This is a genomic window from Anaerosacchariphilus polymeriproducens (assembly GCF_003363435.1).
Lineage (GTDB): Bacteria > Bacillota > Clostridia > Lachnospirales > Lachnospiraceae > Anaerosacchariphilus > Anaerosacchariphilus polymeriproducens.
On the sequence record NZ_QRCT01000020.1, the window covers coordinates 1 to 57,671 of the forward strand.

A 57,671-nucleotide genomic window follows, 5' to 3' on the forward strand; every position below is an offset into this window, starting at 1 on the left:
CACTAAGCGTATTACATCTTCTCTCCGAAGAAATCCAATATAATAGCTCCGTTCGACTTGCATGTGTTAAGCACGCCGCCAGCGTTCATCCTGAGCCAGGATCAAACTCTCAAATAAAGTTTTTTCCTTCAGAATTTAGCTTGGCTAATTCTTCCGTCGACTGTTTCCAGTCTTTACTGTTTTTTAGGTCGCGTTATAGTTATTTTTTAACTGTAACACTTGTTCTCTTTGAAATCTCTTTTGAATCTTTCAAGGTTGTTTTCACTGTTTAATTATCAATGTTCTTTTCTGCCTTTTATTGCGACAGCTATAATAGATTATCACATCTTCAAGCTGTTGTCAACACTTTTTTTCTTTCTTTATTCCACCTTGTTTTGCGGTGGATTTATATAATATCATTACTTGGACTAATTGTCAATAACTTTTGTATATTTTATTACATTTTTCGTAACTATTCATTTGTACCTTAATCATATTAACGTTATACTTAGAATATTTGTATAAATTCGCCTATATATGTCTCGGATTTTATAAGCTATCAACAAACGGAGAAGGAGGGATTCGAACCCTCGCGCCGCTATTAACGACCTACTCCCTTTCCAGGGGAGCCCCTTCGGCCAGCTTGGGTACTTCTCCAACTTTGCACTTTTTTTCATTATTAAAACCACCCAAGGTGGTCTTAATTAAAAACGGAGAAGGTGGGATTCGAACCCACGGTCCCTTTCGGAATCACTGGTTTTCAAGACCAGCTCCTTAAACCACTCGGACACCTCTCCTTACAGTCTTTAGTTGTTTGTCTCAGCGACAAAAATTATTCTACCATCAATATATAATTATGTCAATAAGCAATTTCATTTTTTTTACAATTCTTTTAAATACTGTTCTGCCATATATATATCTTCGGGAGTCGTTATTTTAAAGTTGGTGTAATCCCCTTCGATAAGTTTAATCGGATAAGACAAAATAGCCTCTACAACCATCGCATCATCAGTAATGCCTTGTATTGATTCTTCCATTAATTTTTCATAAGCTTCTTTTATCAGAGCAAACGCAAAAACTTGTGGTGTTTGTACCTGCCAAACCAAATCTCTACTAGGCGTTTCTATTACAAAACCATTTTCATCCACTATTTTAATAGTATCTTTTACCGGCATACCAACAACACAAGCATTATACTCTCTGACACCCACAGTTACTCTATCTAATATTTCATTGGAAATGAACGGTCTTGCCCCATCATGTATATAAACATAATCTGCATTTTGAATTGCTTTTATACCATGATAAACAGAATGATATCTTTCTGTTCCACCCTCTACAATCTTAACTACTTTATTAAAACTATATTTTTCAACTATCTCCGACTGACAATAAGCAATTTCCCCTTTGCCGACCACCAATATGATTTCATCGATCGTGCTCTCCTGAAACGCACTAAGAGAATAAAACAAAACAGGTTTTCCACAAAGCTGCATATATTGTTTCTGCACCTTACTGTTCATTCGTTTCCCTTGACCAGCCGCCAAAATAATAGCTACTTTCTTTTCTAGACTCATCTTCGTTCCCCTATTTTGAGATTTGGTACTGCATTTAAATCCAATCCATGCCGTGTTCCTTCCATATACTCATAATATGCTGCCACACCTATCATCGCCGCATTATCCGTACAATAGATGGGAGAAGGATGAAAAAACTGAATCCCTCTTTCTTCGCATATCTCTTGCATTGCAAGCCTAAGAGTCGTATTTGACGCAACTCCTCCTGCTATTGTAAATTTTTCAACTTTATAATCATTTAATGCTGACATTGATTTTTCTATCAGAGCATCTATCACTGCCTTTTGAAAAGAAGCTGCAATATTTGCCTTTACTATCTCCACATTCTTCATTTTACATCCATTAATATAATTTAATACAGATGATTTGACGCCGCTAAAACTAAAATCATATGGACTGCCATCAATATTTGCAATTGGAAATGAAATCGCATTTTCATTTCCCTCTTTAGCTAATTTTTCAATCTTGGGTCCGCCCGGATAACCTAATCCTACAGCTCTTGCCACTTTATCAAAAGCTTCTCCTGCTGCATCATCTCTAGTCCGTCCGACAATTTCATATTTACCATAATCCCTGACATAAACTAAATGTGTATGCCCTCCTGAAACGACCAGACACATAAAAGGAGGTTCTAACTTCGCATTCTCGATATAATTAGCTGAAATGTGTCCTTCGATATGGTGCACTCCGACTAATGGTATACTTCTTGCAAAACTAATCGCTTTGGCCTGTGATACTCCCACTAAAAGAGCACCCACCAACCCCGGGCCATAAGTGACCCCAATCGCATCTATATCTTCTAATGAAACATTTGCAACGTCTAGTGCTTCATCTATTACTTGATTAATTTTTTCAATATGTTTTCTGGAAGCTATTTCAGGAACAACTCCCCCATATAATTTATGAAGTTCAATTTGAGATGAAATTATATTAGAAAGAATTTCTCTTCCATTCTTTACTACAGCTGCTGCTGTCTCATCACACGAACTTTCAATCGCTAATATTGTTACATTCTTCTCTTTCATTCTTCTTTACTTGAACCACTGTCTTTGGAAATCGTGTAACCATAAATCTTCCAAAGCTTGTTTGAATCCTTTCTTAATACATAATCCTCGGTAGCTCTTTGATAATCTTTCTTACTTTTCATGAAGTATTGTGCAGTTACCTTGGCCATTTCCTGATTATCTTTTGTAATATATTCAACTTCTCGACTATCCTGAATATCATAACTGATAATCGTACGCTTCTTTTTCTTGTACTCTTCAATTTCTTTCTTTAAATCCTTATAATACTTTTCTTCCGGATTATTCTCCAAAAGTTCCTTATCAAAAAGCTGCCTCGCCTTTTTACCTAAATCATTCAATTCTTCTTCTGTATAATTCTCATTATAAAAGCATAGTATGATCTGACTATATAACTTAACTACTTCTCGTGGAGTTTTAGGATATTTTTTATCTAAATCCCTTGTGGTAATTTCTGTAATTGGGGTAGTTTCTACTTTATCTGTAGAATCTTTATTATTCCTATTGGCCACCTTCCAGAATGCTGCAAGCAACACTCCGACAGATACAAGCATGATTAAAATATAAATTATTCCTTTATTCTTACCTTTCATAAACTCACTCCATTTTCTTTTGTTTTAGATCATTTTTATTAATCCATAAATTCAAGTGTTACTGTTTTCCCGTCTTTTCCTGGTAAGCTGTTTTTAAAAATTTTTTTAACTTCGGGCATATATTCTTCTGCTCTATTTAATGATGGACTAAAATGTGTAAGCCATAGTTCTCCTACTTCTGCACTTTTGGCTAACTTAGCTGCTTCGTAGAAAGTCATATGTTTATACTGTACTGCCTTTGATTCTTTTTCTTTCTCTCCATACATCCCTTCACATATAAATAAATCAGCCCCTATTGCATTATCAATTATCGATTGCGTTGGTCTTGTGTCTGTACAATAAGTAAGCTTAATCCCTTTCCTTTCCGGTCCCATGACCATTTCCGGTGAATATGTTTTGCCATCTTTTGAAATAACTGTCTCTCCTTTTTGAAGTTTATTCCAAAAATGCTGTGGGATCTGCTGTTCTAATGCCTTTTCTAATTGAAACTTTCCTGCTCTTAAAATTCGAATGGAATATCCATAGCAAACCACATTATGATTTACACGAAATGCATCTATCTGATATCCGTTTAGCTGAATCGTTTGTTGTTTTTCTTCTAACTCTATAAACTCTAGCTCAAAAGGTAGTTCAGGTGCTATCATTCTTAATGCAGAAACTACCTTGATAAGTCCTTTGGGACCAATTAACGTAAGAGGGGTTGTCCGTTCTGCGTTTCCCATAGTAAGTAACAATCCAGGCAACCCGCTTATGTGGTCTGCATGATAATGGGTAAAACAAATAATATCTATAGGTTTCGGACTCCATCCTTTTTCTTTCAGTGCAATTTGAGTTCCTTCTCCACAATCAATCAATAAACTACTACCATTATATCTAGTCATTAAGGATGTAAGCCAACGGTACGGTAATGGCATCATTCCTCCTGTTCCTAATAAACATACATCAAGCATAAGTTACTCCTTCACTTTCACTAATTGCTTTTATTCTACCATATATTAGTTAAAGGAACAAGAGACTGCTATGCCAAAAACTCCTTTTTCTTTTTCGTCTGAACTGGTATTTGAAATTGGGAAATAAATTCATCATAACATTCTTCACACAAGTCAAACCCATGTATCTCTCCATCTTTATCAGAAAAGAACCCCCATTCTTTTTCTCCATGATACACATCTTCCATTAATATTCCTCGAGTTATTTTAATTTCTTTTTTGCATTTGTTACAATAAACTGCTTTTAATTCTCTCGTTTTCTTATTAGCATTTTCATATACTCTCATATTATTTCCTCCCAAAAAAGTAAGGACCCGCAATTAACAAGTCCTCCTTTGTGCAGTCATAAAATGTTTTTAAAAACATCTTATTAAAATCAATGTGGTTTCTACAAACTATTATACAAATACTTTTGAATTCTTCCTAGTGGTAATGTAAGGCAGGCCTGTTTATGATTTCCACATGATCAATGCATCTTCTTTGGGTTTCTCGTAAAACCCTTTTCTTATTCCTTCTACCTTAAAACCTAATGCTTTATATAATTCAATCGCTCCTTTATTGCTTTCTCTGACTTCTAAAAAAAAACGGGTGACCCCTAACTTTTTTGCTTCTTCTTGTAATTTTTCTATTAATTGCTTTCCTACTTTTTGTCTGCGATAAGCAGGTTCTACAGCAACATTTGTAATTTCCCCATCTTCAAATGAACCATATATTCCAGAATATCCTACTACATTTTGCCCTTCTTTTGCCACCAAATAAATGGTATCTTTACGTATCATAGACTCATAAAATGCATTCTTTGACCAAGGAAGTGAAAAAATTTTCCGCTCTATATCGGCAACCTGCTCTAAATCTTCTTCCTGCATCGGATAAACTTGTATCATGAGATTTTACTCCTTTATTCCTGCCCTATTTCTTCTTTTATAACTTTTTCTTTCTCCAATCTCTCTCTTTCCGCTTGGGAAAGCCGAAGGTAATCTGGTTGAAATTCTGCAGCTGTCAATATTTTACCTTCATTAAAATATTTCTGGGCCAAAGCCGCGACTGCGCCAGCTCTCTGGCGATTCATATGACATGGTGCAAAAGAGAGTGGAACTATTATTTCTTTCATTAATCTTTCTTTAAATACCGGTACCCCATCTCCCAGAAATACCACAGGGCGTTTATATTTATTTATTTTTTTAATTATTATCTCTATCGCTACAGCCATTTGCTGTTCAACAACTTCAAACTCTTTTTCAAAAAAGTAAAGTCCTGTATAAACTTGTTCTCTACGGGCATCCATAAGAGGGCAGATCAACTGATTCGTGCCGAACATATTATAAGCCAATCCATCTACTGTAGGTATGTGAATCAATGGCTTTCCTAATGCCTGTCCCAAGCCTTTGGCAATAGCCGCACCGATTCTTAGACCAGTAAAGGAACCAGGACCTCCGGCACTTGCTATTGCATCTATTGTTTCTAAATCTAACTCTGTCATTTGAACAATCTCATTTAGCATTGGTAATAATGTTTGAGAATGAGTTTTTTTATAATTCACTGTATATTCAGCTATTAAATTTTCATCTTCTACGATTGCAACACTCGCAACTAATCCTGAACTATCTAGAGCTAATATTTTCATTTTTCCGTTCTCACTTCCATGATGGTTATTTTTCTATAATCAAACCCTTTTTCTAAATCCTTTTCAATCAAAATATTCAGATAACAGGCCGGCATGATTTCCTGAATCAAATCTGCCCATTCAACTAAACATACGCCGTTTCCATAAAAATAATCTTCATAACCAATTTCGTCCATTTCCTCAATATCACTAATCCTGTATACATCAAAATGATAAAATGGCATTCTGCCATCATCATACTGTTGAATAATTGTAAATGTAGGACTACTAATGGGTTCTTGAATTCCTAACCCGTTTGCCATTCCCTGTGTCAAAACGGTTTTTCCAACTCCTAAATCTCCCATTAATCCAAAAACTTGTCCGGATTTTGCTTCTTTTCCCAGCTTTACGCCAACTTCATATGTTTCCTTCGTTGAATTAGTTTCTATAACCATACCTTTTTTCCTAACTTAAAAAATTGTTATTGATCTTCAAAATCTTTCCTAATTATATCACACCAGTTTCTTTGTGACAACATAGGCAAAATCTATCTTATCAATAACAATTTAATATAGTCTTTATTCTCTTCTTAAAGCTTCAATTGGACTCATCTTAGCCGCTTTCCTTGCCGGATATATACCAAAGAACAATCCGATCGCTGATGAAAAACTTACGGCAATCAAAATAGATGTTACACTAAGTACCGGCGTGATACCTTTATCGCTTACCTGGGGAATTGCACAGACCAGATATGCTCCACAGATTCCCACTACTATCCCAATGATTCCTCCTAATAAAGTAATAATAGCTGATTCTGCAAGGAATTGTAACATAATGGATTTCGTCTTAGCTCCCAATGCTTTTCGAATTCCTATCTCTCTTGTTCTCTCCGTTACAGAAACCAACATTATATTCATTACGCCAATACCTCCAACAAGTAATGATATTGCGGCAACAAATACAATAAACATCGTCATAATAGAAATTACTTGATTAATGGATTTCATTTGATCATTGAAATCTTGTATTATATAAACATCATCTTTTGTAACTTGATGTCTCGCTTTTAATAAATCAATTGTTTCCTTAATAATTTCTTTTGAATATTTTCCTGATTCACCAATAAGATATGTAGCTTGAAAAGGTTCGACATCTGTTCCTGTAATTGCTTCAAGTGTTGTATAAGGAATATTAATCGTCACCGGCATACCTTCATATTGATAGGAAAACATAGAATCTTCAAGTTCCATTACACCCACAATACTGATTATAGTTGATTGTCCTTGTACATTCACTTCCAACTCCATACCTATCACATCAACAGTTCCAAACAATCTGAGTGCATCCGATTTATTAATAACTCCAACTTTCTGAGCCGATTCCACATCTGATTTTGTGTAATATTTACCTCTTATCATCGTATGTTGCTGCAAATAGGTATTGTCCTCTGTTCCTGCTGAAAACTGTGCATCAAATTCTCCCTTTTTTACATATGCGGTACCATCAGAACCCGTTACCGGTGCTACTCCTTTCAGATGATCGACTTGCTCTTTTATAGCATCAATATCTTCTTGCGTAATACCATTCTGATTATCTAAGCCTAGGTCATTTACCGTTAAATACATCTGTCCTCCGGCAAGTCCCTCTAATTCACTGTTAACTTTTTTCCCTGCTCCGTTTCCAATGGATACAATTAGAATAACAGATGAAATTCCAATAATAATTCCCAGCATAGTTAAAAAAGATCTTCCTTTATTGGATTTGATATTATCCACTGCCATTTTTAAATATTCTAAAAGCTGTGCCATAAGTTCCTCCTTTCCAGAGCATACCTTAGTTATGCTCCGACTCAACTTTTAGTTATTATTCACTTTTACCATCTTCTGTCTGTTCATTCATTACTTTATTCGTTTGCTCTTTTGTCAGAACTTTAGCTCCTTCTTCTACGCCATTGCCAACATCAATTACGACCATATCTCCTTGAGCAATTCCATCTTCTATTTCTATATACTCTGTAGATGAAACTCCTGTAGTTACCGGTTTCTTAACAACTATGTTATCTTCTACTATATAACAAAAATCTCCATCTTTTCCTGAGTTAATTGCCTGAACCGGAATTATTACAACATCTTTAGCAGAATCTATATTAATTTTTACCTTTGCCTCAATTCCAATAAAAATTTCATTATCGGGATTATCTACACGTACTTCTGCTTTTACTAAAGTAGCTCCTTTTTCATTCTTCTCTGCAATACGATTGATTCTGGTCACGGTACCTTTATATTCTTTTCCGGCAATAGTAATTTCAGCCGTTTGATTTTCTTTTATTTTCTCTAAATCATATTTTGATAATGAAATATCTACTTTAATGGAATTTGATTGTGCAATCGTAAATAATTCTGCTCCTTGGGTTACGGTAGCGCCTTTCACTGCTGTTACCGCTGCCACAATTCCATCAAAATCTGCAGTAATCCCTTTTTTCGCTTCTTCTAATAATTCTTCTGCTGTCATTCTATCATACTTTGCCAACTCTTGTTGTGCATCTAGTTGAGCTTTCTGACTACCATTGATCACAGTACTTTCTGATGAAGTTTTAATAGATTCCTGTTCCGCCAATTTACTCTGTAACGTCTGCAACTGAGCACTTAATTCTTCTATTTGAGATTGTATTGGTGAAACAGCAGAACCATTCGCTGAACTTGTAGAAAGAGATGCAAGTTCTGCATTAATATCCACCTCTCGTTTTCCCCATGTAACCATATCGGCCTGCAGATCTTTCAATTTCTCTTTTTCTTTTTCAGTAATACTTCCATCCATTTCTTTCTTTTGATATGTATCGATTTTGGCCTGAGCTTCAATTTTCTTTTTACTAATATCGATTGCTTCTTTTTTCAAACTTGCTTCTTTTTTGGCTGCTTCTTCATTTGAAGATGAGGGAAGCTGTCCCTTTAGTGACTCGATTTCAGCTTCTTTAGCAGAAATCTCAGACTGTAAATTTGATATTTTTTCTGACGCCTCACTTGCCTGAGCAGCACTTTTATTAGATTTTTCAATTTGATCCTGATATCCTAAATTGGTAGCTTTTGTTTGTAAGGAAGCTTTCTCATATTGAGTCTGTAAATCTTCCATATCATATTCCAATAGCTTATCACCTTTTTTAATAATACTTCCTACTTTTAATTCACATGTACTAATTTTTGCATTAACAGGTGAGAAGTAGCTTTTTGTATTTTCACTACTCACTATTCCGCTGGTATCTAAGACTTCTTCTACATCACCAGTGACTGCCTGTACTACATTTACACTAGGTATCACTTCCTTTTTAAAAAGGTTAGGAATAATACATAATCCTAATAAAATTACAATAATTACAATAACGGTGACCCGAATTATAATTTTTTTCTTTCCTTGTTTCTTTTTCATGGTTATTCCTCCCAATTATTTTCTATATCCGATTCTATTCTTCCATCTTTGATACGTATTACTCTTTTCGCCTGAGCTGCGATATCATTGTCATGCGTAATCAAGATAACACTTCTTCCATCTGTATGTAAATCTTTTAAAATCTGTAATATTTCTGCACTTGAATGTGAATCTAAGTTACCAGTTGGTTCATCTGCTAAAATTACAGGTGGTTTCGCTGCAATAGCCCTGGCTATTGCCACCCTTTGTTGTTGTCCTCCAGACATTTCTGAAGGTTTATGATCCATTCTCGACTTTAGTCCAACCTGTATCAAAGAATCGGTCGCTAATTTTCTACGTTCTTTCTTGCCTATTCCACGATAAATTAAAGGCAGCTCAACATTTTCTAATGCTGTAAGATTCGCTACTAAATTAAAGCCCTGAAAGATAAAACCAATTTCTAAATTTCTAATTTCAGACAAACTGTCATCATCCATTTCAGAAACATCGTTACCATTTAATAAATAGGTACCTGATGTCGGTATATCCAGACATCCAAGCATATTCATCAGAGTGGATTTCCCTGAGCCTGATTGCCCTATAATCGCAACAAACTCGCCATGATCGATTCTCAGACTCACACCATCTAATGCCCGTACTTCATTCTCACCGGCATTATATATCTTATGAATATCATGGATTTCAATTAAAGCATCCATCTATTTTCCTCCTCTTAAGATTTTAAACAATTTTATGTATTACTTGGTTAATACAATAATACATTTAATAAAATTTGTCAACTCTTTACAGAGAATATCATATAATTACTTAGAATTATTTTGAATTTGTTTAATATTTTCTTAACGCTGGCCACTTGAAAGAACAGACTTTCTAACCACCTCAAATGCATTAAGGGAATCTTAGTTCCGTAAATGGATGCTTTTGCATCCAAAGTTGGAACTTAGATTCCCTTAATACAAACCAAAGAGATAACAGATATGGATCTAGCCCACTTAGTGCTGGCCTTTAATAACAGGTGAAATATGTTTATATATCAAAAACGTAATTCCAACACTTAACATCCCTTTTACAAAAGTAAATGGCATATTTATAAAAATGAGTGCTTCCCATAGATTATCTATTTTCGGATAAAGTATCTGATATGATTTTATTATGGTCTCCATTGGCATTAACATAGAATAAAACGGATACACAATAAAGTAATTGGATAGTATTGAAGCTGCTGCCATAGCAACTGCCCCTATCACGGCTCCTATGAATGCCCATTTTCGATTTTTCTTCTTTTTATAGATGAAACCTGCCGGCACTACAAAACAAATTCCCAAAATTAAATTTGATAGTTCGCCGATACCACCTGATTTCGTAACCATTAAATGCAATAAATTTTTAATTAAGCAGATGAACACGCCTGAAACCGGTCCTAAAGAAAATGATCCGACTAAAGCAGGCAGGTCTGAAATATCCATCTTGATATATTCCGGCACAAACGATATACTGAACTGCATATACATCAAAATAAAACTGATAGCTGACAACATTCCAATCATTGTAATTTTTCTAATATCTAATCTTTTATAACTCATAATTTCTCCTTAAGTTAACCTTTCATCGTTAACTGAATTCTTTTTTTCGCCAAATCAACACTCATGACCTTTACCTCTATAATATCACCTACGCTAACTACTTCTAACGGATGTTTAATATAACGGTCTGTCATTTGTGATATATGAACCAAACCATCTTGATGAACTCCAATATCCACGAAAGCACCAAAATCAATTACATTACGTACCGTACCTTTTAAGGTCATTCCTTCTTTCAGATCTTTCATCTCCAACACATCTGTTCTTAATATCGGCTTTGGCATTTCATCTCTTGGATCTCTTCCCGGCTTTTCTAATTCTTTTATGATATCCTGTAAAGTCATTTCCCCAATTTCCAATTCTTTAGAAATAGTCTTAGTATCCTTTACTGACTTAGATATATTTCCTAACGTTCCTTTTTTTAAATCTTCAGGTGTATAACCCAGCTTCTCTAGAAATTTTTCAGCAGCTTCGTAACTCTCAGGATGGACGCTGGTTTTATCTAACGGATTGTTCCCATCCTGGATTCTCATAAATCCTGCACACTGTTCAAAAGCTTTAGGACCTAATTTAGCAACCTTTAGTAATTGTTTTCTATCTTTAAATTTTCCATTTTCTTCACGATATAATACTATGTTTTTAGCGATAGCTTTACTGATTCCGGAAATATATTCCAAAAGTGATGCAGAAGCTGTATTTAAATCAACGCCAACTTTATTTACACTATCTTCTACAACTCCGGTAAGCGCTTCACTTAATTTTTTTTGATTCATGTCATGCTGATACTGACCCACACCTATAGACTTTGGATCTATTTTAACTAATTCAGCTAATGGATCTTGTAACCTTCTGGCAATGGATACTGCACTCCTTTGTCCTACATCAAAATTTGGGAATTCTTCGGTTGCTAATTTACTTGCTGAATAAACAGATGCACCGGCTTCGTTAACGATAATATATTGTACTTGTTCTTGAATTTCTTTCAATAAATCTACAATAATCATTTCTGATTCTCTTGAAGCAGTACCATTTCCTACAGATATCAGATTAATATTATATTTTCTAATTAATTTTTTCAAAACTTCTTTCGATTCGTCCACCTTATTCTGGGGAGCCGTCGGATAAATAACTGTCGTATCCAAAACTTTACCTGTTCCATCTACAACGGCTAACTTACAACCGGTACGAAAAGCCGGATCCCATCCTAAAACGTTCTGATTAACGATAGGCGGCTGCATAAGAAGCTGTTCCAAATTTTTACCAAATACTTTAATCGCACCATCTTCTGCTCTTTCTGTCAATTCATTACGGATTTCTCTTTCAATGGCTGGCGCTATCAAGCGTTTATAACTATCTTCAATCGCCGCTTTTAAAAGTGGTGTTGTATTTACATTATCATTAGAAATTACTTTATTTTCTAAATAGCGAATGATTTTGTCTTCCGGAGCCTCTAATTTCACATTCAATATTTTTTCTTTTTCGCCACGATTCAATGCAAGTATTCTATGGCCTGCTAATTTGCTGATCGGTTCTTCAAAATCATAATACATTTCAAATACGGACTCTGCTTTTTCGTCTTTTGCCTGTGAAATGATTTTACCTTCTTTTGCGGTAAGCTCCCGTATGCGAATTCTATAATCTGCTTCATCGGAGATAAATTCTGCAATGATATCCAAAGCTCCTGCAATTGCCTCCTCTACTGAATGAACTTCTTTCTCTTCATTTAAGAATTGTTTCGCTTCTTCTTCAATGGAATTGCTAGTCATCTGCAATGTAATAATATTAGCTAATGGTTCTAATCCTTTTTCTTTTGCAATCGTAGCTCTTGTCCTTCGTTTCGGTCGATATGGACGATATAGATCTTCTACTACTACCAAAGTTTCTGCAGAAAGAATTTGATTTTTCAACTCTTCTGACAGTTTCCCCTGTTCTTCTATCGTAGCTAAAACTTGTTGCTTTTTCTCTTCCAAATTTCTCAGATAATTCAAACGGTCATTTAAATTTCTTAATACTTCATCATTTAAAGCTCCGGTAACTTCTTTTCTATATCTTGCAATAAATGGTATCGTATTCCCTTCATCTATTAATTTGACTGCCGCTTCTACCTGCCACTTCTCCACTTTAAGTTCTTGTGTCAATACTTTTGTAATATCCATCTATAATGCTCCTTTTCACTTATAAAGTGTCTTCTTTGTTACTATTTCTTACGAGTCCAGTAACTTTTTTCTGTTGCTTATTATAATTCATATTATTACCGGATTCAAGAAGTAATTGAAATTATTGGATATCCATGTTACAATGTTGCAAATAGTTTATAATTTATTTCAAGGGGGATATATCATGAATTACAATGATAATGATTGGAATCCAAATTCTGATCAAAATACCACAAATCAGAATCAAAACGAGGTACCAAACAACTACACTGATTCAAATCAAAGTTACAACAACTATCCTGAAACGCAACAAGGAAACAACAATTACAATAATTACCAGCAGTCATATAATTATAATAATAACAATGCTCCAGAGCCAACAGGCTCAAACGGAATGGCAATCGCTTCTCTAGTATTAGGTATTTTATCAATACCTGCTGTATTTTGCTGTTGTCCAATTTTCGCTGGTCTCGGTCTTATTTTTGGAATTCTTTCTAAAGGCAATGCTCCTCAAAGAGACTCAAAAGCAACGATTGGTATTATAATATCTTCTATCGGATTGGTTCTTGCTATTATTTATATTATTTTAATAATTATCGGTATCAACAGTTATGGTGGATGGGATGATTTTCAACGGGAAATTACCAGAGAATATTCCAATTATGATTATGATAACAGTTTATCCATTCTTCCGTTTCTAAATCAAATATTATAAAATACTAAAAGCTGTTTTGCTATATCAATTATAGCAGAACAGCTTTATTTAATAATACGAATTCCCCAGCCTATGTAGACAATATTTTTTATAAAGCAATTTAATATAATTATAAAAAGTGCAATCCATAAATAAATATCTTTGTATTTCATACCTATTTTGATTTTTCCTTTAGATACCAGCTGAATGGTATTTGTGACCATATAAATCATATAAATCGCTGCTGTATAAGGAACTACCGGATGATAAATAAAAGACTGTAGAATTTCTCCTTTCATTAAACTCATTACTGCTCTTGTTCCACCACAACCAGGACAATACAATCCAAATAAGCTATGTATAAGACATGGTGCCGTAATAGATGATAACGAGATTGAAAATACTTCCCCTAAAAGGAATGCTATTAAAACAATTACAAATAATATCCATCCGGTAATATATAATCCTTTATTTTCTGAATCCATCCGTTTCCCCCTTTTTCTTTCCACAATATATCATATCAAAAAATCAAATAAGGGGCAATAGACTTGTGACTGAATTTGTGATATAATTTATACAATTCAAATAACGATTGACTAAAAACAATACTGCTTTTTATTTAACCAATCAGCTTCCTACTGATTCAAATACATAATTTTATAAACACAAAAGTATCTGTATATTTTATAGATACTTTTTTATTTTAAAGAATTTTCTTTTCAATTTATTATTAATATTATTTTAATTTATTTGTAAGATATTCTTAATATTGTTCGGTTCCTTTTTTCTACAATTTTAGCTATATTTAGAGTAATAATGCTAATACAAACTCTCTTTACCGTTTTAATAATTCTAAAATGTAATATTTTATATTTTTTTCAGATTCAGGTATTGACATTATGTTACGTAAATGTTAAATTTATATTACGCAAACATATTGTTTATAGTAGTATTTATAACAAAATTTAACATTTGTCATGCAGAGAATATGTTTTTATTAATGTAATTCTTACAAACGGAGGTGCTACATTATCTTAAAACACATTGATAAAGACATTAGTAAATAACATACTTATCTATATTCAATTATGCTTTGATTACCTAACATAAATAATCTTATTACAAAAAGGAGGAATTGATAAAAAGAATACTTTTAGAAACAAGGAAAACGTCTTGATTTTAAGATAGACCACAATTCATTCTATAAATATACCAAATCATTTGATATAGATCAAATACAAAATCACAAAACAACAATTCAAAATAAAGAACCAAAACGCCTATGGCACCCACTTTTCCAGTTCCTCTTTCACCGAGGGGAACTGGTCTTTTTATTTTATAGAATATACTTTAATATTTCTTAAGTTGACATATTATTGCACAACTATTAAAATTATGTTACCTTAAAGTATTGTTTTGGCAATATATTAAGTTTTTTTAATTAATTTTGTCAATTGATACTAAATTAATAAGATAAGGAGGGTTTTACACGGGGTATTTGAAAACAGTATTCTTAATTGACATCGCTAATAACAACTATTTTAAGGAATATATTTAGTAGGAGAGAATTATATGAATAAGGAGAAGTCATCTTTCGATCAAACAGCAAAAATCACAACAAGAAGCAAATCTATCTTTAAAACTATCTTTACTTACTTATTAGTATTGGCATTTATCACAACAATTTTTCCTATGAATGCCTTTGCTAATAGCCCTGCAATCATCCGCAATGAAGAAGCACCGGGAAAATATGCCGGAAACGGCCCATTTTCTTATAATTCTTATCGCCTGCCTCTTCTATCTGTATATGGTACCGGAGGTGCAACGGTTTATTATCCAACAAGCGGAACAGCACCTTATTCCGGGCTTGTTTATTGTCCTCCCTATACAGCCAAACAATCAGCATTGGCAGCTTGGGGGCCGTTTTTCGCATCACACGGTATTATATTAGTAACTTTTGACACATTAACTCCACTAGACCCTGTCTCTTTGAGAGCTCTGCAGCAAAGAACCGTTCTGAATGCATTAAAAACAGAAAATTCACGTTTGAACAGTCCTCTCTATCAAAAAGTCGCTACGGATAGAATCGGAGCAATGGGTTGGTCCATGGGTGGTGGAGCTACTTGGATTAATTCTGCAGAATATTCAGGACTCAAAACAGCTATGACAATAGCGGGGCATAATTTATCATCCACGAACTTAAATTCAAAAGGTTACAATACAAAATGCCCTACTTTAATTATGAATGGTGCTATGGATACTACAGGTCTTGGAGGCTTGGGACAATCTAATGGAGTTTATAAAAATATTCCTGCAAATGTACCAAAAGTACTATATGAAGTTGCATCAGCAGGCCATTTAAATTGGACTTCGCCTATTTCTGCATCTAATGATGTGGCTGCAATCGCACTTGCATTTCAGAAAACTTATCTGGATGGAGACTCCCGTTGGTTAGCTTTTATTACAAGGCCCAATAGTAATGTTTCTATCTGGGAAACTTCCAATTTAATGAATCCATAAAAAACGGGGTAAGTTTTTCAACTTACCCCTCTTTAAATTCTTACTCTTCTAAAAATGCATCATGTACCGCACGTACTGCTTTATCAACATCTGTTTCATCAATAATAACAGTTACTCGAATTTCAGATGTTGAAATCATTTTTATATTCACGCCAACGTTATATAAAGTTTCAAACATTGATGCTGCCACTCCCGGATTTGTCATCATTCCTGCTCCTACAATAGAAACTTTAGCAACATTTTCTTCAATTTCTATTTTCTGAGCTGTAAGGCTGTCTTTATATTCTTCTAAAGTCTCAACAGCTTCTTTTAAATTATCTCTACCAACTGTGAAGGTAATATCCTTTGTTCCATCACGGCCAACAGATTGTAAAATAACATCTACATTAATATTACGTTTTGCTAATAAATTAAATACTTTAAATGCAATACCTGGTTGATCTTTCAATCCCATTACTGCAATTCTAGCTGTATTTTTATCTGCCGCCACTCCACTAACAAGCATTCTTTCCATTTTTACTGCCTCCTTAACAATTGTTCCTTCTGCTGTATTTAAACTGGAACGTACTACTAATTGCACTCCGTATTTCTTTGCCATTTCTACTGAACGATTATGCAATACTTTTGCCCCCAGCGTAGCAAGTTCTAACATTTCATCATATGTGATTTCTTTCAATTTTTTCGCATTCGGTACAACGCGCGGATCTGCTGTATATACACCTTCTACGTCTGTATAAATTTCACAAGCATCTGCCTTCAAAGCAGCTGCCAATGCGACTGCTGTAGTATCGGAACCTCCACGGCCCAAAGTAGTATAATCATCATATTTGTTTATTCCCTGGAAGCCGGTGATAATTACTATTTTTCTGGAATCTAATTCATGGCGGATTCTTTCTGAATCAATTCTTTTCAAACGTGCATTACTATAACTTGATGTAGTATGCATTGCAACTTGATAAGCATTTAGAGAAACGGCCGGAACATCTAATGCTCCCATTGCCATTGCCATTAATGCTACAGACGTCTGTTCACCAGTGGCCAATAACATATCCATTTCCCTTTTGGAAGGATTCGGATTGATTTCATTTGCTAATTCTAACAAATGATCTGTCGTATCTCCCATAGCAGAAAGTACAACTACAACATCATTACCTTTCTGATAATCTTCAATACATCTTCTGGCAACGTTATAAATTCTCTCTTTATCGGCAACTGAAGTTCCACCGAATTTCTTAACTATAAGCATAATGTCCTCCTGATTTTATAACTGTCTTATTCTACTGCTTTAATATCACTTATTGAAATAGATAATCTATCATTTCATGTCCTTTTCCTATGAATTTTCCACTAGCTTTAGCATCTTTTTCATTATACTTCAATTGATTATCTATACATTTGGTACTATCATAAAGCATATAGGGAACCGGGTCACTTGTATGAGTCCTAATGCGTATTGGTGTTGGATGATCCGGCATAACGAGCATTCGATAATCTTCTTTGGATTCATCCAATGCTTCTTTTATTATTTTAATCACACGCTGATCCAAATTTTCTATTGCTTGAATTTTTTTATCTATAAGTCCCTGATGACCCATTTCGTCCGGCGCTTCTACATGAACATATACAAAATCAAATCCTTGATTTAATAATGCACCAACTGCCGCTTCTGCTTTCCCTTCATAATTCGTATGAAGCCCTCCATTGGCACCTTCTACTTCTATATTGAACATATCTGCACCGACTGCTATTCCTTTTAACAAATCAACCGCTGAAATCATTGCACCTTTTTTATGAGTTTTTTCTTCAAAAGATGAAAGCGTCGGTTTTGTTCCTGCTCCCCAAAACCACAAGGAATTTCCAGGACGCAATCCTTTTTCTCTTCTTGAGACATTAATTGGATGATTATTCAAAATTTCATGACTTTTTTTCATCATTTCTCTAAGAACAGTATCACCAGGTAGATGCTGACCAATTGTCTGATCTAATACATCATGAGGCTGAACCAGATCAATAGTTTCACCATGATCCCAAATTATCAAATGGCGATAACTGGTTCCAACATAAAATTTGTATGTTTCTGTTTCTAATTCTTTACGAACTGCCTCTATCAATATCGTAGCTTCTTCTGAACTGATTTCACCTGCACTGTGATCAATAATTCTCTTTTCTTCATATGGCTTTTCATCATCAGTAATTGTTACTATATTACAACGAAGAGATATATCTGTAGCCTTCATATCCACCCCGATGCTAAGTGCTTCTAATGGTGAACGTCCTGAATAATATTTCCTTGGATCATAACCTAATACCGATAAATTAGCTGTATCACTGCCAGGTTTCATTCCCTCAGGAATTGTATGAACTAATCCTATTTCAGATTTCTTTGCCAATTCATCCATTACAGGTGTCTTAGCATAATCCAACGGAGTTTTATTTCCTAAACTTTCTATTGGCTCATCAGCCATACCATCACCTAATACGATAACATATTTCATTCGTGACCCCTCCTTCTTATTCTACCCGAATCATTTGGATGACTTCTTCTATCCTCTTGACTTTTTCGTTATATTCAGCTTCTGACATTATATCTGTCACAAAACCAAATTCACCACTTACGTCAGGAAGCGTTACTGTCATTACTTTTCCAAATATTTCTTGCAGATTCTCTAAATTTTCTTCTACTGTTCCTCTCATACGGACAAAAAATCTTCGCTTAGAAGCCTTCATATCCACTAGATTTAATTTCTTTTTACTCCACTCTACCAAAATATTGGTCTTTAAATGTTTCACAATGTCTACTATATCTGCCACCACAGCACTTGCCGTAGGAAGTTTTCCTGCTCCACTTCCATAGAACATAGCATCTCCTAATACATTTCCCCTCACAAAAATACCATTAAAGACATCATTCACACTAAACAGTGGATGATCCTGGGAAATCATAAAGGGGGCAACCATCGCATAAAAGCTTTCATCAACTCTTTTACTGGAAGCTAATAATTTGATTGCTCTTCCCATAGCTTTAGCATACTTAATATCCGTTGCCGTAATCTTATCAATTCCTTCTGTGTAAATATCTTCATAATCTACTTGCTGCCCGCATACTAACGATGTGAGTATCGCAATCTTCCTACAAGCATCATGTCCTTTGATATCTGCTGTTGGATCTTTTTCCGCATAACCTTTTTCCTGAGCATCTTTCAAAACTTCATCAAATTCTAGTCCTTCATTGGTCATCTTGCTCATCATATAGTTTGTGGTACCATTAAGGATACCTGTAATTTCCTGGATCTCATCTGCTGTAAGAGAGGAATTTAAAGGACGGATAATAGGTATCCCTCCTCCTACACTTGCTTCAAATAAGAAATTTATACTATGTTCTTTCGCTATTGCAATTAACTCTGCTCCATGCTTCGCAACCAAAGCTTTATTGGATGTAGTGACATGCTTTCCTGCAAGTAACGCTCGTTTTACAAAAGTATATGCAGGTTCAACTCCACCCATTACTTCAACAACAACTTGTATATCCGGGTCGTTTACAATTACTTCGTAATCATGAACAATTTTATCCTGGATAGATTCTCCGGGGAAATCCCTTAAATCCAAGACATATTTAACTTGTATTTCATCTCCTGCCCGATTCGCTATACTCTCCGAATTCGTATCCAATACTTCTACTACACCTGAACCTATTGTACCATATCCTAAAACTGCTATATTTATCATGTTTGTTTCACTCCCTAGCTATTATTTTCAAATAATGAATGCCTTCTTTTTCTTCAATCTCTTCTATCATATTTGATACATCACCTGTAGTCGGCAAAATATCCACGCTCAAAGTAACCGATGCAACTCCATTAATCGGAATACTTTGATGAATTGTAAGAATATTAGCTTTGTGAACAGCAATTACTCCTAAAACCTCAGATAAAAGTCCCGGTTCATCATCCATCTGCATAACAACGGTAATATTTCTACCCCTTGCATTATCATGAAATGGAAAAATATCATCTTTATACTTATAAAATGAACTTCTACTAATTCCAACTTGATCTGTTGCATCTTGAATTGAAGCAACTTTATCCGACTCAAGTAATCTTTTTGCTTCAACAACTTTAAGCAAAACTTCCGGAACCGCTTTCTTCTTTAATACAAAATATTGATATTTCTCAACCATAAATTCGAAACCTGCCTTATCTGCATTGTGTTTTTATAGTAAATACATTTGTCTTTCTAACAAAGATATTAACATATGTTTTTCTTTTATGCAACTATTTTCTTGTACTTATTTCAAGACATATGATTAACTCCTTCTTTTCGACAAAATGATACAAAAATTTAGCACCGGCAAATACCGATGCTAAATTCATACTATTCTTTCTTATTTAAACTATTCCATTTTAAATATTCGCTGATAAAATAATCTAAGTCTCCATCCATCACCTTATCTACATTACCGGATTCGGCACTCGTTCTATGATCTTTTACCATAGTATATGGCTGCATAACATAAGAACGAATTTGATTGCCCCAGCCGATTTCTGTCACCTCGCCACGAATACCTGCAACTTTTTCTGCATTTTCTTGCTGTTTTAATAAATAAAGCTTAGCTTTCAACATCTGCATTGCTTTATCTTTATTCATGTGTTGAGATCGTTCATTTTGACATTGAACAACAATGCCTGTCGGTAAATGTGTAATTCGAATCGCAGATGAAGTTTTATTAATATGCTGTCCTCCTGCTCCACTGGAACGATAAGTATCAATCCGCAAATCATCATCATTGACTTCGATATCAATATCTTCTTCTATATCCGGCATAACATCTAAGGATACAAAAGAAGTCTGCCGCTTCCCTTGTGCATTAAACGGTGAAATTCTGACTAGTCGATGGACACCTCTTTCAGATTTTAAATAACCATAAGCATTTTCGCCATTTATCTGAAAGGTTACTGATTTAATCCCTGTCTCTTCACCATCTAAATAGTCCAATACTTCAATAGAATACCCTTTGGACTCTGCCCATCTTGTATACATTCGATACAACATGCCGGCCCAGTCACATGATTCTGTTCCTCCGGCTCCCGCATTCAGTTTTAATATGGCACTATATCTGTCATATTCCTCTGAAAGAAGGGTCTTGACCTTTATATTATCTAAAGTATTGACAAAACACTGTAGCATTTCTTCAATCTCCGGAATAACGGAACCATCATTTTCTTCATATCCCATCTCGATCATTGTTTCAATATCTTCAAATTGTTCTTTTAATTGATTATAAGTCTCTACATCGTCTTTAATCCCTTTGAGCTCCTTCATTTTCTTTTGTGAAGTATCTGTATCATCCCAAAAATCAGGAGCTTCCATTTCTCTTTCTAACTCTTCAATTCTTCTTTGCTTATTAGCTAAGTCAAAGTGAATCCCTTACTTCCGTTAGTGAGTCTGTATATGAATTTAATGTATACTTAAATTGATCTAATTCAACCAAACTGACACCTACTTTCTTCCACAACATTGTTTATATTTTTTTCCACTTCCACATGGACATGGATCATTTGGATATACTTTGGCACCTTCGCGTTTTTGCGGGGTACGGGGACCTGAGTCATCTTTATTGGTACCGGTTACTTTGGCAACCTGTTCACGTTCTACTTTCTCTTCTATTTTAACATGCATTAAAAGACGAACCGTATCCTCTTGGATATTAGCAGTCATAGTATCAAACATTTCATATCCATTTAATTTGTACTCTACAAGTGGATCTCTTTGTCCGTATGCCTGCAATCCAATACCTTGGCGCAATTGATCCATATCATCAATATGATCCATCCATTTTCTATCAATTACTTTTAACAGAATAACCCTTTCTAATTCACGGATTGCTTCTATTTCCGGAAATTCAGTTTCTTTCTCTTCATATAGCTTAACTGCTTTTTCCTTTAACAGATGCTTCAGCTGATCACGTTTCATTCCCTCTACATCTGCATGATGGATTTTTTCCATCGGAACAATAGAAAGTAATAATCCATTCAGCTCATTTAAATTCCATTCTTCAGAACTTTGTTCATCTGATATACACACATCTACCGTATTCTCAACTGTATCCGTAATCATCTTGTAAATTGAATCACGCATATTCTCTCCGTCAAGAACTCGACGTCTTTCTCCATAAATAATCTCACGCTGCTCGTTCATGACCTGGTCATATTCAAGAAGATTTTTACGGATACCATAGTTATTATTTTCAATCTTTGTCTGCGCACGTTCAATTGCTTTCGATAACATCTTATGTTCAATTTCTTCGTTCTCCGGAACTCCCAGTGTATTAAACATTGTCATTAAACGTTCGGATCCAAATAAACGCATTAAATCATCTTCAAGAGAAATATAAAATCTTGATTCACCTGAATCTCCCTGACGACCGGAACGGCCTCTCAACTGATTATCAATTCGTCGGGACTCATGACGCTCTGTACCGATAATTTTTAGTCCTCCTGCTGCCTTTGCTTCTTCATCCAGCTTAATATCAGTACCACGACCAGCCATATTAGTAGCAATCGTTACAGAGCCATGTATACCTGCCTGTGCTACTATCTCAGCCTCTAACTCATGAAATTTAGCATTTAATACTTTATGCTGAATTCCACGTTTTTTCAAATAGCCACTTAGTTCTTCTGATGTATCAATTGTAATAGTACCTACCAGAACCGGTTGTCCCTTTTCATGAGCACCGATTATTTCTTCTACAACCGCATGAAACTTCTCTTTTTTTGTTTTGTATACAGCATCTTGTCTATCATCTCTGATAACAGGCATATTTGTAGGAATCTCAATTACATCCATTCCATAAATATCTCGGAATTCTTTTTCTTCGGTAAGAGCGGTACCGGTCATACCACACTTCTTTGTATACTTATTGAAGAAATTCTGGAATGTAATGGTTGCAAGTGTCTTGCTCTCTCTTTTCACTTTAACATGCTCTTTTGCTTCAATTGCCTGATGAAGTCCATCGGAGTAACGTCTTCCGGGCATAATACGACCAGTAAATTCATCTACGATCAGAACTTGATCATCTTTCACTACATAATCCTGATCCTTGAACATTAGATTATGTGCACGAAGTGCCAAAATTATATTATGCTGAATTTCTAAATTTTCAGCATCTGCAAGATTCTCAATATGGAAAAATTTCTCTACTTTATGGACACCCTCTTCGGTCAAATTGACTACTTTATCTTTTTCATTAACAATAAAGTCACCCGTTTCTTCAATGTCCTCGCCCATAATGGCATTCATCTTGGTAAACTCTCCACTCGCTTCACCTTTTTCTAATTGTCTGGCTAAAATATCACAAGCCTCGTACAATTTGGTAGATTTTCCACTTTGACCGGAAATAATCAATGGTGTTCTTGCTTCATCAATTAAGACAGAATCGACTTCGTCGATAATGGCAAAATGCAGATCTCTTTGAACTAACTGCTCTTTATAAATAACCATATTATCACGCAAATAATCGAATCCTAATTCGTTGTTGGTTATATAGGTGATATCACAGTTATATGCTTCTCTTCTTTCATCATTGTCCATTGAGTTCAAAACAACGCCGACCGTCAGACCCAAAAATTCATGTACTTTACCCATCCATTCCGCATCACGGTGTGCCAGATAGTCATTTACTGTAACAATATGGACACCTTTTCCTTCTAATGCATTCAAATATGCCGGCAGTGTAGAAACTAAAGTCTTACCTTCACCTGTTTTCATTTCGGCAATTCTACCCTGGTGAAGAATCATTCCACCAATTAACTGTACACGATAATGTTCCATTGAGAGTACTCTTCTGGCAGCCTCTCTTATCGTAGCATATGCTTCCGGAAGAATGTCATCTAACGTTTCACCCTCGCTCAGCCTTTTTTTATATTCCTTTGTCTTGTCCCTTAACTCTTCATCTGAGAGTTCCATCATTGCGGGACGCAATGCTTCAATCTTATCTACCGTTGAAGATATTAATTTTAACTCGCGCTCACTATGTGTTCCAAATATTTTTTGTATAAATCCCATGCTTCGCTCCCGTTTCTAATAATTAATTCTTATTTTCTCTTATTATTTTTTATCAATTACCTTATTGACACTTTAATGTTCATTTTATCACTAACATGACGTTTAAACAATAAAAATTTTGTGAACAATTTTCTACTATTTTTAAAATTGCCTTAAATTCATCCTTTTTCATATATTCCTTTCATCGTATAAAGCCACCGTCCTACAAAATTAAGTAGTTAACGGTGGCTTTTATTCTTTTTCTTCCTATATTAATATTAGCACTCTGGTTCTATCAGACCATATGTGTTGCCTTTTCTTTTATAAACAACATTAATTTCATCGTTTTCTGCATTTCGGAATACGAAAAAATTATGTCCCAATAATTCCATTTGTACACATGCATCTTCCGGATACATTGGTTTCACACCAAACTTTTTGGTACGAATGATTTTGATTTCTTCATCTTCTTCATATTCTTTGTTCAAAAATTCTTTCTGGAAATTCAAACCACTTTGCTTATGATCTATAATCTTATTCCTATATTTCTTTAATTGTCTTTCAATAATTTCTTCCACTAGATCAATGGATACATACATATCATTGCTAACTTGCTCAGAACGTATAATATTCCCTTTAACAGGAATCGTTACTTCAATTTTTTGTCTATCTTTTTCAACACTTAAAGTTACAATTACTTCCGTCTCAGGAGTGAAATACTTCTCTAACTTACCAATCTTTTCCTTAATAGCAGATTTTAAGCCCTCTGTCACTTCAATATTTCTTCCAGTAATAGTAAAACGCATAATGTCCAACTCCTTTATCGTTTATTCTGTGATACCCACACTCTTATGTACTTTCTTCAGCACTGAATGATTTATAACTTGTATCATGTAATAATTATACCATACTTTATATTTGTTTCAAGCAATGATTTTACAATTTTTTAACAATTTAACAAAAACTTTACGTTTTTCTAATTATTTGCCTTTTTATTAATAGCAAGCTATAATATGATGAACATAAATTTAACTATACAAGGAGAATGTCTATGGCTAAAACCGCTATTATAACAGGCGCTTCAAGAGGAATTGGACGGGCTATTGCAACTACGTTTGCTTCTCATGGTTATGATTTAATACTTACTTGTTCTAAATCTATGGAAACTTTAAAAGATTTAGAAAAGATTCTAGTACAAACCTATGGCGTTCAATGTTCCAGTGTATCCTGTGACGGTGGAAATCCTCAACAGGTAGATAAACTTTTCGAACTAATAAAAACAAAACATTCCAATATTGATGTACTGGTAAACAACGCCGGAATCTCATACTTTGGTTTACTTCAAGATATGTCAATCGAAGATTGGAACCATATTATGCAGACTAATCTCTCCTCTGCATTTTATTTTTCAAGGAACGTAATTCCTATTATGCTGACAAAACATCAGGGAAAAATCATAAACATATCTTCTGTCTGGGGGATTCATGGCGCTTCTTATGAAGTCGCTTATTCTGCTTCGAAGGGCGGAATCAATTCCTTAACAAAAGCCCTTGCAAAAGAATTAGCACCAAGTAATATTCAGGTAAACGCAATCGCATGTGGAGTCATAGATACTGCCATGAACCATTGCATCTCACCTGAAGATACTCAGTGCTTAAAAAATGAAATCCCTTCTAATCGCTTCGGTACTCCTGAAGAAGTGGCTCACCTTACGATGCAGCTATGTACTTCTAATAACTACCTTACCGGTCAGATCATTTCCTTAGATGGGGGCTGGTGCTAATTATCAGCTCCTTACATTTTTGTTGTCAAATAAATGACTCCCATCCAATGATATCCGTATAATTCTGTATTATCTCCCAATATCTTGTAAACCTGAGCTACAATTTGATTAAACTGATCATCATTTAATTCATAATCGGTACGTAATGTAGTGCTGCCTTTTTCTTTTATTTCCTTAGCCAATTGTTCTGCTATTTTCTTTCCATCAAAGTATTTGGAACTAATTCTGTAATATTCTGATTCTGTTTCTTTTGCTTCATAATTAGTCAAACACTTATCGATAGCAAATTCTTCATCTTCTACTAAAACTCTGTCTCCAGCATAGTTAGGGAGGTTAAATAACGCATTGGTCATGTATTCGTTATCATTATTTGTACTATCAATGATTTTCCATTTTCCATCAACCTTTACTTTATTCCATGCATGTGCCAAATTACCATCTAACAATCCCGTTACTACAATTGATTCTAAACCTGCAGCATCTGCCAGAAGCTTAAATGCCGCCGAATATCCTGCACAAACACACTTTCCGTTAATTAACGCTCCATAGGCTGTAAAAGAATCATTAAAATTTTCATCAACTGATTTGAAATCATTTTCTTCTGCACTCTTAAGCGCTGCTTCATCATATTCAATGGTATCACATAAATATTGGTTGATAGCAAGCTCTTTTTCTAAGTCTGTCATACCATCTTTAATAATTTTTGAGTTGATTTCTTGAACCTTCTTAAAAATTTCTTTTTGCTTAACAGCAGTTGTAGAATCATCATTATCATAGACTATTTTTATAGCATTACCATCACGACTTAATTGATATCCCTTAATACCCAAAATAGCTGGATTTTGATAATATGCTTCCTTCCATGCGTCTTCTAAAAGATTCTGGTCAGTACTTTCAGGGAATTCTGATAAGTCAATTATGGATGACGTTCCCAACATATTTTCAGCTAAATATTCACTCAAGGCACTGTTAGCAGTAATCTTTGTATCTACTTGCCTTACCTGCTCTTTCCCTTTTTTATCCTCTTTTACTTGAATGTCGGAATCAATTTTAACATCACCAGATTTTTTTCGTAACTCGTCTTGACGTGACTGTAGAATTTTCATATCATTTTCAAAGTTTTTTTCATCATAATCTTGTATTTCCACAGTATCAATATATGGAGTTCCAGCAACTTTATATGGTATAATTAAGAATTTAACATCATTGCTTTTTATATACTTATTAGTATTTTTTTCAATAGTAATTAAATGTTTACTAATTACTCGCGCTTCAGATGTATTATATTCAATCAATTTCTTGGCTATATATCCATCACACATAGTCACATACTCATATAGTGGCATTTCTTTTACTGATTTATATTTACTATTATTATTTTTTTCACCTAACTTAATTCCTTTGTATTCTGCTATTTGATATGGTACATTTGAAGCAATATTTGAAACTTTAATAGGATTACTTAACATCGATGTACCATCTTTATTAATAGCAATTACATAAAATTCTTTATTCATATAATCCTTATCTGTTACAACACCCTCTTTTGCTCCTGTTGTTTCTATTGCAAATTTTGATGCATCTTTATCAAACCAAGTGTCTTCACAAACTTTAAAAGTTTTAAAACTATTATTCATATTATAATCACCAGTTTTCGGAACTTCGGAAATCCATTCTGTCTTATTTGTAACTCCTATCACGTCGACGGAAGATGACGCTATACTTGGATCGTTAATCATTCCAACAATATATTCATCGGCTTCTTCAACTTCACTCCACTGGAATTTTACAAGTCCATTCTCTGTAACAGAATATGAAAGCTTTGGACTTTCTTTAATTTCACCTTGGAATGTAATAACACGAACAAGTGGTTTGTCTAACTTTTTACCTGTCTTTAAATCTATATATGTTGCCATGTATACCGTTTCAATATTTCCCCAGTTTGTACCAGCATCTTTATCAAACAAGTAAGTACCTATGCGACTGCCTGTATTATTATATTTCTCCAAAAAATCATATTGTAAATTGTTCGTAGATATCCTTCCCTTAGGATATCCTGGTGGATGAATTTTTACTTTATTATTACGGTCAGCAACTTCATAAGTTGGCGTATATTCCCCAGTTAAATCAGGATTTTTATAAAAACCAAATAATTCAGTCCACTTTTTAAATTCAACTTTTGATAGATCAAAACCTAGTTCAATATTCATAACATAATCTCGGGTTACATCCTTAATAGGTTCCCCATAATCGTAGCCATATAAATTATCGTCTGCATACTTATCTTTTATATTTGATGCCAAACGGGAGGATGATACATACTTCGCATCCTTTAAAGCATTCGTTCCTATTTGCAAATATCCTAATTTGTAGATTACTCCGGCCGCTACAATACAAAACACAGCAGCACCCAAAATTCCAATAACTAATTTCTTCTTTATGTTCATTTTCAATATCCTCTTCCTACTCCACTTTTCTTTATTGCAGTTTTTCTATTACTTCTTTCACGGCCTTTACAAATTCATTTTGATTACAGTTCTCTGCTTCCAAAGTATATGAGCCGTTATCAATCTCAGAATATGCCGTAAGGCAGTCTCCTTCTTTATTCTTTGTAAACCAAACTTTCTTCCCTTTTATGGTTAGGCTTCTTTTATCTCTTAATTCCTCAGGAAGCAAAGATTTACCAAAAGAGACTACCAGATTTAAAGATTTATCCTTCTTTTTAAATAAAATGCTCCCCTCTCCCTTTTCCACTTCCCCAACCATGGATTGAATCATATAAAAAGAACTCTCTGACCTTTCTAACTCTAAAACCGATTCTATATCATTCATCTCTATATTCCAAATTTCATCAAACTCTACTCCCTCTATCTCCCTCTTCAATGGATTTAAAGTACCAAATCTCATATCCATCTTTTCTTCTGACTCCATTTCATAAAAATGTACTTGATTTGGTAATTTAAGCGCAAAAGCTGATCCGACAATCAAAATAAATGCTGCCGCTACACTTAAATAACGAAATGTCAAATTTTTCTTCTTACTATTCTTTTGGGGATTATCCTGATTTTCTAATACCTCATACATTGCATTTTTCGTTCTGCTAATTAGTTCTTTAGACGCATGTTGTTGTTCTAATATTTTTTTATATTGTTTATTCAAAGCTAAAACTCTCCTTCCAACTTCTTCCTTAACAGCTCCCTCGCTCTAAAAAGTTGAGATTTCACAGTACTCTCTTTTTTCTTTAGAAGCTTACTTATCTCTAGAATAGACAACTCCTCGAAATAGAATAAATGTACAATCTCCTTATATTTGGGTGGCAGATCTCTTACTGCTTTATACACCTGACTATCTTCTTTTTCTATCTCATATTTATCTGTCTGGCTTCCTTCTATTTGATTTTCATCTTCTATGGAAGTTACATTTTTTGACCAATAACTGGTAAAATGTTTCTTTGCACAATTAAGAGTAACTCGAATTAGCCATGCCTTTATATGTTCTTCTGTTTTCAACTTATGTAAATGTTTCACCAATCTTATAAAAACTTCTTGAAAAATATCATCTGCATCTACTCTATTCTTACACTCAACTATTGCTAACCGATATACCATATCTGCATATTTTTCAATAACCTCATCAGGTTCCATAATAAACCTTTTTTTATTAGTCACTTTACAATCCTCCCCATAAAGTATTACTTAATACTTTTATAATACCTTATTAAGGAAGATTTTTCACTAATTTTTTATTGAACCTGACCATTTTCTAATATATCATTTACAATATTGAATACTTCCCCATTTCCCGAAGAACATGCTACAATAGCATAAAGATTTCCGTTTTTGCCTCCTATATACATCTTAAACTTAGCATTTTGTCCTTTTTTGATAATGTCCATATAATATACCTCCCCCATGCATTTGGTTTCCATTTTTGTTGCATTTATATCTTTTTTATCAATATTTTGAGCTTCAGCTACAATTCTCTTCATCTCTTCTATTCCGGACTCTAAAGCATCATCAGTTGGTCCAACTTCCATTTTATTAATTGCAAAATACTGATCTGCAAAACTGGAGTCTCCATTTGGTGCATATGTTTGTATTAGGTCATCTCCATCATTTACATCTTCTTTCCAACCTTCCGGTAAATCAAACTTAATGTACTTTTCAGCTGAATCGCTTTTTCCAGAAGATGAAGTCGTATCTTTATCATCCTCTTCTACTGGTTTAAAATCATCTGAATTCATAAAACTGTTAGAATTCGTTTCTTCTTCCGATTTGGTTGATTCTGTATTTTTTTCTTCTGATTCTGACGAGTCCTTATTGCCTTTTTCCTTTTCATTATTAGAAGAAGCTGATGGCGTTTGACCTTCCATTTTTTCTAACTTTTCCTGTGCTTCCTCTTGGTTCCATTCTATGTTAAAACCATAGAACTTTTCTAATTCCTCAATTAAGTCCTCTGTTTTTCCTGTTACTTCTGATTCTTTTACAGTAACTTTTACTAATAACTTCATTTTATTTTTCAAACGTACCATATAATAGGTGTCTGAATATACATTATATTTTTCTTCATACTCATCGTACTTGCAATATGTTGCAGCTATTTTTGCCTTTTTATCATTTCCTTTCACTTCAGTTTTTTCCAATTCTTGTGCGCTTTCATATTCATACTCTGATTCAGAATTAAAATAATATTCTAGATTTTCAGTTAAAAGAAAATCTTCCTCTTCATGTCTCATGGTCGGGTTTAATATAAGATTGATACTTACCCCCATTTTTTCAGAATAAGCCATAGTTCTATTTACACTATTATAATCACTTTTGGGTAAATAAACTACTAACTCCTTACTTTCCATTTTTTTTGTTTCTGAATTTTCTTCTGATTCTGTTGTTAAAACATCATCATATAAATATTCATATCCGTCATAACCTCTTGTTGAATCTCCCAGCACAGGGTACCCTTTTCCTTTACTTCCCCCGCAGCCACTTACTGCTATGCTAAATCCTAATAGTAATAAAATTAATTTCTTTTTCATGGTTCTACTCCTCTATTTATAATGTTAAAATGTTACTTTTTAAGCGCTTACATTAGTAATACCTTTGAGCATAAGAAAAGGTTGCAAAAAATTAAATTTTTTTTACAACCTTTAAACATATCTAAATTAAAGAAATTCTTCTGATTTTTTATTACTATCTTGGAAACTATAAACAACTAACATTAGTGAAAATATCGCAAAAACAATTCCCATTCCTGCATTCCCTAACACCTGAAACCAATCTCCATTCCATTCTAATAACATCATCTTCGCATTATAAAAACCTTCTCGTAACATATAAGCAGAATTGAAATAGAAACAAACAGCCAACACAATAAAAAGTAAGATTTCACTTAACTTTCGTTCAAGTAAATCAAGACCTAGCTTCTTTCTCTTTTCTCTTTTCAAAATACTAGCTACCGTTACTATTAAGATTAAAATATTGAACCCAAAATAAAATAACCCTGAAATATCTAAGCCAAATACCTCTTGTATATTCCAATTTACCAAAAAATAACTTAATATTATAATATACATTGCTAAATTAAAAAAACCAAAAGCTAAGTTATTCTTTCTTATATAAAGATACTTCCTTTTCTTTTCTGCCAAAAGATTCTTTTCCACATCAATATGATCAATTGACTTACCTTCTAACATTTTTTCTAGTATCTGCTTGATTGCATAAACTCTCTGCTGCTTCTCCTCTTGTTCATGTATTTTACTTGAGATTAAATTATTTTTATTGTCTTCCATAAAGTATTCTTTTATTTCAGAAACCGTAAAGTCAAGTAATCTTAATCGCTTAATCTCTATTAAACGTTCAATTGTTTTTTCTTCATATTCTTTATACCCATTCTCCTTTTTAGCAGTAACTATTAATCCATTTTCTTCGTAATATCGTATTGCTTTTTTTGTTAGACCCGTTTTGTTTTCTACTTCTTTTATCTGCATAACTAAACCTCCTCTCCTTTATTTTTACACCAGGCCCTTGGGGAATAGTCAATAAATATTTTTAAAAAGGAACTTTTTCTAAGATTTTTCCCAATATTTTTTTATTATAATTCTTTGCTTTTATACTGCTCTCATATATCGGTGCATTTGTAGATAACCGTAAGGATATTAAGCCTGCTTTTTGTTTCCAGATACTTCCGTAACCACTGACAGCCTCAACTTTATTCCAAGGTATCATCTTCTTTTCAGTGCGAAAACTTCCATAGGCAATTGTAATATAATGATTACTAATAAAAATCCTGGCAGCCTTATACTCCATAAATACTGAAATCATTACAACGAGACCAAGTAATAAGAAAATTACTCTGCAAACAGCCAGCTGTTTTATTAATAAGGATGCCATAATTAATATAATTACCCCAAATACTCTAAAGGTAAGAAAGTAATAAAAAAGTCCTTTTTTATCTGCATGAAGCTCTTCTTTTTCTTCTTGATAATTTTTAAATAGCTGAGATAAAATCTGTTCTGTCTTATTCACTTTAATAATGGGTACTAATAGAGGTACTTCCTTCACTTTATCCTCTTCACTTGTATCTCCATAACCTACCACCATTAATTCTAGTGATTCATAACCAAAGATTCTCATAAGTATACTTTGTTTTCTTTTAATTCCTGAAATCTTTTTTCTTGGAAATGTATAAGATTTTTTTGATAAAGTGCCATAATCAACTCTTATTTCTTTTTCATTCATCTGAACCTGAAATGGATAATATCGTAATAATGAATTCACTATGACATAGACAAAATTCGCCACTATAATTCCTACAATTAATAAAATTATTCGAACTCCATTCCCATCCACGAACCATTCAAAAGCACTATCGAAAAAATCCTCAATCTTTCTCTCACTAGAGAATAGATTTACAAAAAAACTTAAAACAGGAACTCCAACTGCTAAGATCTGAATTATACTAAGAATATTTGAGGAGAATAAGCCAAGCAATATTATCTCGCCTACACTGCTATTCAAAGAATCCTTCTCGTTTTTTTCCTTTATATTTTGTTTATCAACACTATCTTCCATTAATAACTCTTTTAAATAAAAAGCATCTTTTTTTGATAAACTTAATACAATTTCTGCCTTATCTTTTTGCGTAATAGCCTGACTGGCATTATCAATTTTGACTTTGTAGCATTTAAAAATTTGATAAAATAAACTTTGTCCAAAATCAACTGTTGTTATTACTTCTAATGGTATTTCTATTGTTCTCTTAACTAGAATTCCTTTTTTTACATAAAAGCTTTTATCTGTTACCGTATATATAGTAGATAAATATTCAATTAACTTTGAAATAGGTTTGAAAACAAATCCAATGATAATCACAACTGTCGCCTGTAAAACTTCTCCATTTTGCGAAACCAGATTGATAAAAAGAACACCCAATACAGAAGCTGCTATTTTCCACAATTCATTAAAAATAGTAATTATACTTCCTCTTGTTGGTCCGAATTTTCTGTTTTGTTCCATACAACCCCTTCTCCTTCTAGTCTGTTATATAATTTCTCTTTTAGACTTTCCACAATTTTTTCTGCTGTTTCTTTCTTTATTCCCACAATATGAAAATTAGACGTTGCTACTGAAATTTCAATTCTATGTAGACCAAGTGCCCTGAATATTGGTCCTTGTGACATTGAAATATGTTGAATTCTTACAATGGGTATCATAATTTCTGTTAAAAAGAAGATTCCTTTGTGAATCACCACTTTATCTTCTGTGATTTGATATCCCCATTGGCAATATTCGATCCAAGGATAAAGAAACAGTCCTATTATGCTATATCCAATCCAAATAATACCCACAATTTTGATTATTGACTCTAATAATTCAGGATTCATAAAGCCTACCTGCTCAGTTAATTTGAATTCTTTATTTAAAACTGCTAATCCACATAAAAAAAGTGCTAAAATAATTATCCCGATAAAGCGTGATATTCGCCATGCAATCATAGCCTTTTTCTCAACTCTTAAAAATTTCTTATCTTGCATTTTTTATTCCTCCAAATTTTTGTATCATTTAAATAATCTTTATTATAAATGAAATTATTAAAAAAGAAAAGTCTATAAATACTACTCCTCAACCAAAAAACGTCCGACCAACATAATTGATCGAACGTATTTTTTAACTTAACACATTAATTTAATTAATAAAAGCCTGCAATACAAAATTCAAAATAAATAGTGCTGTACAAACCCATAAGACCGGATGGATATCTCGTATTTCTTTTTTACAAACTTTAATTAAACAATAGAAAATGAAACCGGCTGCTATACCATAAGATATACTATAACACAATGCCATAAATATACCTGCAAAAAACGCCGGAATAGCTTCACTGATATCAGACCAATTGATTTCCTTGAAGGAAGCCAACATCATAACACCAACTGCAACCAATGCCGGAGCAGTCGCGGCAGCAGGAATCGCACTGACAAAAGTAGATAAAAAAGCACTTAACGCAAAACATATTGATACAACAACACTTGTCAAACCGGTACGCCCACCAGCACCAATACCGGCAGCACTTTCCACATAAGTAGTTGTATTTGAAGTACCAACGATTGCACCGATAGATGTCGCAACCGCATCAGCAAATAATGCCTTGTCCATCTTTGACTTAAATCCTGAACTAGAATCCATTTGTTTTTCGTCTTCTTCTGTAAAGATACCACTACGGCGTCCAGTTCCGATAAAAGTGCCAATTGTATCAAATGTATCAGAAATACTGAATGAGAAAATTGTGATTAATAGTAAAGGCATTTGAGGACCTACTTCTAACAAAGAAGGTAAACCTTCCTTAGTAAATATTATACCAAAAGTCGAAGGCAACGCCTTACACGAATCTATAAAACTAACAGAATCTGTCATTGTCGTAATTCCCATAGGTATTCCTATAATTGTAGTAGCAATAATGCTAATTAAAATTGCACCTCTAACTTTACATATCAAAAGTACAACAACTAATATAAGACCTATCAAAAATAATACAAGATTTTTATTATTTATTACAGAAAGCCCCGGAACTCCAGCTTCGAAATTAATCATTTTAATATTTAACAAACCAATGTATGCTACATAAATACCTATACCACCGCCAATTGCATTTTGAATGCTGTGTGGTATTGCCTTAATGATAAATTTACGTATTTTGGTTACCGTAATTAAAATATTTAGAATACCGCATATAAATACCATTGATAATGCCTGCTGCCAAGTAAAACCATACAGTAAACACACCGTATAAACAAAAAAAGCATTAAGCCCCATACCCGGTGCTTGTGCATATGGAACGTTTGCAACGAGTCCCATAATTAAGGTTCCTATAATTGCAGAAATTATCGTAGCTAAAAATACAGCTCCCCATTCCATTCCCGATTGACTGAGCAGTGTAGGATTAACAACAATAATATAAGCCATCGCAAAAAATGTAGTTAAACCAGCTATAATCTCAGTGGATACATTCGTACCATTTTCCTTAAGTTTAAACATAACTTTCCTCCTAAATTTAATTTGATTCACTCACAGAATGATTTAATTTTATTATCTGGAAATGTTTTGATTTATTTCCTTATCTTATCCACAAATGAATTATACAGGAATTTATCTAAAATTTCTATTAAAATTTAAAAAACTAACAATAAATTTTTTTTATTACTTAAATCCATTCATTTTCTTCCCAATATTTTTTATCAATAGGGTTCCAATTATTCACTTTTTGTTGTTTTCGAATAAGTTTAAAAATAAAACCCACTTTTAAACCTGGTTTGATCGTTCCAACTCTTCTTAATATTTTATCTGCAGTTTTATTTACTTCATCCGTTATCTTTTCCTTTTTTATAGGTTTTACCTCATTCCAGGACATGGCTTCAACTTGTTCTGCAATTTGATATACTTTGGGAATGCTCCACCAAAACATTTGACGTTTTATACTCTTTGTAACTGTTTTTGCTCCCATTCCTGCTGTGGTAGAAATAGCTACACCAATTTTCTTTTTCATAAGCGGATGTGGTCTATGTGCCATCCATCGATATGCCATATGATCAAATAACATTTTTAACTGTCCTGTCATTCCCATACAATAATTAGGCGATTCTGCAATAATTATATCTGCATTTTCAATCGCTTTTATTATTGGTTGTACTTCAGTTCTATGTGGGCAAAATTCCTCACCTTTCACAATGCAGGCAAAGCACCCGATACACGGTTTTAAATGATTGGTCTGAAATTCTAGGATTTCTTCTGCACTATCAGCCAATCGATCCAATAGCATTTTGGTAATATTATATGTACTACCTTTATGACTTTGTCCATGTAAAACAACAATCTTCATAATCTCTTTCCTTTCCCCTATTATTTACTATTTTACATATAATAAACAATATAATTTCTTTTAAATAATATCATCGAATCTCTTTAAAAGTAAAGAAAATCCTCCTAAAACTAAAAAGTTTTAAAAGGATTATAATTCTATCGATATGATTGCTTTAAGATTTCCAAACAAGTCTCATCACTAACAGGCAATGGATCTACCTCGAATAGTCCCCCCATTGTATGTCTTGCATTTTTTGCAATATCAGGTAACTCTTCTTTCGTTATTCCGTAATCAGACATTTTTAATTCACTGACTCCACATGCTTCTTGCAATTCAACAAGGGCTTCTACAAACTCCATTGGATTACTTGCATTGGATTTACCCATGACTCTTGCCATTTCAATAAATTTTTCATCACAAGCATGGTTCTCTACAAAATTTGAATAATATGCTTTACTAATCATAATCAGCCCTGCTCCATGTGGAAGGTTTGGGTGAAAAGCGCTCATTGCATGTTCTATTGAATGTTCAGATATACATCCGGAAGTCGATTCTACCATTCCGGCTAATGTATTTCCTAATGCAACACACTCTCTTGCACCAATATTTTTGCCATCTCGAACTGCTGTTGCAAGATTCTTTGAAATCAATTCAATAGCTTTTAAACTATAAATATCACTCATCACATTAGCAGTATTATTGATGTAACCTTCTGTACTATGGAATAAAGCGTCAAATCCTTGATAAGCTGTTAAATCTGCTGGTACTGTTAACATCAACTCAGGATCCACAACAGACAATACTGGAAATGTTTTTTCGTATCCAAATCCTATTTTTTCATTCGTTTCCTCTTTGGTTATAACTGTCCATGGGTCTGCTTCTGTTCCTGTACCCGCCGTTGTAGTTATTGCTATAATAGGAAGAGGATCGTTCTTTACCTGCAGTCCTTTTCCACTTCCACCGCTAATGTAGTCCCAAAAATCACCTTCATTGGTACTCATAACAGCAATCGCTTTCGCAGAATCAATACTGCTTCCACCACCAAGACCAACTACAAAATCACATTTCTTTTCTCTTGCAAAAACTGCCCCTTCCATAACATGTCCATTAATTGGATTTGATAGAATTTTATCAAACACAAATGTCTCTACACCAGCTTTATGCATCTGCTCTTCTACCTTTTGTAAATAGCCGTTCGCCCTGGTGGATTTCCCTGCCGAGATGACTATCAGAGCTTTTTTACCGGGCATTTTTTCCTTATATAATTGATCTAATTTACCTCGGCCAAACAAAATTTTCGTTGGTATAAAATAATCAAATTCCATATAATACCTCCAATCCGTTTCTTTAATTTAGCACGTTAATATTTCATTGATAGATTCTTTACATATTTTAATAGCTTTATCAATTTGCTCTGTATTTATTATAAGTGGCGGATTAAAATACAATACATTCCCCAAGGGACGCAATATCAAACCTTTTTTTAATGCACTTTTATATATTTGATATCCAATTCTTAATGAAGAGTCAAACTCTGTTTTCGTTTTCTTATCCGGAGTCAATTCGATTGCATTGATAAGTCCAATGTTTCTAATTTCACCTACATTAGGATGTTCTATTAATGCTTCTTTTAATCTCTCATGCAGATAAAAACCGCGTAGCTTCACATTTTGAAGAATATTATCCTCACGTAAGACTTTTTGTACTGCAAGAGCTGCAGAACAACCTAAGGGGTTCCCACTATATGTATGGCTATGCATAAATGCTTTCCCTTTACTATAATCATCATAAAAAGCATTATAAATTTGATCTGTTGTTATGGTAATTGCCATCGGCATATAGCCGCCTGTAAGACCTTTAGAAATACACATAATATCCGGGCTTACTTCTGCATGTTCAAAAGCAAACATTTTGCCTGTCCGTCCAAACCCTGTTGCGATTTCATCTGCTATTAATAAAACGTTAAACTTATCACAGATTTCTCTCAACTTTTTCAAATAGACCGGAGGATATATCCGCATTCCTGCACATGCCTGCAACAAAGGCTCCACAATGATCGCGCAAGTCTCCTCTGCATGTTCTTCAAAAGCTTTCTCCGCCATTTCAAAACACTCCGCATTACAACTATCTCTACATTTTCCATATTTACATCGATAGCAGTCCGGCGCCTCAATTCGAATGGAATCCATTAACATTGGCTGATACAATTTAGCATATAAATCTAAACTACCCACTGATAAAGCTCCTATGGTCTCTCCATGATAACCTTCTGAAAGACACATAAACTTTATTTTTTTTGGAAAACCTGTTTGATACTGATATTGAAAACTCATTTTTAATGCACACTCAATAGATGCTGAACCATTATCTGAAAAGTTAAATTTTGTGAGCCCTTTCGGTATTATCTTTAACAATTCTTCACATAACTCTATCGCCGGTTCATGGGTTAGATTTGCAAATATAACATGTTCTAATTTATCAATTTGTTCTTTAATCCGTTCGTTTATCTTCGGATTACAATGACCTAGCAAATTACACCACCAGGAACTTACGATATCAATATATTCTTTTCCGTCCTTATCATATAAATAAATACCTTTTCCATGATCTATTAAGATAGGTTTTAACTCTTCATAATCTTTCATCTGTGAACAAGGATGCCATATAAATTTTAAATCTTTTGCCACTAAATCCATACTTTTTCTTTCCCTTCATTTATATAAAGCAATTAGTTTATCAAGTTCTATTTTCAATTCCCGATCTCCCCGCTGCACTTTAGAAATCACATCAATTCCCGTCACTTCCTCAATCATTTTTATGTTGTCTTCTTCCATAATATTCCTCGGATGATAATTATTAAATATTATTCCTTTTATTTCAATGTTTTTACTACGCATATACTCTACAGTCAAAACAACACTATTAATCGTTCCCAGCCCTGCATCTGCAACTATCAGACACGGAGTTTCAAATTCATGAATAATATCTACCAACCATAATGATCTTTCATCATATCTTATCGGACAAACAATTCCTCCACTACCTTCTAAAGTAAGATAATCATACTTACTACTATTTTTTTGAAAGTCTCTTTTTACGACTTCCATACAGACCGGATTCCCTTCTATTTTTGCAGCAAGATGGGGGGAAACTTCTGCTTCATAAACATACGAGACCATATTTTCCACCTCTTCTTGAAGCCCTGACATAGAACGGACAGCCAATGCATCACCAGGTATCAATCTATTGTCCAAATCCCGCCGATTACCACTAACTGCAGCTTTGTAATATCCTGCATTTTTTCCAGCATCCTTAAGTCTTTTTGTTATTAATCCTGTTATATAAGTCTTGCCTACCTCAGTACCAGTTCCTGTTATAAATAAATTTTTACTCATACCGGTTCACCTCATCTTTCTGTTTTAAAGTAAGGATGCTATTTTATTTGCAACATTCTCCAATTCCCAATATGTATGGGAAGACATAATTGTAATTCTTAGGATTGCTTCCCCTTTCTTTACCGTTGGATACCGAATAGCCGAAATAAAATATCCCATTTTTAACAACTTTTCTGATATCTCCATTGCTTTTTCCTCATTTCCTATAACAACGGGAACGATAGCACTTTTCGCTTCTACTTCAATTCCCTTCTTCTTTAAACACTTTTCAAAAAAAGTAATATTTTCTTGTAATCTGCGGACTCTTTTTGGATCTTTTTTTATAATCTCAACTGCTTTAATAGATGCAGCTATCGTTACCGGAGATAACGCTGTTGTATAAATAAACCCTCTTGCCTTATTTTTCAAATATTCAATCAACATTTGATTTCCACAAACAAATCCACCTTCACTTCCTATGGCTTTACTTAATGTACCCATTAATATATCAGGCTTTTGATTCAATCCATAATATTCTACAACGCCTCTACCGGTTTTCCCAATAACGCCTAAGGTATGTGCTTCATCCACCATAGAAAATAATCCGTATTGATCCGCAATCCTTAAAAGCTCCGGTAAATGAACAATATCTCCACCCATACTAAAAACTGCGTCGCTGACAATCATTCCTTTTTTGCCTATATACTGTTTTACTTTCTCCTCTAAATCCCTCATATCATTATGTTTATAGATTACTAATTCAGCTTTACTAAGTCTGCATCCATCTATAATACTTGCATGATTAAGTTCATCACTAAATATAATATCTTCACTTGAACATAATGTAGAAATCGTAGCAAGATTAGCTATATAACCACTGTTAAAAACCAATGCTGCTTCTGTACCCAAAAAATCTGATAATACCTGCTCAAGTTTTTCATGAATCTTTGTATTCCCTGTGGTTAGTCTAGATCCCCCTGAACCGGTTCCATATTGTTCTAATATTTTTTTTGCATATTCATTAATCGCTTTTTCATTTGCCAAGTCCAGATAACTATTTGAAGATAGCATTAACATATCTTGATTATTTAAGGAAATATATTTATTTTGTGCAGAACTTATTGTTTTCATTTTTCTATATAGATTACAATCTTTCAGTTGTTCCAACTCATTATCAATTTCTTGCCACTTCTTATCTACCGACTCCTTTCGACTGTCTTTCAATTCTACAATATTATCTACTAAAACATATTGTTTTTCTAAAAAGTTAATTGTTTTATATATCTCATCTTTATCACCATCATAGAGAAAAATCCTGCCGCCTTTATCTGAACCGGCTTTTTTCATATTCGTAATTCTGACATAACCAAATTGTTGAGAAGCTACATAACCTGTAACATAATCCGGATCATCCGAAACACAAATCTCCCCAATTATATTAGGAGCATTGGCAACCTTAGTAGCTAACACAATTGCCTCTTTGTAATGATTTTTTTGAATCGCATTAGATAAGAATTGTACTCCGGAGTCCATATTGGTAGCTCTTATTCCTCTTTCTTTATCCGGCTCTAATCTTTCTAATGTATTGATATCCAAAATTACTGCTCCTCTAAGCGTATCTACCTTGTCAAATATTTTCAAAATTTCTTTTCCTTTTGAAATTCCAAGAAGCTCAAGCAGTTCTAAAACTTTTTGCCTTCCATCTTCATAACTGTCTGTTTCAACTGTCCTCACTTTCAATGATTCAAGTCTGATAATTTTCTCTTCCCTCACTTCTTCCATTTTTAAATTTATATAATCCGGTTTCCCTTTAGAATGTTTCATTGCCCTGCTTATTAATTGTTTCGAACAGTCTATTATTTGCTCATCCATAATAATTCTTTCTGCACCAGATATATGTTTATTAAACTCTCCATCTTTTTTACTTGCCCTCATTTTTATACTATATAACATTTAAACACACCCCTTTTTATTCTATACATTATAAAAAAAGAAGATTCAATTGTCAACCTTTCTTTTTAACAGGTTAACAATTGAATCTTATATAATTTACTCTTAATATATATTTATAATTTCACTAAATTATGTTAATTCAATAAACTTTAAATTAATTTTTTACCCTTCGTATTCCTTCACATCCATCCATGAAAGTAAAAAATCTCTTTCCTCTGGTTTACTTTTTACTGACTGCGAAGCTGCTACGACTGGAAGCCACTTCTGGATATACTGCTTTGCTGTACCACTCTTCTTACAGAACAATTCAAGATATTTGTCTGCAACTTCTTTTTCTCCTGACAGGCAAAAAAGCAAATAAGTTCTTGCAACATCAGCTGATGCATTACCCTGTGTTGCATGAGACCAATCGATAATGTAAGCAACATTATCTTCTCCCAGTATTATATTGGTGGGGTTGAAATCACCGTGGCATACTTTATCATGCTTAGGCATTCCTTCAAGTCTGCTATGCAATTCAAAGCGGTTGTCAGAATCCAGTTTAGCTTCTGAAATCTTACGGTTCATTTTATCTTTAAGTTTATTTAACAAAGGAGCCTTTTTGTTATGGACCTGAATCTGCAATTCAACGAACATCTCTAAATACTCATCATATTTATTGGGATTTTCCTGCATTAACTGAGCAAGTGTTTTTCCTTCAATATATTCCGAAATTATTGCCCATTTATTTTCATACATAGTAACACCCAGTATCTTAGGTATATTTAAACCAGTTTCTTCGATCCGTGCCTGATTTAATGCTTCATTAAGAATATCAGCTTTTGAATAATCATTATCAAATAACTTAATTACTTTATCTTCATCCCTGTAAACTGTTTTCCCTGTTCTAACTGCAATAATTCGATCCAAATTCATTAATTTTCCTCCTTATACTCTTTCATGATTACCATAATAAGCATTGAGATACATCTGTTTGATTTCACTCATTAAAGGATATCTTGGATTAGCACCTGTACATTGATCGTCAAATGCCTGCTCAACCATATCATCTAAACGAGCAAGGAAATCCTTTTCATCTGGAACGTAGTCTTTAATCGTTTTCTTAATACCAACTTTTTCTTTTAATTCATCAATGGCTTTAATTAAACTTTCTAATTTTTCTTCATCATTCTTTCCTTTAAGTCCAAGATAATCAGCAATTTCTGCATATCTAGATAATGTATATGGATGATCATATTGTGAGAAAGTACCCATCTTTGTCGGAACGTTTGATGCATTAAAACGTAACACTTCGTCAATCATAAGTGCATTTGCAACACCGTGTGGTAAATGATGGAATGCACCTAATTTATGAGCCATTGAATGGCATACACCAAGGAATGCATTCGCAAATGCCATACCTGCCATAGTAGCTGCGTTAGCCATTTTTTCACGTGCTTCAGGATCTTCCTGTCCATTATCATAAGCTCTAGGCAAGAATTCAAAGATCATTTTTAATGAACGTAATGCGATTCCATCTGTATAATCTGTTGCAAGCATAGCAGCATAAGCTTCTAAAGCATGTGTAACAGCATCAATACCAGATGCAGCTGTAAGTCCCTTAGGAGCTGCCATATGAAGATCAGCATCTACAATTGCCATATCAGGCATTAACTCATAATCTGCTAGTGGATATTTAACACCTGTTTTTTCATCTGTAATAACTGCGAAAGGTGTTACTTCAGAACCTGTTCCTGCAGATGTAGGTATTGCTATAAAGTATGCTTTTTCTCCCATTTTAGGGAATGTATATACTCTCTTACGGATATCAACAAATCGCATAGCCATATCCATGAAATCTGCTTCCGGATGTTCATAAAGAACCCACATAATCTTACCAGCATCCATAGCAGAACCACCACCAACAGCAATAATAGTGTCTGGTTCAAAAGTTCTCATCTGTTCAGCGCCTTCTTTTGCACATGCCAATGTTGGGTCTGGTGTTACATTGTAGAATGTGGTATGTTGAATACCCATTTCATCCAATTTATCCATGATAGGTTTAGTGTAACCATTTTTATAAAGAAAATTATCAGTTACAATAAAAACTTTCTTTTTACCCATAACATTTTTAAGTTCATCAAGTGCTACCGGTAAACATCCCTTCTTCATATATATCTTTTCAGGTGTTCTAAACCAAAGCATATTTTCTCTCCTCTCAGCTACAGTTTTAATATTAAGCAAATGCTTTACTCCTACATTTTCAGATACAGAGTTTCCTCCCCAAGATCCACAACCAAGTGTTAAAGAAGGCTGTAACTTAAAGTTATATAAATCACCAATTCCACCATGAGAAGAAGGTGTATTTACAAGAATACGGCATGTTTTCATACGTTCACCGAATTCAGCAAGTTTTTCTTTTTCTGTAGTCGCATTTAAATAAATAGATGAAGTGTGTCCATAACCACCATCAGCAATCAATTGTTCTGCTTTCGCAAATGCATCCTTAATATCTTTTGCTTTATACATAGCAAGTACTGGAGATAATTTTTCATGTGTAAATTCTTCTGAAATATCTACGCTTTCAACTTCACCAATTAAAATTTTTGTATCTTCAGGCACTTTTACACCTGCAAATCCTGCGATAGTAACAGGTTTTTGACCAACGATCTTTGCATTTAAGGATCCATTGATAATAATTACTTTTCGTAATTTTTCTGTTTCTTCCGCATTAAGGAAATAACAGCCTCTTGCAGCAAATTCTTTTCTCACTTGATCATAAACTTTTTCATGAGCAATAACAGATTGTTCAGATGCACAAATCATACCATTATCAAATGTCTTTGAATGAATAATTGAGTTTACAGCTAGTAAAACATCTGCTGTCTCATCTATAATAGCCGGTGTATTACCCGCTCCAACACCAAGTGCCGGTTTTCCACTTGAATAAGCAGCTTTTACCATTCCCGGACCGCCTGTAGCAAGAATGATATCTGCTTCTTTCATAACCATATTTGTCATTTCCAAGGAAGGTTCATCGACCCATCCTACAATTCCTTCCGGAGCGCCTGCTTCAACAGCTGCTTCAAGAATCAATTTTGCAGCTGCAATTGTACAATTTTTTGCTCTTGGATGAGGACTAATAATAATACCATTACGCGTTTTTAAAGAAATAAGTACTTTAAATATAGCAGTAGATGTTGGATTTGTAGTTGGAATAACTGCAGCAATTACTCCAATCGGTTCTGCTACTTTCTTTGTACCAAAAGCTTTATCTTCTTCTATAACACCACATGTTTTTGTATTTTTATATGCATTGTAAATATATTCTGCCGCGTAATGATTCTTAATTACTTTATCTTCTACTACACCCATTCCGGTTTCTTCTACAGCCATCTTCGCAAGTGGGATTCTTGCTTTATTCGCAGCTGTTACAGCAGCAAGGAAAATTTTATCTACTTGCTCTTGAGTATAAGTAGAAAATATTTTCTGTGCTTCACGCACACGTGCGATGGCTTCTTCTAACATCTCTACCCCGTCAACTACTGGATAAGTTACTTGTTTTTTCATGTTTTTTTCTCCTTTACTACATTACTATTATTCTAATTATTACCATTATTACCAGAATTACATTGATAATTCCAAATATTTATAATGGTCCCCTTTTACTTATTCGTTAATACTTTAACAATGTTCGACACATAAGTAAAATGCTAAATATACATACCCCTATGTTATTGTCGATATATCTGTTTTAAAGTTATTAAAAGTCGTTTTTTAGTTATAAGAATTTTCTATAATTTTACATAAAAAAAGTATTCAAAACATACAATATTTGAACATTTTGAACACCTCTATTCTATCTGCCACTATTATATTTCAGTGAATATTTTTTATAAGAAAAACGATACAAAATAGCAATTTACATATACTTTCTTTTTTCTTCACAAACTAATGTAATAAATTCATTATCTAATTCCGTCAATTTATAGCCTTTTCGATATATTAAAACATCTCTATGTATTCTTGTGTTTTCTCTGCATTTTTTCTGAATCAATCCAAATTTGGTTATTAAATCATTTGGTTCCGGAGAAGTAAACATAAATGTATTTGGATTTTTTTCAAGAATTGCAAACTGACTTCCTCGTTCATAGACATAAATATGCTTATCTGAATATTTTGACAGCTCTTCTTTCCTAACATCTGCAAGAGATAAAGATGGAACATACAAATCTGCATGGGTAATTTCTACATAAGCTGCCAGTTCAGAAAGCTTTATATCATCGTTCTGTGCCAGAGGATGCTCTTTTGACATAAGAACTACATAAGAAAAGTCTGCTATAATCCCTGCAACTAATTTTTTATCATTAAATAATGAGCGATAATATTTATCAAATATATTTTGATATCGAATAATACCTAAATTGGAATCTCCCTTTACCACTCTATTAATCGTCTGCATGGGATTGGTTTCTTTATAGTAAATTTCTGCTGATTTATCAGTCTTTATATGGTTGGAAAACTCTGCAAATGCATTTGAAATATAGCTGGTCCGAGGAACACAAACAGTAAATTTCTGCTTCGGTTTCTTACCTCTTTTATAAAGTTCTTCTACTTCCTCTACTTGAGAGATTATGCACTTTGCATATTTCAGAAACTCTTCTCCATCTATCGTAAGCAATATTCCTTTTGAGGTACGTTTGAATATAGTTATTCCTAACTCTTCTTCCAATTGTCGAATTGCGCGGGATAAATTGGGTTGTCCCATATAAAGATTTTCCGCAGCTTTACTGATTGATTTCGTTTTTGCAATTTCAACAGCGTACTTTAAATGAAGTATATTCATCTCTTCTCCTCCTAATACTTCTATTGGCAAAATCATTCCCTTCCTAACTAAAGAATTGAGAACAATAGTTTCGCTGTTAAAATCTTATCATACATTATCCTGTTTCTCCATTATTTTTTTTAATTTAGCACTTCAACTATGTTATATTTTTCATCCACTTCCTGGTCTTAACTATAAATAGACCAATAATTAATCGTATTATTTCTTCCAATGATAATATCAGATATACATAATAAATTGGTAACTTTAGTACAAAAGCAGCCAATAATCCAAGAGGTACTCCAAAAATCCATGTTCCAATCAAATCAATTACCATGGTGAAATTTGTATTTCCTCCACTTCTTAAGATTCCACCACCCATAATCATGTTTAAAATTTTAGCAAATAGCACAAAAGATAATGCATAGACGATATATATTGTCATTTGTTCAACTTCTGGCTCAACATTAAACAATCTAACATAAAACGGTATGGTAAGAGCCAATATTATACTAATTATAATTGAACCTACTAATCCTGCTTTTAATAAAAATTTGGAAATATCATAAGCTTTTTCATTCTCGTTTTTTCCCAAACGTTTTCCAACCATAACCACAGCTGCTGATGATACCCCTGAAAACATACCAATGAACATTCCTTGCAAAGGATTTGTAATCGTCATTGCTGCCAACGCTTTTGTCCCAAGTCTCCCATAAATAGCTGCATAAATATTTTCACCGATACTCCAGGAACACTCATTTAACATAATAGGTAAAATTATAATCGAAATACGTTTATAGAATTTTGTATTCCACAAATGAATAGGTTTTAGATAAATTTCTTTCTTTAATTTTAATCGAAGTATAAAATAAAGTAAATAAAAGGCTTCCAATATTCTGGCAATTAAGGTTCCTATTGCTGCTCCTGTTAAGTACATCTTAGGTACACCAAACTTTCCAAAAATAAATATATAATTAAAAATTATATTAACAAGCACAGATATAACACTGGCATACATTGGATATTTGCTTTTCTCTATACTCCGCAGGTAAGAAGATGCAAGTAATGTAAATGTCATTGGAATAAAACTTATTGAAATTACTCTCAAATATTGCGCCGCCATATGAATGGCAGCAGAATCATCCGTGTAAACTCTCATAATTAAATCAGGCATTAATAATGATGGTAATGTAAACAAAAGCATAATAATGACTGAAATATATAAGCAAGAAAAAAAACTTTGGTTTATCCCTTTTTTATCTTTGATTCCATGATACTGTGCAATCAATATTGAGGCAACTGCTGCAACGGATGATAATGTAAAAGTTACCAAACTTGAAAATTTAGCTCCAAGACCACTTCCGGCAATACTCAATGAACCAAGAGACCCTACCATCAATTGATCAACTAAACTATAAGAAGCTTGAAAAATACTCTGTAAAGTTACAGGAAGACCAATTGATATCATTTCCTTCATGTATCCCTTATTATTCATTTTTAATCCCCTTTTTTAGTTAATGAATAATAATATATATGATAACTTAGTATGAAAAGAAGTACTAATTTTCAGAAGGTATAATTAATTAAAAAAACTCAACTGCTCTTCTTTTAATGATTTTAATTTTCTTTCTGTAATTTTATCTTTCTCATCCAATTCACTACATAAAATTGGGGAATACGGATTATATACTTTTAAGTTTTCTTTTACTTTATTACAATTTTCATTTGCATAACAATAGATACATTCATTTTTACAGGTATCATAACAGCCTATATCAATACTTTCCATACATCCACATTCATTACGCTGATTTTTATCTTTCTTGACTTTGATTTTTGAACCTATTATTTGTTCAATTAAAGTTTTGTCAATACAACTACTACGGCCTATTCCGTATTTTGATAAATCTATTTTTTCAGCACACGTATCTATCAACAGTTGATTTTTCTTTGCAATTTGAGCTAATTGCCCTGTAAAATTTTCTATATCTTCTATCTCTTGCACTTTTATATTTTTCATATTTCTTTTTGTTTTTAAATATAAATCCAAAAAGCTGATTATTACTTTATTGGTATACCCATTCAAATTCTCTGCAATTTTTGTAAACGCTTTAATATGATAGTCTAATGAATACTTCTCGGTTATTAGGATAGGGTCATAACGCCATATTACTTTTTCTTTCCCAATCTTATTTGATAATTCTTGAAAGATAGGAATCATATAATTCTTTTTATCAGGTACATTAGGTTCTAAATCTTTTCCATACCCTGTTAAAGTAAACTGAAAGTAATACTTATAGTCTTTTAATTCATCCAGTTTTTGAAGCATAGGTTCAGGATTTTTTGTCCAAAACACAATACAATCGACATTCTTAGGAGAAACATCTATTTTACTGACTTGATATATATTGATAGGGTTTCGTACATATAAATGCCCTTCTTTTAATCGGTTAAGAAACCAATCCGAATAATAATTTGGTATGTCAGTACGCCTGCTTGCACTTAAAATCATTATCGAGAATCCTTTCCATTTTACTTCTTTATTGCATCCATTGCTGCTTTTTCACCATGTATATGTGTCGTATCGAAAACAGGAAGTTTTGTATCTTCTTGTTGAATCAAAAGACCTATTTCTGTACAACCTAAAATAACTCCTTGTGCTCCCTGCTCCGCTAACTTATGAATAATACGTAAATACTCCTGTTTCGATTTTTCTTCTATCTTTCCCATACAAAGTTCATCATAAATCACATGATTTACAAACTCTATATCTTCATCATCTGGGATAAGAACTTCTATACCTACATTCATTAATTTTTCTTTATAAAAATCCTGCTTCATGGTATATTTCGTTCCTAACAATGCCACTTTTTCAATTTTATTTTCTAAGAGTTTTTCTGCCGTTGCTTCTGCAATGTGAATAATTGGTATCTTAATTTTTGACTGTATCTGCGGCACTACTTTATGCATCGTATTCGTACAGATAACAATGAAATCAGCACCCGCTTTCTCAAGACTTAGAGCCGCTTCTGCTAAAATCTCTCCACTCTTTTCCCAATCGCCATTTACCTGACATTCTTCTATTTCTTGAAAATCTACACTATATAATAATATTTTTGCAGAGTGTAACCCACCCAGTTGTTCTTTCACCACCTCATTTATTATCTTGTAATATGTAACTGTACTTTCCCAACTCATTCCCCCAATTAATCCTATTGTTTTCATATTCCATCATCCTTATCTAATTTATTTTTTAAACTTGATTGGTAACCCTTCCGAACAAGTCGGAAATACCATTTGCAACGGATTGTTTCTCTGATGCTGTATATGCAAATGTGGCTCCGAGGTAGTACCTGAATTGCCAACCTTACCTATGTACTCACCTTCTGTTATATGATCACCAACTGTTACTTTGATACTATTCTTTTCTAAATGTGCCAATATCATAAAGGTTCCCGTACGATCTATTTTGATAAATACATAGTTACCTAATTGACTTTTAAACTCATCCGTATTCGGAAGAATATCTTCTTCTGAATTTTCAAGACCAATAATAGTACCTGAGACCGGTGCAACTACATCTGCATTGTATATACCAAATTTAGTCAAATCGTTACTTTCAATATCATAAGGCTCTACTAGTATATCATATGCATAACATTCAGATGGCCATATTGCATGAGTCTTATAATTAACACCACCAAAAGTAATGCCATCCTTTACAGGCATAACAGCTGCTATTTCCTCTTTCTTGTCCGCCTTTGTTGGATAGGTAATGCTGGAAATACCTAATAAAATTGTAATCGGATATGCTCCAATCAAAGAGATTATTAATAGCATCAAATTCCACTTTAGACTTTTCTTTTTTAACTTTCTTACTAGTAACGCTATGACTTGAACCAATGCTACTATCAATGATAATGGCGCCAAAACAAATACTGCGAAGCTCCATGCATAAGCACCTGCCATTCCTCCTGCCAGATAAACACATGCTAAACATATAACTTCCATAACACATAATACATAAAAAACTATTTTTTTCATTTGTATCTCCTCTATTATTATTTTTTTTCATTATAAATTAAAAATATAAAGATTTTAATAAGAAGAACTTAATTATAGTTTATATATAATGAGGTGGAAAAAATTTTATATTTTAAAAACCCTGTTTTTCCAACCACTCTGATAACCATTTCTCTCGGTATATCTTTTTATTTTCTGAAATATCCCATTTCCCCAATTTCAATTCATTATGTAATTTTCCATCCATTAAGTATATGACTCTGCTTGCCCTGGCTGCTACTTTTGCATCATGAGTTACAATAATGACCGTTTTCCCTTCACGATTTACAGTATTCAAAATATCCATTATTTCTCTTGTCGCACTACTATTTAATGCTCCAGTGGGTTCATCTCCAAACAAGATATCAGGCTGGTTAATAAGCGCCCTGCAAATTGCTGCGCGCTGCAGCTGACCTCCAGAAACTTTTTTTATATCATGGTCTGCTACACTTAAGATACCTGTCTTTTCCATTAGCATATTTGCATTACAATTTATTTGTTCTCTAGTCAATTTTCTTGCCTTAAATCCTGGCAGTACAATATTGTCACGAATAGATAAATTTTTCAAAAGATAAGAATTCTGAAATATAAATCCCATCTGTTTTAATCTTACTTCGCTCATCATATCATCATTCAGCATAGAAATATCTTTCCCACAAAACAGTACGTTACCGGAAGAAGACTTGTCCATTCCACTTAAATTGTAAAGCAATGTAGATTTTCCTGAACCTGACTGTCCCATAATTGCTATAAATTCTCCTTCAGATACCTTGAGATTTATATTCTTTAAAACTTTAATATCTTCAAAACTTTTACATAGATTCTGTGTCTCTAATAATGTTTTCACATTGGCCTCCCTAATCACTATTCGTTTATAAGCGTAATAATATTATATTTTTTAATTGTTCTTACAACAATCCAAGTTATCAGAAGTATAAGCATAATCAAAAACAGAGGACAAATAATAAACTCCGTTACAGGATTAATAATAAGTTCTACCTTCTTTATCCCAAGCCCTGCGCTGCTTAATGCAACGTTACTAATCTTTTCTCCTAACACTTGCGTCAATACTATACCCGTTAATATTCCAATCATTGAAATGCAACCGATTTTTATCATATATTGCATTTTTATATCTCGCTTTGAAAACCCAATTGCTCTTAAAACTGCTATTTCCGATAGGTCCTTTGCAAGTCGCAGCTTTATAAATAAAATTGTTACAAACATAGTCAGACAGGAACTAATAATAATAATTACAAAAATAATTGTCCTAAGTTGATTTACAACTCCCCCCAAAGTTTGATTGATGAATTCTTCCATTGGTTCCACCTTAATTCCATAACCAAGGATTTCATTCCATTCATCTGCCTTTTTTTTCACATCTGTTTTTTCGTTAAAGTTAACTGAAAAAGAATATTTTTCACTATTCAATCCCGAAAAATGATATTTTGATTTTGCTGTGTATCCACCACTTGTAACGTCCTGATAAATTCCTGAAATAACAAATTCCTTTTCTTTTCCATTTAAATATAGTACTATAATGTCATTGGTCTCTTTACCCATTTCATTAGCATTAAGATAGGAAATTGCAAGTTCATTTTCCCTCTCAGGTGACTTTCCACTAAGAAACTGAAGTTCATTTCCAGCGTTTTCTCCACTGTCTATATGTAAATTCATAAGCTTCTTTTGTGCATCAACAGTTTTTGCGCAAACTCTTCGATATTCCTGATAATTTAAGATATCTTCATCTCTTTTTAAGAGCTGTTTTATAGTTTCATAATTATCTTCAATATTTTTACCATTACCTGTTTCAATCATAATATCTTCCAATGAACTTCCCATATAGGAAATAAATTTAGGCGATTTTAAGGTGTTCATCAGATTTACCGGAATTAGAATCATCAATACAACTATAATAGACGAGAAAAATACGATAAGCCAGTTTCTAAATTGAAAGAAAACTTCACAAATTCCTAGCAACCAATTAACTGGCAGTTTCTTAGATTTATATATGATTTTCTTGAAACCTGCTGCATTTTTATTCAATCTATTTCCTCTTACCAGCGTTTCAACGACCGATAACTTTTTGATTTTTTTTAATACAATTTTACAGTAAAAATTAGTAATATAAAAAACGATACAACTAATAATTAATGATAATACTATTGCATGAATTGATATCTTTTTATCTCCGAATGTTATACTAATATGCCTTGTAAAAATACTACTTATTAATAATGCAAAAATATTTCCCGCTATTACACCTGCGATTGCCAATGTCCTGTACTTAATAAGATAAAGGTCTCTGATATCAAAAAATCGAAGCCCTATCGCCTTCATTACCCCAATCTCATTCATATCTTCTTCCATTGCAGCCAATATCGTAAACCTAACACATATAAAAGAAATAAGGATTAAAAGTATACTTACAAAAAATAAAACAAATACCGTTATAATATCCGTTAAAGCACTCAGCAAAAAAATCATTGAATAAGTAACAGCCTGTCCATTCTGTGGTAGTCCTGCATTTTCATAATCAGTCTGAAAAGCGTTAGCTTCTTTAGAATTGGTAAGATATGCTTCTATCAGATACTCAACCTCTCCAACTTTACCTTGCAGCATATTGAAGTCTTTTTCACTTAATAGTATTCTTGTTGAAGAACACATTGTAGAATTCATCATGGAATCCAAAATAAATTCTTTAATTACAAACTCTTTGGTAATTCCATTACAGTTCAAAATAATGCGGTCTCCTAATTCCATTTTGTACATTTCTTTTAATAGTACAGGTACCCCTATTTCTCCTTGACGAATAACTGCTTTATTATGTTTCGAATTTAATAGTATATCTCTTTCTTTATTCTGCATAACCAGGCCGATGTCGAGACGGCAATCAGAAAGATTGTATGTATTTTGATCTCCCTTAACTGTAATACATTCGCCGTACATATCAATCATTGTGCAAGTCTGCCAATAGGTTATATCCCCATGTTCTGACATAAATTTATTGATTGCTTCCCGATTGATTTCTCCTTTATGCATCTGCATGAAATGAGAAGGCTTTGCTTTCTTATATAATTCAGATATTGATGTAAAAGTCTGTACAGCCACAATCACAGACAAAGCTGCAAGCATCGCAGAAAATACCATAAACAAAAATAATGCCAGATTAATTAATTTATTTCTTTTCAAATCCTTTTTAATTATTTGCCAATTCATTTTCCATCTCCTTAATACTTTTCCTTGATCCAAAAATAACTGCAAACGCAAACATTATAATACCGGTAATAATAAGCATAAATCCAATTCCTCGACCTTCTCCGATACCAATAATACGACCAATGTTTCCTGCCAAAATTCCTTCCTTAGTCAGCATTGGCTCAAACACATAATCAGCCAATACACCACAGACCGCATAAGCCGCTACATAGCCTGCTTGTGTTATTACACTTATTATTCCCCATACCCTGCCTTGCATCTCATTAGATACCCTGACACGAATTAATACGTCTGCACATGTATTGACAAATGGTAACGCTGCAAAAAATAATATACAAAATGCCGCAAGCAATCCTATATGGGTCGTTGTTCCTGCCAATGCCATAAAAATTCCTGCCGCCATTAGAGAAAATATAAGTATCTTGGAATAATTTCTTTTTATATTCAAACTTGCAATAATAACACTGCCAATTAACATACCGACAGCACTAACTGATTCCATAATTCCAAGTACTTTAGAATTAGAAAAAGCCAAAATCATAGGAGCCAGCAAAGTCTGCATGAATGCTAAAAAAAAGCAAGTAAAAGTCATCAATAATACTAAGCTGCTTATTCCTTTATCGGCAGTAATACTCCTTATTCCTTCCTGGAATTCTCTGAAAAAATTGAAATCACTCTGTTTTAATTTAATGTTATTTACATTTCTTCGCACGATTACTAAAACAAAAACAGTAACAAAAAATGTTAGTATATCAATTATTAAAATCCCCTTAATTCCTATAGAAGAAAGAAGTAATCCTGCTATCAAAGGTGATACTAAGTACTTAGATGCACCTGCCAGCTGAACCAGACCACTTGCTTTTGCAAATTCTTCTTTGGGGAGTAATTCTGTTATCGTTGCTTTATAAGCAGGCTCAAGTAATCCTAAAAAGATGGAACTTATCGTAACACCGATACATATAGGAATTACACCCGTATAACCAGACTGCATACAGATGATTATAACCAAAAGACCCACGGCTGAAAAAAAATCTCCACATATCATTAATAACCTTCTGTCATAACGATCTGCAAGGATACCTCCAAAGGGGTTCAAAAGAATGGTAGGAGCAAATGCCAGAAGAGCTACGACCGATACCCATGTTGCGCTTCTTGTAAGCTGATAAACATAAATTGAAATGGCAAATGCAGTCATACCACTACCAATATTTGAAATTAATTCCCCAATCCATATAGCTATAAACTTTTTCATAATAGTTTCCTTTTACTTTTAAATTATCTTTTGTATCAAGTTTTTTCCCACTTTTGTATAAACAACTGATTGAAGGAATTTTCTGGTACTTCTAACATCTTTTCAATTAGTGAAATCAAAGCTGTCATAAGCATACCTTGTTCTTCTTTATCCAATTTGAAAATCCCCTCATCTGTTAACGTTAATGCAGCAGACAGAAAAATCTGCATATATTGTAATGGGTATTTACAACTCCAAATTTTTCTTTCTACACCTTCTTCAACCACCTGTACTAAAATGGGTGCCATTGTAGTAACCATTTGATTTAAAATTTTCTGATGTAATTGGGCATTTTCAGCTTTATGCATTTCATTCAGCACATCGCTATCAATTTGGTCATTAATCTTCATGGCACGAAATATACAAACTAATTTTTCTTCGGTGCTAATTTTATCGTTCTTAAGAATCTTATTTGCTCTTTCAGCCACCACATCAGTATAGCGTGATACGACCGCTTCCATGACTTCTTTTTTCGATTTGAAATAATAATAAAAAGTGCCTTTAGCAATAGCAACCTCTTCAAGTATGTCATTCACAGTACACTTTTCATATCCTTTCACATGAAACAGTCGTTCCGCCGCATCCAGAATTTCATTTTTTCTCTCATCATGCTTTTTTATAACTCTCATAGTTTCACCTCACTTATATACCGACCGTCGGTCTATAATTAATATAGTATAAATTTACTGAATTGTCAATCATTTAATAATTTAACTTTATCCAAATTCGGATGAACTTTGAATTTTTAAAATAAAAATGAGCCAGTACTAAATGTACCGACTCGTTGTATGTCTTATACTATGCAAAATCGCCTTTTTTCCAGGACAAATATTCAATTCCATTTTCAAGGTCTTTCCAAACAATGCTGGTCTCACTCATAATCATATAACTATGACAGCTATTTTCTTTCGGCAAGGATATAGAGCCCGGATTCATATAAACATAATTTTCATGCTCTACACATTTAGGTATATGTGTATGACCATTTAAAAGGATATCTCCTTTCTGTATTGGAGGAAGATTTTTTTGGTTATACTTATGTCCGTGGGAAGCATAAATCATATATGAACCTAACAAAACAACAGCGTAATCCGCCATAATCGGAAACTCTAACACCATCTGATCAACCTCTGTATCACAATTACCACGCACAGATAATATTTTATCTTTCATATGGTTCAACATCGTTATCACTTCCTTAGGTGCATATCCTTTTGGGAGTTCATTACGTGGTCCATGATACAAAATATCACCTAACAAAATCAGTCTGTCTGCTTTTTCTCTCCAAAAGGATTCTATCATAAGCCGTCCATAATAAAATGAACCATGTATATCTGATGCTATCATTAATTTCATAAGTTCTACTCAATCCCTTCTATCTTTTTATTCCGAATAAAAACCGGGTAACTGCAATTCTTTTACATAATTCATACATTATAATAGTTAATAAAAATGAACTTATAACAATACTAATATACTGTATACTCAACAATTGAACCCGCTGCACTATCACATAACCTACTATTACTATAATAGATTGATGAAAGATATAGATAGGAAACGATGCCGGTGCAAAATATTTTGTAAAGCAATTATTAAAGTTTAAAAAACGTTTTCCCAATCCAATCATTGCTAAAATTCCAATCCAGCTAAAAACATTCTGTACTATATCGGAAAAAATCCCCTTCATGCCACTCTGATACAAGCTACAATATATAACAATCATTATTATCCAAACTATCCCAAGCGGCATACAATATTTTTCAAGTCGGACTTGTACCTCTTCCATACTTAAAATAAAATACCCTAATAAAAAGTAAGCTGCAAATCCTCCAACACTCTTACCCCCTATGTTAAGTATCGGGGTAGCAATTAGTGGAATAACGAACAGTAACAACAGTTTCAACATCGTCATTTTTGTTCCGATTATTTTTTTCTCCCTGTTATAATTCCACACCATAAATGGTATTGAAATCAAAGATATGAGAAATAAATATAAAATAAACCAAGTATGACCTGGTGTAAAATGACCATCGTAACCTGTCCAATCAGTCAATGTAAAAAATATAGATAAATGCTCAAAATAATTTCCATGATAATTATTAAAAAATTGGTCAGCTATATATGGCTGAACCGGTATAAGCAATGCAAGAGCAGACAAAAACGGAAGAAAGAGTTTTAGGAATCTTTCTTTTATATATTGCCTCACTGTTCTTTTCTTTAATGCATATACGGACGACATTCCAGCCAATACAAATAAACCTGACATCCACCATGGATAAATACCAACAATAAACAAAGTTGCAGCACTATTCTCTTGACTATGTATGTACCAATTCTCTCCAAAGCTGTTAAATATCATTGCTGCATGAAACGGAATCAGTAATAATATACACAATATTCGAATATTATCAATATAATATTTTCTCATACTCTTTCTCCCTTCATAAGTTATCAACTAACTCACAAACATATGCATCCATAAACATTTTCTTATCATCTATCAAATTTTCTGCAATTTCATTCCACAATGCCGGATGTGTCAATGCAGATAATAATGATACCACTTTAATTTTCAGTGATTCCTCTTTACAATTTGGATTACATTGCTTAACTAAATGAGAAAAAGCTTTAAATTGTAAATTGATTCTTT

The 57,671-nt window shown here is 33.4% G+C and carries 51 protein-coding genes, 2 tRNA genes and 1 rRNA gene (1 of these 54 running past the window's edge); 3 read left to right on the top strand and 51 right to left on the bottom strand.

The window, feature by feature from the left end:
• The 16 genes from DWV06_RS08350 to DWV06_RS08420 all read right to left on the bottom strand — a co-directional run.
• Positions 1-117 (bottom strand): 16S ribosomal RNA (locus tag DWV06_RS08350); the annotation flags it as partial.
• A gap of 429 nt (positions 118-546) precedes the next feature.
• Positions 547-636 (bottom strand) — tRNA-Ser (locus DWV06_RS08355).
• 54 nt (positions 637-690) lie between these two features.
• A tRNA-Ser gene (locus DWV06_RS08360) sits at positions 691-776 on the bottom strand.
• A gap of 84 nt (positions 777-860) precedes the next feature.
• A complete protein-coding gene (gene ispD, locus DWV06_RS08365; protein WP_115481734.1) occupies positions 861-1,556 on the bottom strand; it encodes a 2-C-methyl-D-erythritol 4-phosphate cytidylyltransferase in 696 nt (231 codons plus the stop codon).
• On the bottom strand, positions 1,553-2,581 hold the full coding sequence (tsaD, locus tag DWV06_RS08370) for a tRNA (adenosine(37)-N6)-threonylcarbamoyltransferase complex transferase subunit TsaD (RefSeq protein WP_115481735.1): 1,029 nt from the start codon (positions 2,579-2,581) through the stop codon (positions 1,553-1,555). Before tsaD ends, ispD begins: the two co-directional genes overlap by 4 nt.
• Positions 2,578-3,171, bottom strand: coding sequence for a DUF6715 family protein (locus tag DWV06_RS08375; RefSeq protein WP_115481736.1), 594 nt, complete (start codon positions 3,169-3,171; stop codon positions 2,578-2,580). The genes tsaD and DWV06_RS08375 overlap by 4 nt, the downstream gene beginning before the upstream one ends.
• A 38-nt stretch (positions 3,172-3,209) precedes the next feature.
• Positions 3,210-4,121 carry a ribonuclease Z gene (locus tag DWV06_RS08380; RefSeq protein WP_115481737.1) on the bottom strand — a complete coding sequence of 304 codons (912 nt, stop codon included), beginning with the start codon at positions 4,119-4,121 and terminating at the stop codon, positions 3,210-3,212.
• A 68-nt stretch (positions 4,122-4,189) separates the two neighbouring features.
• Positions 4,190-4,447, bottom strand: a complete 258-nt coding sequence (locus DWV06_RS08385) for a hypothetical protein (RefSeq protein WP_115481738.1) — start codon at positions 4,445-4,447, stop codon at positions 4,190-4,192.
• Positions 4,448-4,609: 162 nt separating this feature from the next.
• On the bottom strand, positions 4,610-5,044 hold the full coding sequence (gene rimI / locus DWV06_RS18630) for a ribosomal protein S18-alanine N-acetyltransferase (RefSeq protein WP_193726010.1): 435 nt from the start codon (positions 5,042-5,044) through the stop codon (positions 4,610-4,612).
• A 14-nt stretch (positions 5,045-5,058) separates the two neighbouring features.
• A complete protein-coding gene (tsaB, locus tag DWV06_RS18635; protein ID WP_193726011.1) occupies positions 5,059-5,784 on the bottom strand; it encodes a tRNA (adenosine(37)-N6)-threonylcarbamoyltransferase complex dimerization subunit type 1 TsaB in 726 nt (241 codons plus the stop codon).
• Positions 5,781-6,218, bottom strand: a complete 438-nt coding sequence (gene tsaE / locus DWV06_RS08395; RefSeq protein WP_115481739.1) for a tRNA (adenosine(37)-N6)-threonylcarbamoyltransferase complex ATPase subunit type 1 TsaE — start codon at positions 6,216-6,218, stop codon at positions 5,781-5,783. Before tsaE ends, tsaB begins: the two co-directional genes overlap by 4 nt.
• Positions 6,219-6,341: 123 nt before the next feature.
• Positions 6,342-7,571 (bottom strand): ABC transporter permease, encoded by a 1,230-nt coding sequence (locus DWV06_RS08400; RefSeq protein WP_115481740.1) that lies wholly within the window; start codon positions 7,569-7,571, stop codon positions 6,342-6,344.
• Between the two features lie 55 nt (positions 7,572-7,626).
• Entirely contained in the window at positions 7,627-9,186 is a 1,560-nt protein-coding gene (locus DWV06_RS08405) for an efflux RND transporter periplasmic adaptor subunit (protein WP_115481741.1), read from the bottom strand.
• 2 nt (positions 9,187-9,188) lie between these two features.
• Complete coding sequence (locus tag DWV06_RS08410) at positions 9,189-9,884, bottom strand: ABC transporter ATP-binding protein (RefSeq protein ID WP_115481742.1); 696 nt, start codon at positions 9,882-9,884, stop codon at positions 9,189-9,191.
• A 294-nt stretch (positions 9,885-10,178) separates the two neighbouring features.
• Positions 10,179-10,769 (bottom strand): ECF transporter S component, encoded by a 591-nt coding sequence (locus DWV06_RS08415; RefSeq protein ID WP_115481743.1) that lies wholly within the window; start codon positions 10,767-10,769, stop codon positions 10,179-10,181.
• A gap of 14 nt (positions 10,770-10,783) precedes the next feature.
• The gene (locus tag DWV06_RS08420) at positions 10,784-12,925 is read right to left on the bottom strand and encodes a Tex family protein (protein ID WP_115481744.1); all 2,142 of its coding nucleotides are present in this window, start codon (positions 12,923-12,925) and stop codon (positions 10,784-10,786) included.
• 184 nt (positions 12,926-13,109) lie between these two features.
• On the opposite strand from DWV06_RS08420, the gene DWV06_RS08425 reads away from it, so the two are divergent.
• On the top strand, positions 13,110-13,640 hold the full coding sequence (locus tag DWV06_RS08425) for a DUF4190 domain-containing protein (protein WP_115481745.1): 531 nt from the start codon (positions 13,110-13,112) through the stop codon (positions 13,638-13,640).
• A gap of 44 nt (positions 13,641-13,684) precedes the next feature.
• On the opposite strand, the gene DWV06_RS08430 is transcribed toward DWV06_RS08425, so the two are convergent.
• A complete protein-coding gene (locus DWV06_RS08430) occupies positions 13,685-14,104 on the bottom strand; it encodes a DUF2752 domain-containing protein (protein WP_115481746.1) in 420 nt (139 codons plus the stop codon).
• Positions 14,105-15,191: 1,087 nt separating this feature from the next.
• On the opposite strand from DWV06_RS08430, the gene DWV06_RS08435 reads away from it, so the two are divergent.
• The gene (locus DWV06_RS08435; RefSeq protein ID WP_115481747.1) at positions 15,192-16,139 is read left to right on the top strand and encodes a dienelactone hydrolase family protein; all 948 of its coding nucleotides are present in this window, start codon (positions 15,192-15,194) and stop codon (positions 16,137-16,139) included.
• Positions 16,140-16,179: 40 nt separating this feature from the next.
• Here the strand turns inward: DWV06_RS08435 and DWV06_RS08440 are convergent, their stop codons facing one another.
• From DWV06_RS08440 to hpf, 7 genes are all read right to left on the bottom strand, one after another.
• A complete protein-coding gene (locus DWV06_RS08440) occupies positions 16,180-17,385 on the bottom strand; it encodes an aspartate kinase (RefSeq protein ID WP_115481748.1) in 1,206 nt (401 codons plus the stop codon).
• Positions 17,386-17,434: 49 nt separating this feature from the next.
• Positions 17,435-18,634 (bottom strand): cofactor-independent phosphoglycerate mutase, encoded by a 1,200-nt coding sequence (locus tag DWV06_RS08445; RefSeq protein ID WP_115481749.1) that lies wholly within the window; start codon positions 18,632-18,634, stop codon positions 17,435-17,437.
• Positions 18,635-18,650: 16 nt separating this feature from the next.
• Positions 18,651-19,865 carry a homoserine dehydrogenase gene (locus DWV06_RS08450; RefSeq protein WP_115481750.1) on the bottom strand — a complete coding sequence of 405 codons (1,215 nt, stop codon included), beginning with the start codon at positions 19,863-19,865 and terminating at the stop codon, positions 18,651-18,653.
• A 7-nt stretch (positions 19,866-19,872) separates the two neighbouring features.
• Complete coding sequence (locus DWV06_RS08455) at positions 19,873-20,316, bottom strand: ACT domain-containing protein (protein WP_115481751.1); 444 nt, start codon at positions 20,314-20,316, stop codon at positions 19,873-19,875.
• A 194-nt stretch (positions 20,317-20,510) separates the two neighbouring features.
• A protein-coding gene (prfB, locus tag DWV06_RS08460; RefSeq protein ID WP_115481815.1) for a peptide chain release factor 2 occupies positions 20,511-21,627 on the bottom strand; the annotation gives its coding sequence in 2 pieces (ribosomal slippage) (positions 20,511-21,551 and positions 21,553-21,627; 1,116 coding nt in all).
• Between the two features lie 8 nt (positions 21,628-21,635).
• Positions 21,636-24,200: a preprotein translocase subunit SecA gene (gene secA / locus DWV06_RS08465; protein WP_115481752.1), complete on the bottom strand. Its 2,565-nt coding sequence runs from the start codon at positions 24,198-24,200 to the stop codon at positions 21,636-21,638.
• 257 nt (positions 24,201-24,457) lie between these two features.
• Entirely contained in the window at positions 24,458-24,985 is a 528-nt protein-coding gene (gene hpf, locus DWV06_RS08470; protein ID WP_115481753.1) for a ribosome hibernation-promoting factor, HPF/YfiA family, read from the bottom strand.
• A 245-nt stretch (positions 24,986-25,230) separates the two neighbouring features.
• Between hpf and ymfI the strand changes: the two genes are divergently transcribed.
• The gene (gene ymfI / locus DWV06_RS08475; RefSeq protein WP_115481754.1) at positions 25,231-25,962 is read left to right on the top strand and encodes an elongation factor P 5-aminopentanone reductase; all 732 of its coding nucleotides are present in this window, start codon (positions 25,231-25,233) and stop codon (positions 25,960-25,962) included.
• A gap of 11 nt (positions 25,963-25,973) precedes the next feature.
• Here ymfI and DWV06_RS08480 read toward each other — a convergent pair whose 3' ends face one another.
• From DWV06_RS08480 to DWV06_RS08610, 27 genes are all read right to left on the bottom strand, one after another.
• Positions 25,974-28,409 (bottom strand): transglutaminase domain-containing protein, encoded by a 2,436-nt coding sequence (locus tag DWV06_RS08480; RefSeq protein WP_115481755.1) that lies wholly within the window; start codon positions 28,407-28,409, stop codon positions 25,974-25,976.
• A 31-nt stretch (positions 28,410-28,440) separates the two neighbouring features.
• Positions 28,441-29,121: a hypothetical protein gene (locus DWV06_RS08485; RefSeq protein WP_115481756.1), complete on the bottom strand. Its 681-nt coding sequence runs from the start codon at positions 29,119-29,121 to the stop codon at positions 28,441-28,443.
• A 2-nt stretch (positions 29,122-29,123) separates the two neighbouring features.
• Entirely contained in the window at positions 29,124-29,630 is a 507-nt protein-coding gene (locus tag DWV06_RS08490) for an RNA polymerase sigma factor (protein ID WP_235828925.1), read from the bottom strand.
• Positions 29,631-29,704: 74 nt separating this feature from the next.
• Entirely contained in the window at positions 29,705-30,994 is a 1,290-nt protein-coding gene (locus tag DWV06_RS08495) for a hypothetical protein (RefSeq protein WP_115481757.1), read from the bottom strand.
• A 126-nt stretch (positions 30,995-31,120) separates the two neighbouring features.
• Complete coding sequence (locus tag DWV06_RS08500; RefSeq protein ID WP_115481758.1) at positions 31,121-31,945, bottom strand: MerR family transcriptional regulator; 825 nt, start codon at positions 31,943-31,945, stop codon at positions 31,121-31,123.
• 61 nt (positions 31,946-32,006) lie between these two features.
• Positions 32,007-33,473, bottom strand: a complete 1,467-nt coding sequence (locus tag DWV06_RS08505) for a PH domain-containing protein (RefSeq protein ID WP_115481759.1) — start codon at positions 33,471-33,473, stop codon at positions 32,007-32,009.
• The gene (locus DWV06_RS08510) at positions 33,431-33,991 is read right to left on the bottom strand and encodes a PH domain-containing protein (RefSeq protein ID WP_115481760.1); all 561 of its coding nucleotides are present in this window, start codon (positions 33,989-33,991) and stop codon (positions 33,431-33,433) included. The genes DWV06_RS08505 and DWV06_RS08510 overlap by 43 nt, the downstream gene beginning before the upstream one ends.
• Before the next feature lie 151 nt (positions 33,992-34,142).
• On the bottom strand, positions 34,143-35,492 hold the full coding sequence (locus DWV06_RS08515; RefSeq protein ID WP_115481761.1) for an NCS2 family permease: 1,350 nt from the start codon (positions 35,490-35,492) through the stop codon (positions 34,143-34,145).
• Between the two features lie 166 nt (positions 35,493-35,658).
• Entirely contained in the window at positions 35,659-36,333 is a 675-nt protein-coding gene (locus DWV06_RS08520) for a flavodoxin family protein (RefSeq protein WP_115481762.1), read from the bottom strand.
• A gap of 137 nt (positions 36,334-36,470) precedes the next feature.
• Positions 36,471-37,640, bottom strand: coding sequence for an iron-containing alcohol dehydrogenase (locus tag DWV06_RS08525; RefSeq protein ID WP_115481763.1), 1,170 nt, complete (start codon positions 37,638-37,640; stop codon positions 36,471-36,473).
• Between the two features lie 27 nt (positions 37,641-37,667).
• The gene (gene bioA, locus DWV06_RS08530; RefSeq protein ID WP_115481764.1) at positions 37,668-39,011 is read right to left on the bottom strand and encodes an adenosylmethionine--8-amino-7-oxononanoate transaminase; all 1,344 of its coding nucleotides are present in this window, start codon (positions 39,009-39,011) and stop codon (positions 37,668-37,670) included.
• Between the two features lie 15 nt (positions 39,012-39,026).
• A complete protein-coding gene (gene bioD, locus DWV06_RS08535) occupies positions 39,027-39,710 on the bottom strand; it encodes a dethiobiotin synthase (RefSeq protein WP_115481765.1) in 684 nt (227 codons plus the stop codon).
• 24 nt (positions 39,711-39,734) lie between these two features.
• Complete coding sequence (bioF, locus tag DWV06_RS08540) at positions 39,735-41,642, bottom strand: 8-amino-7-oxononanoate synthase (protein WP_115481766.1); 1,908 nt, start codon at positions 41,640-41,642, stop codon at positions 39,735-39,737.
• A 162-nt stretch (positions 41,643-41,804) separates the two neighbouring features.
• The gene (locus DWV06_RS08545) at positions 41,805-42,557 is read right to left on the bottom strand and encodes a phosphotransferase (protein WP_115481767.1); all 753 of its coding nucleotides are present in this window, start codon (positions 42,555-42,557) and stop codon (positions 41,805-41,807) included.
• A gap of 12 nt (positions 42,558-42,569) precedes the next feature.
• The gene (gene adhE / locus DWV06_RS08550; RefSeq protein ID WP_115481768.1) at positions 42,570-45,191 is read right to left on the bottom strand and encodes a bifunctional acetaldehyde-CoA/alcohol dehydrogenase; all 2,622 of its coding nucleotides are present in this window, start codon (positions 45,189-45,191) and stop codon (positions 42,570-42,572) included.
• Between the two features lie 352 nt (positions 45,192-45,543).
• A complete protein-coding gene (locus DWV06_RS08555; protein ID WP_115481817.1) occupies positions 45,544-46,467 on the bottom strand; it encodes a LysR family transcriptional regulator in 924 nt (307 codons plus the stop codon).
• Positions 46,468-46,603: 136 nt separating this feature from the next.
• Positions 46,604-47,941 carry an MATE family efflux transporter gene (locus DWV06_RS08560; RefSeq protein ID WP_115481769.1) on the bottom strand — a complete coding sequence of 446 codons (1,338 nt, stop codon included), beginning with the start codon at positions 47,939-47,941 and terminating at the stop codon, positions 46,604-46,606.
• Between the two features lie 84 nt (positions 47,942-48,025).
• Positions 48,026-48,958, bottom strand: a complete 933-nt coding sequence (locus tag DWV06_RS08565; protein ID WP_115481770.1) for a DUF1848 domain-containing protein — start codon at positions 48,956-48,958, stop codon at positions 48,026-48,028.
• 20 nt (positions 48,959-48,978) lie between these two features.
• Complete coding sequence (locus DWV06_RS08570; protein WP_115481771.1) at positions 48,979-49,671, bottom strand: aspartate/glutamate racemase family protein; 693 nt, start codon at positions 49,669-49,671, stop codon at positions 48,979-48,981.
• Between the two features lie 21 nt (positions 49,672-49,692).
• The gene (locus DWV06_RS08575) at positions 49,693-50,490 is read right to left on the bottom strand and encodes a M23 family metallopeptidase (RefSeq protein WP_115481772.1); all 798 of its coding nucleotides are present in this window, start codon (positions 50,488-50,490) and stop codon (positions 49,693-49,695) included.
• A 112-nt stretch (positions 50,491-50,602) separates the two neighbouring features.
• A complete protein-coding gene (locus DWV06_RS08580; protein ID WP_115481773.1) occupies positions 50,603-51,355 on the bottom strand; it encodes an ABC transporter ATP-binding protein in 753 nt (250 codons plus the stop codon).
• A gap of 17 nt (positions 51,356-51,372) precedes the next feature.
• Positions 51,373-53,727, bottom strand: coding sequence for an ABC transporter permease (locus tag DWV06_RS08585; RefSeq protein WP_115481774.1), 2,355 nt, complete (start codon positions 53,725-53,727; stop codon positions 51,373-51,375).
• Complete coding sequence (locus DWV06_RS08590; RefSeq protein ID WP_115481775.1) at positions 53,708-54,979, bottom strand: MFS transporter; 1,272 nt, start codon at positions 54,977-54,979, stop codon at positions 53,708-53,710. The genes DWV06_RS08585 and DWV06_RS08590 overlap by 20 nt, the downstream gene beginning before the upstream one ends.
• Before the next feature lie 35 nt (positions 54,980-55,014).
• Complete coding sequence (locus DWV06_RS08595; RefSeq protein ID WP_115481776.1) at positions 55,015-55,647, bottom strand: TetR/AcrR family transcriptional regulator; 633 nt, start codon at positions 55,645-55,647, stop codon at positions 55,015-55,017.
• 169 nt (positions 55,648-55,816) lie between these two features.
• Positions 55,817-56,374 carry a phosphodiesterase gene (gene yfcE, locus DWV06_RS08600; protein WP_115481777.1) on the bottom strand — a complete coding sequence of 186 codons (558 nt, stop codon included), beginning with the start codon at positions 56,372-56,374 and terminating at the stop codon, positions 55,817-55,819.
• A 19-nt stretch (positions 56,375-56,393) separates the two neighbouring features.
• Positions 56,394-57,449: an acyltransferase family protein gene (locus tag DWV06_RS08605; protein WP_115481778.1), complete on the bottom strand. Its 1,056-nt coding sequence runs from the start codon at positions 57,447-57,449 to the stop codon at positions 56,394-56,396.
• Between the two features lie 13 nt (positions 57,450-57,462).
• On the bottom strand, positions 57,463-57,671 hold the 3' portion of the coding sequence (locus DWV06_RS08610) for a TetR/AcrR family transcriptional regulator (protein WP_115481779.1). 349 nt of this gene lie beyond the right edge of the window; 209 of the gene's 558 nt are visible here — the last part of the coding sequence; its start codon lies off the right edge, out of view — the gene reads right to left on this strand; the stop codon is at positions 57,463-57,465.

Bases quoted from the DNA above. Each gene is read 5' to 3' on its own strand.
- DWV06_RS08505 (WP_115481759.1), bottom strand. From the start codon at position 33,473: ATGGAACAAAACAGAAAATTCGGACCAACAAGAGGAAGTATAATTACT.
- yfcE (WP_115481777.1), bottom strand. From the start codon at position 56,374: ATGAAATTAATGATAGCATCAGATATACATGGTTCATTTTATTATGGA.
- tsaB (WP_193726011.1), bottom strand. From the start codon at position 5,784: ATGAAAATATTAGCTCTAGATAGTTCAGGATTAGTTGCGAGTGTTGCA.
- DWV06_RS08455 (WP_115481751.1), bottom strand. From the start codon at position 20,316: ATGGTTGAGAAATATCAATATTTTGTATTAAAGAAGAAAGCGGTTCCG.
- DWV06_RS08480 (WP_115481755.1), bottom strand. From the start codon at position 28,409: ATGAACATAAAGAAGAAATTAGTTATTGGAATTTTGGGTGCTGCTGTG.
- DWV06_RS08385 (WP_115481738.1), bottom strand. From the start codon at position 4,447: ATGAGAGTATATGAAAATGCTAATAAGAAAACGAGAGAATTAAAAGCA.
- DWV06_RS08565 (WP_115481770.1), bottom strand. From the start codon at position 48,958: ATGATTTTAAGTGCAAGCAGGCGTACTGACATACCAAATTATTATTCG.
- DWV06_RS08515 (WP_115481761.1), bottom strand. From the start codon at position 35,492: ATGTTTAAACTTAAGGAAAATGGTACGAATGTATCCACTGAGATTATA.
- DWV06_RS08445 (WP_115481749.1), bottom strand. From the start codon at position 18,634: ATGAAATATGTTATCGTATTAGGTGATGGTATGGCTGATGAGCCAATA.
- DWV06_RS08430 (WP_115481746.1), bottom strand. From the start codon at position 14,104: ATGGATTCAGAAAATAAAGGATTATATATTACCGGATGGATATTATTT.
- DWV06_RS08575 (WP_115481772.1), bottom strand. From the start codon at position 50,490: ATGAAAAAAATAGTTTTTTATGTATTATGTGTTATGGAAGTTATATGT.
- DWV06_RS08410 (WP_115481742.1), bottom strand. From the start codon at position 9,884: ATGGATGCTTTAATTGAAATCCATGATATTCATAAGATATATAATGCC.
- DWV06_RS08435 (WP_115481747.1), top strand. From the start codon at position 15,192: ATGAATAAGGAGAAGTCATCTTTCGATCAAACAGCAAAAATCACAACA.
- tsaD (WP_115481735.1), bottom strand. From the start codon at position 2,581: ATGAAAGAGAAGAATGTAACAATATTAGCGATTGAAAGTTCGTGTGAT.
- DWV06_RS08415 (WP_115481743.1), bottom strand. From the start codon at position 10,769: ATGAGTTATAAAAGATTAGATATTAGAAAAATTACAATGATTGGAATG.
- DWV06_RS08525 (WP_115481763.1), bottom strand. From the start codon at position 37,640: ATGGAATTTGATTATTTTATACCAACGAAAATTTTGTTTGGCCGAGGT.
- tsaE (WP_115481739.1), bottom strand. From the start codon at position 6,218: ATGGTTATAGAAACTAATTCAACGAAGGAAACATATGAAGTTGGCGTA.
- ymfI (WP_115481754.1), top strand. From the start codon at position 25,231: ATGGCTAAAACCGCTATTATAACAGGCGCTTCAAGAGGAATTGGACGG.
- DWV06_RS08570 (WP_115481771.1), bottom strand. From the start codon at position 49,671: ATGAAAACAATAGGATTAATTGGGGGAATGAGTTGGGAAAGTACAGTT.
- secA (WP_115481752.1), bottom strand. From the start codon at position 24,200: ATGGGATTTATACAAAAAATATTTGGAACACATAGTGAGCGCGAGTTA.
- DWV06_RS08545 (WP_115481767.1), bottom strand. From the start codon at position 42,557: ATGAATTTGGATCGAATTATTGCAGTTAGAACAGGGAAAACAGTTTAC.
- hpf (WP_115481753.1), bottom strand. From the start codon at position 24,985: ATGCGTTTTACTATTACTGGAAGAAATATTGAAGTGACAGAGGGCTTA.
- DWV06_RS08520 (WP_115481762.1), bottom strand. From the start codon at position 36,333: ATGAAGATTGTTGTTTTACATGGACAAAGTCATAAAGGTAGTACATAT.
- DWV06_RS08585 (WP_115481774.1), bottom strand. From the start codon at position 53,727: ATGAATTGGCAAATAATTAAAAAGGATTTGAAAAGAAATAAATTAATT.
- DWV06_RS08560 (WP_115481769.1), bottom strand. From the start codon at position 47,941: ATGAATAATAAGGGATACATGAAGGAAATGATATCAATTGGTCTTCCT.
- DWV06_RS08375 (WP_115481736.1), bottom strand. From the start codon at position 3,171: ATGAAAGGTAAGAATAAAGGAATAATTTATATTTTAATCATGCTTGTA.
- DWV06_RS08400 (WP_115481740.1), bottom strand. From the start codon at position 7,571: ATGGCACAGCTTTTAGAATATTTAAAAATGGCAGTGGATAATATCAAA.
- ispD (WP_115481734.1), bottom strand. From the start codon at position 1,556: ATGAGTCTAGAAAAGAAAGTAGCTATTATTTTGGCGGCTGGTCAAGGG.
- DWV06_RS08500 (WP_115481758.1), bottom strand. From the start codon at position 31,945: ATGCAGATAAAAGAAGTAGAAAACAAAACGGGTCTAACAAAAAAAGCA.
- adhE (WP_115481768.1), bottom strand. From the start codon at position 45,191: ATGAAAAAACAAGTAACTTATCCAGTAGTTGACGGGGTAGAGATGTTA.
- bioA (WP_115481764.1), bottom strand. From the start codon at position 39,011: ATGGATTTAGTGGCAAAAGATTTAAAATTTATATGGCATCCTTGTTCA.
- DWV06_RS08440 (WP_115481748.1), bottom strand. From the start codon at position 17,385: ATGCTTATAGTTAAGAAATTCGGTGGAACTTCAGTTGCCGATAAAGAG.
- DWV06_RS08380 (WP_115481737.1), bottom strand. From the start codon at position 4,121: ATGCTTGATGTATGTTTATTAGGAACAGGAGGAATGATGCCATTACCG.
- DWV06_RS08495 (WP_115481757.1), bottom strand. From the start codon at position 30,994: ATGAAAAAGAAATTAATTTTATTACTATTAGGATTTAGCATAGCAGTA.
- rimI (WP_193726010.1), bottom strand. From the start codon at position 5,044: ATGATACAAGTTTATCCGATGCAGGAAGAAGATTTAGAGCAGGTTGCC.
- DWV06_RS08425 (WP_115481745.1), top strand. From the start codon at position 13,110: ATGAATTACAATGATAATGATTGGAATCCAAATTCTGATCAAAATACC.
- bioD (WP_115481765.1), bottom strand. From the start codon at position 39,710: ATGAGTAAAAATTTATTTATAACAGGAACTGGTACTGAGGTAGGCAAG.
- DWV06_RS08420 (WP_115481744.1), bottom strand. From the start codon at position 12,925: ATGGATATTACAAAAGTATTGACACAAGAACTTAAAGTGGAGAAGTGG.
- DWV06_RS08590 (WP_115481775.1), bottom strand. From the start codon at position 54,979: ATGAAAAAGTTTATAGCTATATGGATTGGGGAATTAATTTCAAATATT.
- DWV06_RS08405 (WP_115481741.1), bottom strand. From the start codon at position 9,186: ATGAAAAAGAAACAAGGAAAGAAAAAAATTATAATTCGGGTCACCGTT.
- bioF (WP_115481766.1), bottom strand. From the start codon at position 41,642: ATGTTATATAGTATAAAAATGAGGGCAAGTAAAAAAGATGGAGAGTTT.
- DWV06_RS08510 (WP_115481760.1), bottom strand. From the start codon at position 33,991: ATGCAAGATAAGAAATTTTTAAGAGTTGAGAAAAAGGCTATGATTGCA.
- DWV06_RS08595 (WP_115481776.1), bottom strand. From the start codon at position 55,647: ATGAGAGTTATAAAAAAGCATGATGAGAGAAAAAATGAAATTCTGGAT.
- DWV06_RS08555 (WP_115481817.1), bottom strand. From the start codon at position 46,467: ATGAATATACTTCATTTAAAGTACGCTGTTGAAATTGCAAAAACGAAA.
- DWV06_RS08605 (WP_115481778.1), bottom strand. From the start codon at position 57,449: ATGAGAAAATATTATATTGATAATATTCGAATATTGTGTATATTATTA.
- DWV06_RS08450 (WP_115481750.1), bottom strand. From the start codon at position 19,865: ATGATAAATATAGCAGTTTTAGGATATGGTACAATAGGTTCAGGTGTA.